Source organism: Burkholderia sp. 28_3, from assembly GCF_003253915.1.
Taxonomy (GTDB): Bacteria; Pseudomonadota; Gammaproteobacteria; order Burkholderiales; family Burkholderiaceae; genus Burkholderia; species Burkholderia cenocepacia.
In genome coordinates this window covers 57,672-101,442 of sequence record NZ_QKZF01000024.1, presented here as the reverse complement: position 1 = coordinate 101,442, position 43,771 = coordinate 57,672, and the positions used below count along the sequence as shown (strand labels likewise).

At 64.8% G+C, this 43,771-nt stretch carries 43 protein-coding genes (1 of these 43 running past the window's edge); 17 read left to right on the top strand and 26 right to left on the bottom strand.

Annotation, left to right across the window (positions count from 1 at the left end; translation table 11 throughout):
• The first annotated feature begins 396 nt into the window (after positions 1–396).
• Positions 397–1,188, top strand: a complete 792-nt coding sequence (locus DFS13_RS33385) for an HAD-IIB family hydrolase (RefSeq protein ID WP_111442680.1) — start codon at positions 397–399, stop codon at positions 1,186–1,188.
• 118 nt (positions 1,189–1,306) lie between these two features.
• A complete protein-coding gene (locus tag DFS13_RS33380) occupies positions 1,307–2,407 on the top strand; it encodes an AraC family transcriptional regulator (protein ID WP_111442679.1) in 1,101 nt (366 codons plus the stop codon).
• A 16-nt stretch (positions 2,408–2,423) separates the two neighbouring features.
• Here DFS13_RS33380 and DFS13_RS33375 read toward each other — a convergent pair whose 3' ends face one another.
• The 5 genes from DFS13_RS33375 to DFS13_RS33355 all read right to left on the bottom strand — a co-directional run bounded on the left by DFS13_RS33375 (position 2,424) and on the right by DFS13_RS33355 (position 6,724).
• Positions 2,424–3,935 (bottom strand): HAMP domain-containing sensor histidine kinase, encoded by a 1,512-nt coding sequence (locus DFS13_RS33375; protein WP_034203740.1) that lies wholly within the window; start codon positions 3,933–3,935, stop codon positions 2,424–2,426.
• Positions 3,935–4,654, bottom strand: a complete 720-nt coding sequence (locus DFS13_RS33370; RefSeq protein WP_006484292.1) for a response regulator transcription factor — start codon at positions 4,652–4,654, stop codon at positions 3,935–3,937. Before DFS13_RS33370 ends, DFS13_RS33375 begins: the two co-directional genes overlap by 1 nt.
• A gap of 288 nt (positions 4,655–4,942) precedes the next feature.
• The gene (locus DFS13_RS33365) at positions 4,943–5,593 is read right to left on the bottom strand and encodes a hypothetical protein (protein ID WP_111442678.1); all 651 of its coding nucleotides are present in this window, start codon (positions 5,591–5,593) and stop codon (positions 4,943–4,945) included.
• Positions 5,590–5,919 carry a hypothetical protein gene (locus tag DFS13_RS33360; RefSeq protein WP_111442677.1) on the bottom strand — a complete coding sequence of 110 codons (330 nt, stop codon included), beginning with the start codon at positions 5,917–5,919 and terminating at the stop codon, positions 5,590–5,592. The genes DFS13_RS33365 and DFS13_RS33360 overlap by 4 nt, the downstream gene beginning before the upstream one ends.
• 52 nt (positions 5,920–5,971) lie before the next feature.
• On the bottom strand, positions 5,972–6,724 hold the full coding sequence (locus DFS13_RS33355) for a hypothetical protein (protein ID WP_134163187.1): 753 nt from the start codon (positions 6,722–6,724) through the stop codon (positions 5,972–5,974).
• Positions 6,725–6,911: 187 nt separating this feature from the next.
• Here DFS13_RS33355 and DFS13_RS33350 point away from each other — a divergent pair, with 187 nt between their 5' ends.
• Complete coding sequence (locus DFS13_RS33350; protein ID WP_111442675.1) at positions 6,912–7,868, top strand: DUF4189 domain-containing protein; 957 nt, start codon at positions 6,912–6,914, stop codon at positions 7,866–7,868.
• Between the two features lie 267 nt (positions 7,869–8,135).
• Here DFS13_RS33350 and DFS13_RS33345 read toward each other — a convergent pair whose 3' ends face one another.
• Positions 8,136–9,023 (bottom strand): LysR family transcriptional regulator, encoded by an 888-nt coding sequence (locus DFS13_RS33345; protein ID WP_060213430.1) that lies wholly within the window; start codon positions 9,021–9,023, stop codon positions 8,136–8,138.
• Between the two features lie 113 nt (positions 9,024–9,136).
• Between DFS13_RS33345 and DFS13_RS33340 the strand changes: the two genes are divergently transcribed.
• The gene (locus tag DFS13_RS33340) at positions 9,137–9,907 is read left to right on the top strand and encodes an NAD(P)H-dependent oxidoreductase (RefSeq protein WP_048987802.1); all 771 of its coding nucleotides are present in this window, start codon (positions 9,137–9,139) and stop codon (positions 9,905–9,907) included.
• A gap of 271 nt (positions 9,908–10,178) precedes the next feature.
• Here DFS13_RS33340 and DFS13_RS33335 read toward each other — a convergent pair whose 3' ends face one another.
• The 4 genes from DFS13_RS33335 to DFS13_RS33320 form a co-directional block, all read right to left on the bottom strand.
• Positions 10,179–10,538, bottom strand: a complete 360-nt coding sequence (locus DFS13_RS33335; protein WP_058903747.1) for an avidin/streptavidin family protein — start codon at positions 10,536–10,538, stop codon at positions 10,179–10,181.
• 628 nt (positions 10,539–11,166) lie between these two features.
• Positions 11,167–11,970: a hypothetical protein gene (locus DFS13_RS33330; RefSeq protein ID WP_060213441.1), complete on the bottom strand. Its 804-nt coding sequence runs from the start codon at positions 11,968–11,970 to the stop codon at positions 11,167–11,169.
• Between the two features lie 131 nt (positions 11,971–12,101).
• Positions 12,102–12,929, bottom strand: a complete 828-nt coding sequence (locus DFS13_RS33325; RefSeq protein WP_012493791.1) for a hypothetical protein — start codon at positions 12,927–12,929, stop codon at positions 12,102–12,104.
• 122 nt (positions 12,930–13,051) lie between these two features.
• Complete coding sequence (locus DFS13_RS33320; protein ID WP_006498539.1) at positions 13,052–13,639, bottom strand: tetratricopeptide repeat protein; 588 nt, start codon at positions 13,637–13,639, stop codon at positions 13,052–13,054.
• A 418-nt stretch (positions 13,640–14,057) separates the two neighbouring features.
• Here DFS13_RS33320 and DFS13_RS33315 point away from each other — a divergent pair, with 418 nt between their 5' ends.
• The 3 genes from DFS13_RS33315 (at position 14,058) to DFS13_RS33305 (ending at position 16,614) form a co-directional block, all read left to right on the top strand.
• Complete coding sequence (locus DFS13_RS33315) at positions 14,058–14,660, top strand: TetR/AcrR family transcriptional regulator (protein ID WP_006485824.1); 603 nt, start codon at positions 14,058–14,060, stop codon at positions 14,658–14,660.
• A gap of 63 nt (positions 14,661–14,723) precedes the next feature.
• Positions 14,724–15,239: a hypothetical protein gene (locus DFS13_RS33310; protein WP_111442674.1), complete on the top strand. Its 516-nt coding sequence runs from the start codon at positions 14,724–14,726 to the stop codon at positions 15,237–15,239.
• 82 nt (positions 15,240–15,321) lie between these two features.
• The gene (locus tag DFS13_RS33305) at positions 15,322–16,614 is read left to right on the top strand and encodes an Nramp family divalent metal transporter (protein ID WP_069353631.1); all 1,293 of its coding nucleotides are present in this window, start codon (positions 15,322–15,324) and stop codon (positions 16,612–16,614) included.
• Between the two features lie 30 nt (positions 16,615–16,644).
• Here the strand turns inward: DFS13_RS33305 and DFS13_RS33300 are convergent, their stop codons facing one another.
• Complete coding sequence (locus DFS13_RS33300) at positions 16,645–17,649, bottom strand: chemotaxis protein CheB (RefSeq protein WP_043205961.1); 1,005 nt, start codon at positions 17,647–17,649, stop codon at positions 16,645–16,647.
• Between the two features lie 181 nt (positions 17,650–17,830).
• Positions 17,831–21,973 (bottom strand): CheR family methyltransferase, encoded by a 4,143-nt coding sequence (locus DFS13_RS33295; RefSeq protein WP_060263263.1) that lies wholly within the window; start codon positions 21,971–21,973, stop codon positions 17,831–17,833.
• A 629-nt stretch (positions 21,974–22,602) separates the two neighbouring features.
• Between DFS13_RS33295 and DFS13_RS33290 the strand changes: the two genes are divergently transcribed.
• Positions 22,603–22,884, top strand: a complete 282-nt coding sequence (locus DFS13_RS33290; RefSeq protein ID WP_006498545.1) for a hypothetical protein — start codon at positions 22,603–22,605, stop codon at positions 22,882–22,884.
• A gap of 87 nt (positions 22,885–22,971) precedes the next feature.
• Here the strand turns inward: DFS13_RS33290 and DFS13_RS33285 are convergent, their stop codons facing one another.
• The gene (locus DFS13_RS33285) at positions 22,972–24,279 is read right to left on the bottom strand and encodes an Nramp family divalent metal transporter (protein ID WP_048987791.1); all 1,308 of its coding nucleotides are present in this window, start codon (positions 24,277–24,279) and stop codon (positions 22,972–22,974) included.
• Between the two features lie 486 nt (positions 24,280–24,765).
• Between DFS13_RS33285 and DFS13_RS33280 the strand changes: the two genes are divergently transcribed.
• Complete coding sequence (locus DFS13_RS33280) at positions 24,766–25,671, top strand: manganese catalase family protein (RefSeq protein WP_006491398.1); 906 nt, start codon at positions 24,766–24,768, stop codon at positions 25,669–25,671.
• 94 nt (positions 25,672–25,765) lie between these two features.
• Here DFS13_RS33280 and DFS13_RS33275 read toward each other — a convergent pair whose 3' ends face one another.
• The 3 genes from DFS13_RS33275 to groES all read right to left on the bottom strand — a co-directional run bounded on the left by DFS13_RS33275 (position 25,766) and on the right by groES (position 28,192).
• Complete coding sequence (locus DFS13_RS33275) at positions 25,766–26,053, bottom strand: hypothetical protein (RefSeq protein WP_043205962.1); 288 nt, start codon at positions 26,051–26,053, stop codon at positions 25,766–25,768.
• Positions 26,054–26,171: 118 nt separating this feature from the next.
• Positions 26,172–27,794 carry a chaperonin GroEL gene (groL, locus tag DFS13_RS33270; protein ID WP_006482400.1) on the bottom strand — a complete coding sequence of 541 codons (1,623 nt, stop codon included), beginning with the start codon at positions 27,792–27,794 and terminating at the stop codon, positions 26,172–26,174.
• 80 nt (positions 27,795–27,874) lie between these two features.
• Complete coding sequence (groES, locus tag DFS13_RS33265; RefSeq protein ID WP_006482399.1) at positions 27,875–28,192, bottom strand: co-chaperone GroES; 318 nt, start codon at positions 28,190–28,192, stop codon at positions 27,875–27,877.
• A gap of 279 nt (positions 28,193–28,471) precedes the next feature.
• On the opposite strand from groES, the gene DFS13_RS33260 reads away from it, so the two are divergent.
• Both DFS13_RS33260 and DFS13_RS33255 read left to right on the top strand, forming a co-directional pair.
• Positions 28,472–28,960 carry a hypothetical protein gene (locus tag DFS13_RS33260; protein WP_153260088.1) on the top strand — a complete coding sequence of 163 codons (489 nt, stop codon included), beginning with the start codon at positions 28,472–28,474 and terminating at the stop codon, positions 28,958–28,960.
• A complete protein-coding gene (locus DFS13_RS33255) occupies positions 28,954–29,235 on the top strand; it encodes a hypothetical protein (protein WP_006482396.1) in 282 nt (93 codons plus the stop codon). Before DFS13_RS33260 ends, DFS13_RS33255 begins: the two co-directional genes overlap by 7 nt.
• 228 nt (positions 29,236–29,463) lie before the next feature.
• Here DFS13_RS33255 and DFS13_RS33250 read toward each other — a convergent pair whose 3' ends face one another.
• On the bottom strand, positions 29,464–31,431 hold the full coding sequence (locus tag DFS13_RS33250) for a phosphatase PAP2 family protein (protein WP_059720907.1): 1,968 nt from the start codon (positions 31,429–31,431) through the stop codon (positions 29,464–29,466).
• 358 nt (positions 31,432–31,789) lie between these two features.
• On the opposite strand from DFS13_RS33250, the gene DFS13_RS40985 reads away from it, so the two are divergent.
• Positions 31,790–32,008, top strand: a complete 219-nt coding sequence (locus tag DFS13_RS40985; RefSeq protein WP_373863207.1) for a 3-hydroxybutyrate oligomer hydrolase family protein — start codon at positions 31,790–31,792, stop codon at positions 32,006–32,008.
• Between the two features lie 797 nt (positions 32,009–32,805).
• On the opposite strand, the gene DFS13_RS41260 is transcribed toward DFS13_RS40985, so the two are convergent.
• A complete protein-coding gene (locus DFS13_RS41260) occupies positions 32,806–33,207 on the bottom strand; it encodes a DUF6283 family protein (protein ID WP_124455045.1) in 402 nt (133 codons plus the stop codon).
• Positions 33,208–33,549: 342 nt separating this feature from the next.
• On the opposite strand from DFS13_RS41260, the gene DFS13_RS40455 reads away from it, so the two are divergent.
• Positions 33,550–33,705: a hypothetical protein gene (locus DFS13_RS40455; RefSeq protein WP_166677950.1), complete on the top strand. Its 156-nt coding sequence runs from the start codon at positions 33,550–33,552 to the stop codon at positions 33,703–33,705.
• An 82-nt stretch (positions 33,706–33,787) separates the two neighbouring features.
• On the opposite strand, the gene DFS13_RS33230 is transcribed toward DFS13_RS40455, so the two are convergent.
• From DFS13_RS33230 to virB11, 8 genes are all read right to left on the bottom strand, one after another.
• A complete protein-coding gene (locus DFS13_RS33230; RefSeq protein ID WP_111442670.1) occupies positions 33,788–33,967 on the bottom strand; it encodes a hypothetical protein in 180 nt (59 codons plus the stop codon).
• A 37-nt stretch (positions 33,968–34,004) separates the two neighbouring features.
• On the bottom strand, positions 34,005–34,400 hold the full coding sequence (locus tag DFS13_RS33225) for a PIN domain-containing protein (RefSeq protein WP_111442669.1): 396 nt from the start codon (positions 34,398–34,400) through the stop codon (positions 34,005–34,007).
• Positions 34,397–34,642, bottom strand: a complete 246-nt coding sequence (locus tag DFS13_RS33220; protein WP_111442668.1) for an AbrB/MazE/SpoVT family DNA-binding domain-containing protein — start codon at positions 34,640–34,642, stop codon at positions 34,397–34,399. Before DFS13_RS33220 ends, DFS13_RS33225 begins: the two co-directional genes overlap by 4 nt.
• A gap of 737 nt (positions 34,643–35,379) precedes the next feature.
• Positions 35,380–36,138, bottom strand: coding sequence for a hypothetical protein (locus DFS13_RS33210; RefSeq protein WP_134163186.1), 759 nt, complete (start codon positions 36,136–36,138; stop codon positions 35,380–35,382).
• A 121-nt stretch (positions 36,139–36,259) separates the two neighbouring features.
• Positions 36,260–36,742 (bottom strand): Mov34/MPN/PAD-1 family protein, encoded by a 483-nt coding sequence (locus tag DFS13_RS33205; RefSeq protein ID WP_111442665.1) that lies wholly within the window; start codon positions 36,740–36,742, stop codon positions 36,260–36,262.
• The gene (locus DFS13_RS33200) at positions 36,739–38,478 is read right to left on the bottom strand and encodes a ThiF family adenylyltransferase (protein ID WP_111442664.1); all 1,740 of its coding nucleotides are present in this window, start codon (positions 38,476–38,478) and stop codon (positions 36,739–36,741) included. Before DFS13_RS33200 ends, DFS13_RS33205 begins: the two co-directional genes overlap by 4 nt.
• Complete coding sequence (locus DFS13_RS33195) at positions 38,475–38,849, bottom strand: hypothetical protein (RefSeq protein WP_111442663.1); 375 nt, start codon at positions 38,847–38,849, stop codon at positions 38,475–38,477. The genes DFS13_RS33200 and DFS13_RS33195 overlap by 4 nt, the downstream gene beginning before the upstream one ends.
• 9 nt (positions 38,850–38,858) lie before the next feature.
• A complete protein-coding gene (gene virB11 / locus DFS13_RS33190) occupies positions 38,859–39,977 on the bottom strand; it encodes a P-type DNA transfer ATPase VirB11 (RefSeq protein WP_111442662.1) in 1,119 nt (372 codons plus the stop codon).
• Between the two features lie 63 nt (positions 39,978–40,040).
• On the opposite strand from virB11, the gene DFS13_RS41255 reads away from it, so the two are divergent.
• The 4 genes in view from DFS13_RS41255 to DFS13_RS33170 are tightly spaced (at most 50 nt apart) and all read left to right on the top strand, a layout consistent with a single transcriptional unit that may run on beyond the window.
• Complete coding sequence (locus tag DFS13_RS41255; RefSeq protein WP_166677949.1) at positions 40,041–40,439, top strand: 3-oxoacyl-[acyl-carrier-protein] synthase III C-terminal domain-containing protein; 399 nt, start codon at positions 40,041–40,043, stop codon at positions 40,437–40,439.
• Positions 40,436–41,383: a 3-oxoacyl-[acyl-carrier-protein] synthase III C-terminal domain-containing protein gene (locus DFS13_RS33180; protein ID WP_111442660.1), complete on the top strand. Its 948-nt coding sequence runs from the start codon at positions 40,436–40,438 to the stop codon at positions 41,381–41,383. The genes DFS13_RS41255 and DFS13_RS33180 overlap by 4 nt, the downstream gene beginning before the upstream one ends.
• Positions 41,384–41,433: 50 nt before the next feature.
• The gene (locus tag DFS13_RS33175) at positions 41,434–43,053 is read left to right on the top strand and encodes an acyl-CoA ligase (AMP-forming), exosortase A system-associated (protein ID WP_111442659.1); all 1,620 of its coding nucleotides are present in this window, start codon (positions 41,434–41,436) and stop codon (positions 43,051–43,053) included.
• Positions 43,050–43,771, top strand: partial view of a pyridoxal-dependent decarboxylase, exosortase A system-associated gene (locus DFS13_RS33170; RefSeq protein ID WP_111442658.1) — the 5' portion only. The gene runs 487 nt beyond the window's last position; 722 of the gene's 1,209 nt are visible here — the first part of the coding sequence; its start codon is at positions 43,050–43,052; its stop codon lies beyond the right edge, outside the window. Before DFS13_RS33175 ends, DFS13_RS33170 begins: the two co-directional genes overlap by 4 nt.

Sequence of the window (43,771 nt, the reverse complement as noted above, 5' to 3'; positions counted from 1 at the left end):
GCGAAGGTCGACCCGCGATCACTTCGTCGAGGCGCCCTGAAGCCCTATCATCGACTTGCCCCTCGGCGTCAACCCCGCACTGCTATAGATACCTGTCTCTTCGTCATGTCTCACTCCTCTTTGGACGGCACGCCAGCATGCGTACCGTTCGCACGGGGCCTGCACGCCGGAGGGACGCGGGCCGCCGCCTGACCGGCGACTATCGCCCGCGCGACGCGCTTTGCAAATGATCCGGGCGGCCGAAAACATGATCGAAACGGACATGCGTGCTCGCTCCCTGTCCAGGCAACTCGGCCGCGCGCATATTCCCCGGCGCGAATTGCAAAGCAGCAAGCGGCATGGCGCGGCGTGTCGCCGTTCTTCATAATCGACGACCGTCCCTCATCCGCCGAGACCATGCAGCCGCTCGCCCTGGCCCCCGCCGACACCTTCTCGTCCGTTCGCTTCCTGCTGACCGACATGGACGAGACCCTCACGCATCGCGGCCGCCTCGCCGCGCAGACCTATGCGGCGCTCGAGCGGCTGCAAGCGCGCGGCATCCGCGTGATCCCGGTCACCGCCGCGCCGGCCGGCTGGTGTGACCAGATGGCGCGGATGTGGCCGGTCGACGGCGTGATCGCGGAGAACGGCGGACTCTTCATCCGGCGCAGCCCGGACGGGCACGGCGCCGAACGCCGCTATTGGCATGCGGACGATGCGCTCGACGGCGCACGCGACGCGCTCCGGCGCATCGCGCAGCATGTCGCGACGGCCGTCCCGGCCGCCCGCCGCCCGGACGACCAGGACTTCCGGCTGACGTCGCTCGCGTACGCACGCACCGGCGGCGACCAGGACGACCGGATACTCGACGCGCTGATCGAGGCCGGTGCCGACGCAACCATCAACAATCTGTGGGTGATCGGCTGGGTCGGCGGGTACGACAAGCTGTCGATGTCGCTGCGCGTGCTGGCGGATACGTTCGGCGTCGATGCCGGCGCCGCGCCCGGGTGCGTCGCCTATTCGGGCGATTCCACGAACGACGCGCCGATGTTCGGCTATTTCACGCATACGGCCGGCATGAGCACCGTTATCGAGTATCTGCCGCAGTTGTCCGCGCTGCCGCGATGGATCATGCAAGGCCCGGGCGGCCTCGGCTTCGTCGAGTTCGTCGACGCGATCCTGCGCGCGCAGCCCGGCGATCGGAGCTGACTACCCGCGCGGCGGGGTGGCGCCGGCGTATATCAGGGTGAACCCGGTGGCGGATGGGATCGTTCCCGCGCAGAATTGCGTGCCGTCAACGATATCGATTCGGACGCAGGATCCCGTCATGCCGCGCAGTGCGCTCTTGAAACCGACCGACGCCCGTCCCGCCCGGCTGCCGGACGCCGCTTCCGCGCACGCGTTGCGCGAGCAGCGCTTCACGCCGGCCAAGCTGGCCGTGCTGGTCGACGTGGCCGCGCAAGCCGGCCTCGATCCGGCCGCCGTGCTCGTCGGCACCGGCCTCGCGCCGGCCGACGTCGCGGACCCGTTCACGCTCACGTCGCCGCTGCAGTTCCTGACGGCCGCGCGCAACGCGGTCGCCCGCTACGACGGCCCCGACCTCGGCGTGCGCGTCGGCCGCCGGCTGCGCGCGTCGAGCTACGGGATGTACGGCTACGCAATGCTGTGCTCGGAATCGCTCGCGCACGCGTTCGATTCCGCCGTCAAATATCACCGGCTCGCGAACGGCATGCTGCCGATCCGCTGGGTCGAACAAGGCGATACCGCGTCGTGGCTGTTTCCGGACCGCCACGAAGTCGCGCTGCCCGATCTCGACGAGCCGCTGTACCGTTTCCTGATCGACATGCAGTTCGCGCTGCACGTGACGATCATCAAGGACGTGATGGGCGGATGGTGCGTGCCGGCGCGCGCGCAGTTCGCGCAGCCGCAGCCGCCGCACTGTGCGCTGCTGGCCGACGCGCTCGAATGCCCGATCGCGTTCGACCAGCCGCACCACGTGCTCAGCTATCCGGCGGCCTGGCTCACGCGCGCGCCGCAGCTCGCGAATCCGATCACCGCCGCGCAGGTGTCGTCGCACTGCGCGAGCCTGCTCGACGAAATGCGCAGCCAGGCCGGCGTCACGCGGCGCGTATACCAGGAACTCACGCGCACGCCCGGGCAGTTTCCGGACATCGACGCGATCGCCGAGATCCTGTGCATGACCTCGCGCACGCTGCGCCGCAAGCTCGAAGCCGAAGGCACGTCGTACAGCGAACTGCTGACGAGCGTGCGCAAGGCGCTCGCGATCGACTACCTCAGCACAACCACGCTCAGCACCGAGGACATCGCGCTGACGCTCGGCTTCAGCGACGCGGTGGGATTTCGCCACGCGTTCAAGCGCTGGACCGGCACGACGCCGAGCGACGTGCGACGCAAGCGCGGCGGCTGACGCCGCCGATCGAAGCTCAGCGTGCGTCGCCCGCCGCCGGCGACGCGACCGCCAGCGCAAACTCGAACACCGCGCCGCGCCCGGCCCGGTCGACGAGCCGGATGTCGCTGCCGTTGAGCGCCAGCATCCGGTGCACGATCAACAGGCCGAGCCCGCCGCTCGTCGCGGTGCCGCCGCTCATCGGCCGCTGCGGCCGCTGGAACAGCCCTTCGCGCCGCGCCGCCGGAATCCCTGCCCCGGTATCCGACACGGTCACGACCACGCGGTCGCCGTGCGGCGCCAACGCGATCTCGACCTCGCCGTGCGCGGGCGTGTGCCGCAGCGCGTTGTCGAGCAGGTTGGTCAGCACGCGCTCGATCATCCCGAGATCGGCCGACACGACCGGCACGCGCGGCGGAATCCGCGCATGCAGCGCGACGCCGCGCGATTGCGCGCTCAGTTCGAACTTCTGGAATACGTCCTGCACGAGATCGACCAGCGAGAACGGCTCGCGCTCGGCCTGCACGCCGCCCGATTCGAGCCGCGCGAGCTCGAACAGCGCCTGCGCGAGCCGCCCGACCTTCGCGCTCTGCGCGAGCGCGATCGACAGGTAGCGCCGCCGTTCGGGCTCGGCCAGCGTGTCGGCCTTCAGCGACAGCGTCTCCAGATAGCCGTGCAGCGACGTGAGCGGCGTGCGCAGGTCGTGCGAGATGTTCGTGATCAGTTCGCGCCGCTGCTGGTCCTGGCGCGTCAATGCGCGCCACTGGTCGCCGATCCGGTCGGCCATCTGCGCGAACGCGGATTCGAGCACCGCGATGTCGTCGCCACGACGGCCCGGCGGCAAACGCAGCACCGGCGGCTGCACATCAGCCGCGCCCGGCGCGCCGGGCGCACCGTTCGCGTCGAAGTCGCGCATCGCGGCCGTCAGCCGGCGCAGCGGGCGCGTGATGAAGCTGAATGCGGTAAGGCCCGCGAGCAGACCGAGCAGCGCGACGATCGCCATCGACCACAGCGTCGTGCGCAGCACGTTGCCGGCGTCGACGCGCGCGGCAAGCCGGTCGTGCGCCTCGCCGAGCAGCACCACGTAGATGTAGCCCGACGGCGGCTGCCCTGGCCGCTGCAGCGGCGCGGCGCTGAACACCTTGCGCGCGTCCGGGCTGCGCGGATCGTCGCCGAGGATCGGCAGCGGCTGGCCCGCGATGAAGCGCTGCACCGGCGCGAGATCGACGCGGTCGCGCTTCACGTGGCCGGGCGGCGCATCGTCGCCCTTGATGCGCCCCGCGTTGTCGAGCAGGTACACCTCGACGCTCGGGTTCACGCCCATCAACTGGCCGAACAACGTGCGCACGGCGTCGGGGCGCAACCCGTTCGCGTCCATCAGCGGCGCACTGCCGGCGATGTTGGTGGCCAGGTCGCGCGACAGCGCCTGCACGACTTCCTTCTCGCGCATGTCGTTCGCGCGGATCTGCAGCCACGCCGACGCACCCGAGCACGCGAGCAGCAGGATCGAGAACACGAGCGACAGCCGCCGGGTGAGCGTGAGCTTCATCATGCGTCCCGCTGACCCGGCGCGGCGAGCTTGTAGCCGCGCCCCCACACGGTGAGGATTCGCACGGGCTCGGCCGGATCGGCCTCGATCTTCGCGCGCAGCCGGTTGATGTGGGTGTTGACCGTATGTTCGTAGCCTTCGTGCTGATAGCCCCACACCGCATTGAGCAGGTCCATCCGCGAGAACACCTTGCCCGGATGCCGCGCGAAGAAATACAGCAGATCGAATTCGCGCGGCGTGAGGTCGATGCGTGCGCCGTCGACGCTCGCTTCGCGCGCGATCGGGTCGATCGCCAGCCCGGCGACGTCGAGCGTGCCCGCGTCGAGCCGCGAATCGCGCGCGAGCGCATCGACGCGCCGCAGCAGCGCCTTCACGCGCGCGACGAGTTCGAGCACCGAGAACGGCTTCGCGAGGTAGTCGTCGGCGCCGAGTTCGAGGCCGAGGATCCGGTGCACCTCGCTCGATCGCGCGCTCGTGATGATGATCGGCGTGTAGCGCGTCATCGCGCGCGCCCGCCGGCAGATCTCGAGGCCGTCGACGCCCGGCAGCATCAGGTCCAGGATCAGCGCGTCCCAGCCGCCCTGTTCGAGCAGGCGCAGCCCTTCGGCGCCGTCCGCGCTGTGCACGACTTCGTAGCGCTCGTCGCGCAGGTGCAGGCTCAGCACGTCGGCAATGTCGGCATCGTCCTCGACGATCAGGATACGTTTCGGTTGGTCCATGGCGGTGGGCGGCGGCACGTCGGAGCGGGGCTCGGTCACGGTTGTCGGGCGGCGATCGGAGCCGACGCGAAGCACGGCGGAAGGCGGCACTGCCGTCATTGTGCAAAATTTTGCGGCGGCAAGGGATCACATTTCGTTTATGTTTGCGCCGCGCGTGCGCCGTCAGCCCACGCCGTCAAGGGCGGGCGCGGCAATCTGGCCCCTGAAACGCGATGTCGGACACGCCGGGCGGCACGCTCGATCGACAGCGAAAGGTTCGCCAGCCGACGGATCGGCGTCGCTCGTCCCTCAACCTCTCGATTGCCGCGGCACGATCCGGGCATGGGCCGCCCGCGACGCGCCTCTGCGTTCCGCGTCGCGCATGAGCTTCGTGAGTTCGCGCAATCGCTCGGCAGAAATTTCGTCGCGTTCCAACCCTTCGCGGCCGTCCACCCCGGCGCGACTCCCGAACGTCGAGCGACGCGGTCCGGTCGACGCAATGTCGGACGCCATCCCATCCACGATCGACTTCAAATTCGATGTCGAAGGAGAAGCGTTGTCGATGCCGTCCGTTTGCATCCGTGCGATCCACTCGATCGTCATCGCATCGTCTTCGCTCACGCCTTCCATGCGAAAAATGCCGGGCGCACTTGGCGAGCGATCGGCTCGGCGCAGCACCGTACGCAGGAATCCCTTCGCGAATCCTATGCGGCTGAATTGCCAGTCGGCATCATGCTCGACAAGGTCATCGTTGACGGTCTGCTGCATCGAGACGTGGTCGGTGTATCCCGCATAGCCTTTCGGCTCGCCGGGAAAGTACTGAAAAACCAGCGATGGCGATGCGTCCGACCGCGGTACGCGTGGTGCCGCCTGCTTTTGCCTGCTGTTGTTCACTGCCGCCACGAACGCCAGCAGACCGGCGCACGCGCCGACCAGGATGGCAAGGACAGTGTGTTTCATCGTTCGCTCTCGACGCGCGCCGCACCCGGATCGCCTTCCTTTTTGAGGGAGCGTGCGTAGGTGTCGTCTGCCCCGACGTTCAGCGCCATGGCTGCATCGAAAAGCGCCGTGACGGCGGCTTCATCGTCGCCCGACGCACAAATTTTCTCGGCTTTCGCGATGTACCGCTGCTGGCCGTCATAGACGGGCTGATCGATGGTTTCTTCTGCAAGCGCGGTGTCTACCTGCGTCTTGTACAGCGTGAGACTCTTCGTACATTTCGATCCGGCCGTCGGCTTGCAGGCAAACGTGAACAGACACAGCAGAAGCGCGCAGTAAAGCTTCATCGATCGATGACCTCGCCCATTACTGCAAGAACGTCCACCGCCGCGCGAACGGCTACAACGATTGATCATCGATGGCCACGAGTTGCCAGCACGATCCCGACCGCTGGAAGAGATAGCGAACCTTCTGGCCGTTGTCCGATCCGGCATATTCGACATGACCAGTCGTCTTGCCGTCCTGAGTAATGCGAACGACCTTTCCTTCCCGCCTGGCACGTTCGACATCCATCATCAGCGGGTAGGACACCTTTTGCTCGGTGACTTGCTTGGTCACCGGTTTGGGTTCCGGCCGGGCGGCGGCATCGATATGGGTGACGGCGAGGGGCCAGCGGGTAAACCGCGCCTGAATCGAAATCCTGCCCGAAAACGCCTTGACGAACGCGCCGAGCTCGCTGGCGGGACAGGCCGATGGGTCGAGCAACGGCGCCTTGTCCGAGGCGACTCGGGCCGGTTCATGGTCGACCGGTCCGCCGAGCCGCGTGACCGCCAGGACCTTTTCGACAATGCGGTTGCTTCCCTTCATGTAGGTCGTCGCCGCGATGTCACACACCGCGTTCTGTCCGCATTCCTTTTGCGCCCTGGACTCGGCTGCGGAATCCGCTTCAAAGAAACACGTCGGCTTGCCGTCCTTCTCCGTCGAAGAACCGGCTATGCCGGAGCCGGAACTGAACGTACCGCTGCAAACGAAGAACGTCGGTGGAGAGGGAGCCGTCGCAGAACGGGCCGATGACTGGTCGGCCGCCGCCTCGCCCACTCCCGCGACGAGCGTCACGGCCAACCAGCCCATTGACAGTTGAATGCGAGACATCAGCGGCCGCCTCATTTTGAAATTTCATTGACCAGGAAGGTGCGGTCAATCCTATCGTGAATGCATCATCGTCGATTGTTAAGAACGGCAAAATCAACGGAAAATTTTCCACAATAAACTTCGATGCACCGAAGTGATATAACGCAACGGACATCTTCACAAACCTTGCGTAGAGGAAGCATCGTTCATGAAAACGAATGGACTCCTTTCTATGATGGTGATTGCGCTCGCCGGGTTCTCGCTGCCGACGCAGGCGTCCGCTCAGGCCTATCCGTGCGAAGGGCCCGGGCCCGGCGAGCGGGTCGTGGGCATGACGCAGGGTGGTCTCGGCGTCGCGCCGAGTCCACTATGCGCGCCGGATGACAGCGAATCGGGGCCCTCCCGTGCTTCCGGCAGAAAGGCGGCCGAACACGGTGACGGGTGGCTTCGCTATGAAGCCGAAACGCCATCGAACACGCGATATACCGCCGTTGCCTGGCATCAGGATGCCGCTGATGTGTGGGTCGTCGGCAATCTCGCCGATCGCAACGACGCCGCGCTCGCGGCAGTGGCCGCCTGCAATGCCGTGATGGGCAAGGGCTGCGAACTCGCCGGTACGTGGTGGAACGCCTCGGTCACGATCGTCCGTGACCGGTATGGTTCGTTTGCCATGGGCTGGGACGGCAACGGCGGTGCGCAAAGCAGACAGACGCTGGCCGACTGCTCGGCACACCAGCTCGTGCCATGCGAGGTCTTTGCGACGATTCCGTTGGGCAGCCGGCGTTCGCCCGATGTTTCGGTCCGCAAACGCTATGCGGCCTCCGCCTGGGCTACCGATGCGGCAGGAGATGACGGAAAGCTGTATGTCGCGAGCGGGTATCGCAAACTCGACGATGCGACGACCGCTGCCGTCAAGGCCTGCAGCGACGCCACCCAAACCGCGTGCAAGAGCAATGCGCTCACCGGCAACGGCGTCATTGTCGCCTACCGGCTCAATGGCGGAGATAGCAGCGCGACCTCCGAAACCTCGGCGGCGCGCGCCCGCGCTGCCGCGCAGGCGGCCTGCAACAAGCAGGCGAACAAAAGCTGCGAGATTCAGGCCGTGTTCGACAGCCGCCGGCCGGGCCTCTTCGTCCACGACTTCAAGACCGGTCAGACGCGCTAGCGGCAGGTGTCGTTGCCGGGCGTTTCCGGGGCCGCGATCAGGCGCGGGTCCAGTTCGGTCAAACCGTCTTCGAGTCATGTCCGTGCCCGCCGTCGAAGGACGCTGCCAACGTCAGCGGTCGGCGCGACACAGGCGCTGCCGTCGCGGAAGGTGCATGCGTGCGTCGATGCGAGGAGCGCGAGGCTCGGGGAAATGCGGCCGGCCGCACCGCCAAGGACGACGCGGCCGTAACGCTTCGCATGCCGAATCATCCGGCCCGCGGGTCCGTCAGCGATGCGCGTCACCTGCGAGCCGCGCGTGCAAGGCCTCGATCGACGTTGCGACGAACGACGAGAACGCGCGAATCCGCGCGGTGTCGCGCAGGTCCGGATGAGTCAGCAGCCACAGGTCGGTCGCCAGTTCGTCGATCCGGCCGCCCAGCCGCACCAGATCGCGCTCGTCGTCGGCCAGGTAGCACGGCAACACGGCTGCACCGATGCCGGCGCGTGCCGCGGCGAACAGGCCGAGCAGCGTATCCACCCGATACCCGCAACGCGCATCGGCGCCGTGGGCATGCATCCATCGCTCGAGCGGCCGGTAACCCATCCGCCGGTCCGGCCCGACCCACGCGAGATCGTCGGCGCGCTCGCGCCACCCGGGTGCCGCATAGACGGCCTGTGCGATCGTACCGACCCGGCGGCCGATCAGCACCTCAGGCGGCGACGACGACGGGCGGATCGCGACATCGGCCTCGCGCTTCGACAGATCGAAGACCGCGTTCGATACGGACACTTCCAGCGTGATCTCCGGGCAGGCATGCCGGAACGCGGCGAACACCGGCGACAGCAAGCCCGACAGCAGCGTATCGGTGGTCGTCACGCGCACGGTGCCCGATGGCCGCACGTCGCGACCGGCCACGCGCCGCTCGACGCCATGCACCTCGTCCTGGATCCGTTCGGCGGCAGCGGCGGCGTCCTCGCCGGCCGGCGTCGGCGCATAACCGGCGCGGGTCCGCTCGAACAACTTGACGCCCAGTTCGGCCTCGATTGCCGCGAGGCGGCGAAACACCGTCGCGTGGCTGATGCCGAGCCGCCGCGCCGCGCCCGCGAGCGAACCGGCCTGCGCCACCGCCAGCACGAGCCGCAGGTCGTCCCATGACAGCCGCTGTTCATTCATGCAAACCTCGTTTGCGAAACTGGCCAATTCCCGTTCATTCTCGCAACGCGTACCGTATCAGGCAAATCCCGGCGCAAGCCGCCTTCACCGGCACACCATGAGGAACGCCGCCCATGCACACGCTGATCGTTCATTGCCATCCCGAACCCCGCTCGTTCAACGCCGCGCTACGCGACACCGCCGCGCGGACGATGCGCGCGCTCGGCCATGACGTCGAGGTGTCGGATCTCTACGCGGACGGGTTCGATCCGGTCGAGGCGCCGCGCCACTACCCGTGTCGCGCGAACGCCGACGTGTTCTCGGCGCTGGTCGAACAGCGCCACGCGAGCACGCATGCCACGCTGCCCGCCGACGTGCGCCGGGAGATCGCCCGGCTCGAGCAGGCCGACCTCGTGGTGTTCCAGTTTCCGGTCTGGTGGCATGCGGCGCCCGCGATGCTGAAGGGCTGGTTCGATCGCGTGTTCGTGAACGGCGGCCTGTACACGGGCAGCCGCCGCTACGATCGCGGCCACTTCCGCGGCCGGCGGGCGATCTGCTCGGTCACGACCGGTGCGCCGGCCGCGACGTTCGGCCCGGGCGGGCGCAGCGGCGACATCGGCCTGCTGCTGTGGCCGATTCATTACTCGCTGCATTACATGGGGTACGACGTGCTGTCGCCGGTGCTCGCGCATGGCGTGCAGGACGCGCACGGCGGTTACGCGTATCAGGACGATGCGGCGCTGGCGGCCGAACTGGCCGCGCATCGCGACACGCTCGCGCGCCGGCTCGCGAACTGGCAGACGGACCGGCCGCTGCGATTTCCGGGTTGGGATGACTGGGACGAGCACGGGACGCTCAAACCGGGAGTCGTCGGGTACGACCGGTACGTGCGCGGGTGTGCGTGAGCCCCTCACGGGAAATTCCGTGACGCTGCGTCGAATTGACTTGCGCCCGGACGGGAGGAAAGGCTGCTGGTGACGCTAGCCCAACCTGTTCGACGCGGAGCGCGTTCGGGGCACTGCACGGCAGCTCGCCGACGCGCGAGACCGCCCAGTCGCGACCGGCCCGGTGACGACGTTCGGCACGAACCTGCATGCCGCCCGCCTGCCACGCCGTTCAGGTCAGCAACGGGCATCGCACCTTGCAATCGCTCCGGACCACGAGTTTGCAGATACGTTACCCCGCGACTCTCTCGAACGTATCCGCATTGGTCTGGACGGCATGTGCCCATCCAGACTCCGATGATCGTGAGCCTTGCCGAGGCGCCTGGCTGGTAACGACATGCCATACCGTCTGCAGCGTGCCGTCACGCAGCATGCCCGTGAAAGAACAGATCACGGTAACCCGGTCATTCGATATGCCGAAAGCGAAGTTGATGCAATCGCCAAACCAGACGCCCGAGACAGGCAGATCGTGACCGAAGAAGGCGCTGTCCTGCAACGCGGTGCTGAATACGCCACGAATGGCGCCCTCCTTGTCGTCGGTGATGGAAAGTGTGGAGCCGTATTGATTACGCCACGTACCGATCCAGTTCATAACGCACCTCCGGAGCACGCGATCACGCGCCAATGGGCCGAGCGTTCCAGGCGCCGGCGCCTTCTCGCGGCAATCGGGCTCGCAAAGCCGGCGCCGCGCATGGGCGAGCACCGTCGTGACAGAAAATCCTGGCGCGAATCCAGCAATAGTGATGCATCACCAGCGCCCACGGCGCCGGCATGACGATCAAAAAGTATAGACGCTCGTCGGATGATATGAGGCGGTGCATGTGGCGATCCGGCCAGTGCGGACGCTTGTGTTCCCCCACTTTGTTGACCACACGATGCCGTCCGGCACGAAGGCTCGCCTGCGTCGACATGAGCCGATCAAGGGGCCCGCACGTTTTCCCATTGCTGCTGCGGTCGCCACGACGGCGTCGGGAAGATGTCGAGCAACTTTCTCGCCTGAACCGCTTGGGGTTTCTGGATGAAATTCACGCGGCTCGCTCTGTCAACGCCCCGTCGTTGCAACGGTTATCTCGACGGCGGACAACAGAGCGCGCCGTCACGTTCCTGCCAGTCGGAAAATCGGGCCGGCGCCCGCGTGACGACGTGACCTGCTGCATGCCGCCACGCAGCATCGTCAACCACGGGCGCGCAACCAATCCCCGCCCGCCGTCCATGCATACTCAGTATGACTTGCCGCCCACCGTCGCCGATTCCAGTTCGCGCGTGATGATCTGCGTGCCGCCCACATCGGCGATCGACTTGACCATGCCGACACCCGGCGCGAGCCAGTCGTCCGCGATTGTCTTGCTGGTCAACGCCGGGTTGGTGAAGGTCTCCGTCGTGTGATAGTGGCATGCGTTCGCGAAGACCTTGCCGTTCCGGAGGCTGACCGTTTCGCGCGCGACGTAGGTCCGCTGGATCGAGACGGACGTTTGCGCGCCGCCGGACGGAAAGACGGGCGTATCGACATAATTCACCGTCTCGCTTCCCGTGAGCCCGATCGTCTCGACATAGGGCGGCGAGTTCACATCGCGCAACGCGAGCGTGCTGCCGCTGTAGACCTCGCCGCCGTAGTTCGTGCGCACGCCGTTGCCGACAAGATAGTAGTGGTTGGTCTGAATCGGCGAGCCGGTCGTGGTTTCGGCCTGCTGCGTGAGCGCCACGCCCTCGAACGTCGCCGGCGCGAAGGTCCGCGTGTACACGCCGTTGTCAACCGCCGGGCTCTGCGCCGTCGCTTGCGTGTACATGTGCAGTTGCACGGTATCGCCTTGCTGGTAGACCGGATCGCACTCGACGTTCGAGGCGGTCGGCGAACCCGAATTGCCGTCGGATGTGCCCGTCGTTGGCGTGCCGCCCGTCCCGCCGCTGCCGCCGTTGTTGGTCGTGCCCGATCCGCCGGACGCGGCGGGCGAGGAATTGTCGTCGCCACCGCCGCAAGCGGTCAGCGCCAGGCAGGTCAATGCAATCAGTGCAACGGCTTTCATCGGGATCACCTTCGGAACGAACAGGACGAACGCAGCCGGTGCGCGCGCATCGTGCCGCACGCACCGACCCTCACGAATCGGACATCAGGAATCAAGGCAATCGGCCGGCGGCCCTCGCCGGCCCGGCGACGTCAGTTGACCTGCAGCTGGCCACCGCGGCCCAGCCCGCCCTTGACGTCCTGCGCCTTGTAGCTGCGCAGCGCGACGACCATCTTGTTGTACGCATCGATGAACGCGACGACCGTCGCCTTGCCTTCCGGCGTCGCCGAGAAACCCGCCAGCGCACCCCCCACGCCGCCGCCGAACCCACCCAGCGCCGCGCCGTAGTTGGTCGCCGTCGAGCTGCCTTCCGACGCCGCGATCTGCACCGCCGAGCGCACGTCGAACAGCGTCAGCGTCACGACCGACGCCTTCGTCTGCAGGTGGCCCGCCACCGCCGCCACCGCGCTGTTGCCGATCAGCCCGCCGATCATGCTGCCGATCCCGCCGATCGGCGAATCGTTGATCACGATCTGCGGTTCCATGTAATAGTCGGCCGCGACACGCTGGCCCTTCTGCTGCTTCGAGCCCGCGCGGTATTCGCCCGAGTTGCGCTGCAGCTGCGTGATGCGCGACAGGCGCGCGTCGCTCTTCTGGTTGCCGATCGACGTGATCACGAAGCAGTTCGACTGCTGCACCGCCAGGCGCAGCAGCGGGTCGATCGTCGTCATCTTGGTCGCGCTGCCGAACGGGCCCCACCAGTCGGCATTGCGGCCGTCGTCGACCGCGATCGTGCCGAGCGGCGACGTGCAGCGCTGCAGTTGCGAATCGGCGCCGGCGCTCGCGCCGCCAGCCGCGGCGCCCGTCACGCCGGCGTTCTGCCCGCCGGGCGTCACCACGCCGCCGCAACCCGCGACGGACGCGCCAAGCGCTGCAACCAGCGCACCTTGAGTGAGACGTTGGAGAAGGTTGGTCTTCATTGTCGTTGTCGATCGATTAGAGTCGTTGTTCGGCTTATGCGTCCGTGCGAACTTCGATAAGCCCCCCGGCGTGGCGCGCGATGGTGGTCTCCCCGCGGCTGCCCCCGTTGCTCGATGCCCGGTCAGTAGTACCAGTACGTCTGCTGCCAGACGCCGTAGTACGGATAGCCCGAGTACCAGTAGCCGTAATAGACGTCACGCCATTGCGTGCGCCATTTCCAGTCTTCCTCGTCTTCCTTCTTGGCCTTGCGCGCGAGATCGAGCAGCTTTTTCGATTCCTTGTCGCCGCGGCCGGCCGCGATCGACAGCCACTTCTCCGCTTCGCGCGCATCCGAGCCCATTTCCTCGAGGCCGAACAGGTAGAAACTGCCGAGCGCCTTCTGCGCGTTCAGGTCGCCGCGTTCGGCGGCCTCGCGCATCCACTTGAGCGCCTGGTAGCTGTCCTGGCGCACGCCGTCGCCGCGGAAATAGCGCAGGCCGAGGTCGTAGGCGGCCTTCGGCTGGGTCTTCGCGGTCTGCTTGAGCGCGGCGATGCGCGGCTCTTCGCGGTCTTCCGCCTCGTCCCTTTTTTGATAGGAGACCTGATCTTTAGGGCGATCGGAACAACCTGTGTCGTCGCAGATCCGTACCGTGCCGGCAGTCACCGACGGATCCTGCGCGCACGCGGCCAACAGCAACAGCAGCCCCGGTGCGAGTAAACGGCGATACATGGGTATTTTCCTCACGTTTCATTGGCGCCGTATTGCTTCGCGCGCTCGCCCGCGAGCATGCCCCCGGCCGGTGCGGGGCGCGACGAACATCGTCCGCGGGCCCGCGTGCCAAGGCTCTCTCAGGTTCTCTTTTCGGCTTGAAACATCGTTGCAGCGTCTGACACGGCAGAAAACGGCACGCGGTAAACCCGCTCTTGTTCTGTCTCTTTAATCCACGCAATATCGATCGCTGCTTACTGGCTTCAAATGATACATATCGGTCTATCTAATAGTCAAGATGACTTGATAACCGGCTCGACAAGCGAAGATTGTCGGGGCGGAACGGCCATCAGACAGCGCCAGGAGGCCGATTTCATCGACCCGCATGATGCTAGAATAATCGGTCTATGCTGTTGAAATATCGAGGAGGAAGCCGTTCGTGCGAGCCAACAAACGCCAGCTGGTGGTAGACAAAGCGACCGAACTGTTCTCCAGGCATGGATTTCACCCGGTGGGCGTCGACTGGATCATCGACGATTCCGGTGTCGCGCGAATGACGCTGTACCGGCATTTTGCGAGCAAGGACGAGCTCATCCGCGAAGTGCTGGTCCAGCGCTACGACCTGATCGTCGGCAGCATCGACGCGCAGTTGCAGCACGTCGTCGATCCGGTCGAGCGCGTCAAGACCGTCTTCGACTGGTATGAAGCGTGGTTCCGCACACCCGAATTTGCCGGCTGCCTGTTCGAGCGTGCGCTGGCCGAATTCGGCACCGCTTATGCGCCGATCTCGGATGTCGCGATCCGCTATCGCCGCAAGATGGTCGAATGGATGGCCGAACTGATCGAAGCCGTCGTGCCGGCCGAAACCGCCAACCGGCTGGCGACCGTCTTCATGATGCTGCTGGACGGCGCCACGGTCGAAGCGCGGGCGTTCAACGATTCCGCGGCGGCCCAGCGCGCATGGCAAGCCGCGCATGCGCTGCTCGAACAGGCGATGCACGCGCCGGTCTCGCCTGCCGAAGGTGCCGGTCGCCCGACGTAACGCAACGTCGCGCGCCGTCGTATTGCAAGCAAACCGAGGTCGGAGGGTGCCGGGGAGGACGACATGCATGACCGGATGCGCTGGATCGGTTTCGCGATGGGTCTGGCGATCGCGTGTACCGGCTGCAAATCGGTGAATGTCAGCCGATATGAAATCCAGCACCGCGATCGAAACGGTCTCACGATCGTTGCGTTCACCACGGAAGACCTGGCATCGCTCGACCGAACGCTGTGGGCCGACCACGTCTACCTCCGCTACACCGTCACGCCGCTCACCATCCGCAAGCGATTCGATACGGGTGAACCCGCGCTCGACGACTATCCGTTTGCTGCGCGGCGGCTCGCCATCCGCGCCCCGTGTCCGGTCCCCACGTCGGACTTCTGTTCGTCCTGGTTCATTCCGTTCCACGATCGCGCGGGGCTGCACGGCCTGGACTATTTGTCGGGGCTCGATGCCAACGAACCCGCGCGCCTGACGTTGCGCATCGGCGGCGGGAGCATGGTCGGGGCCCGGCTGGTATCGAAGGAACACGCGATCGACGTCGACGTGGGCGACAGGGCGAAGCCGACCGGACCGTGAGGCCCGCCCCGGCTGCCGGCGCGGGAAACCGCCCGGGCGGGCACGGCCATTGCGCCTGCCGGACCCCGGGAGGCCCGCGATCATGAACGACAACGATTTGCTCCAGCCCGAGCCGACGGAACCGGACCCGAACGCGGTCACGTGGGTCCGGCGTCTCGGCCCCGGCCTGATCACCGGCGCCGCCGACGACGATCCTTCCGGCATCGGGACATACTCGCAGGCGGGGGCGCAATTCGGCTTCGAACTGCTGTGGTCGCTGCTGCTCACGTATCCGCTGATGACGGCGATCCAGCTGGTCAGCGCGCGAATCGGCCGCGTGACGGGCAAGGGCCTCGCGTCGAACATGCGCAAGCACTACCCGCCATGGCTGCTGTACGGAACGGTCGTACTGCTGATCACGGCCAACGTGATCAACATCGCGGCCGATCTGTCGGCCATGGGCGCGGCCGTCAATTTGCTGCTGCCCGGCCCACAACAGCTCTACATCGTGTGCCTCGGCGGCGTGTCGGTCGTACTGCAGGTTTTCGTCCCGTACGACCGCTATTCACGATTGCTGAAATGGACGGCGTTGACGCTGCTCGCCTATGTCGCGGTCGCCGTCATCGTGCCGGTCGACTGGGCCGACGTCGGTCGCGCGATCGTGCGGCCCCATGCGCAACTGAGCGCCGCCTACCTGACCACGGTCGTCGCCGTGCTCGGCACGACCATCAGCCCGTATCTGTTTTTCTGGCAGGCGTCCCAGGAAGTCGAAGAGTTGCGCTCCGTGCCGAACCAGCGGCCGCTGCAGCGCGTACCGCATCAGGCACCCGCCCAGTTGCGCCGGATCAGCTTCGACACGTGGTTCGGCATGGGCGTGTCGAACGTGATCGCCTTCTTCATCGTGCTGACGGCGGCGGCCACGCTCAACGCGCATCACATCGACGTCAAGACGTCGGCCGATGCCGCGCGGGCGCTCGAGCCGCTTGCCGGTCACTTCGCATACGTGCTGTTCGCGCTCGGCATCGTCGGCACCGGCCTGCTGGCGCTGCCGGTGCTCGCGGGATCGGCCGCCTATGCGGCCGCGGGCACGTTCCGCTGGCGCAACAGCCTCGCGCTGCAGTTGGGCGTCGCGCCCGAGTTCTATGCGGTGATCGTCTTGGCGATCGTCGGCGGGATCGCGTTTACGTTCATGCATTTCGACCCGATCCGCGCGCTTTACTGGAGCGCCGTCATCAACGGCGTGAGCGCCGTTCCGATCATGGTCGTGATGATGCTGATGGCGAGAAGCAAACGGGTCATGGGCGAGTTTGCCGTCAGAGGCGCGCTTGCATGGGGCGGATGGATCGCGACGCTCGCGATGGCGATCGCGGCGATGGGCGTGTTCGTGCCGGGATGAAACCGGCAGCGCGAATGCCGCGGCTCGCGCTCACTCCAGTTCGCCCGTACTCAGTGCGGCGCCGACCGCACGGCGCAGCACGTCCGCGAGCCGCTGGTTTTCGTCGATGCGGGCCTGTTCGATCGCGACGTCCTCGGCGTTGCCCGTGCGGCGCGCCCATTCCTGACGCTCACGCGCAAAAATCATGCGCTCGTGAACCGCGCGGATCGCCCCCCATATCGCATCCTCCGCTTTCTGGGCTTCCGCGTCGTCGAGGGAAAGCGCGGAGAACGCATGCCCGGTATGGCAACGGTATCGCAACGGACGATCGTCGCGCATGCGCCAGAGCACGCCGTTGCAACTGGGGCACGTGAGGGCGGAACGCGTGCCGATTTCGTCAAGCAGTCCCGGATCGACGAGGCCGCCCTCGGCAATCCGGCTCTCATGGTCGAGGTCGCGCAAATCTGCCATTTTTCGCTGCTCCTTCGCACGTGCGCCGTAGACCGCTGCATGAAGGGTCCGCGGCAGTTCTTCCGCCGTCGCGACCGCATCGGCTCCCGCCGCGGCCAGTGCGCTGCGCGGCATCGACGGCGCTTCGCATTCATCGGGGTCCTGAACGATGCCGTAGCCGCCCCGTGCGCGAATCGCCGCCAGGCCGGCCGCGCCGTCATCGAGGTCGCCGCTGAGCACCACGCCGATCGCACCGGCGCCATATTCGCGTGCGGCGGAGCGAAACAGCGGGTCGGCGGCCGGGCGGGCGAAGTTCTCGGCGGCCGTATCGAGCAGCCACAGGTCGCCGCCGCGCACGATCATGTGCCGGTCGGGCGGCGCCACGTAAATTCTGCCCGCCTCCGGCGATTCCCCGTGTAGCGCCTCGCTTGCATCGAGCCTGCCCCATCGCGACAACAACTCGGGCAGGATCGTCCGATGTCGACCAATGTGCTGCACGATGCAAATCGGCACCGGAAAATCCGCGGCAATGCCGGCTACCAACGTCCGGAGGACCGGGAGACCGCCTCGGGACGACGCAATTACCACGATATCTCGACGATCCATAGCGCCCCCTTTGCGGATAGCGCCGCAAATCGGGTTCCTGAGCCGAAATTCCGTCACGGGCGGTAGCAGACGAGGCAATGCGGGTCGGATGGCGGTTGATGCAACCCGCCGACGGGAACGCGCGGCGCGAACCGCGGCGCGAGCGACCCGCGACGCACGCGCGGGTCGTCACCGGGCGGGCTTAGTGCGTGTCGCCGAGCGCGGCAAGCAACATCCCGAAATCCAGCGGTTTGGACAGGTGAGTGTCGAAGCCGGCCTCCGCCGCGGCCCGGACATCGTCCTGGCGATTACGGCCCGTCAGCGCAACGGTCCGGAGCGTGGCCCAGCGGGGATCGGCCTTGATGTGGCGAATCAACTCATAGCCGTCCATGTCGGGCAGCCCGATGTCGGACACGATGGCGTCGACAGGCGTCTCCGGCAACCTCTCCAGTGCCTCGGCCCCGCTTTTCGCGGCCGTGACCGTTGCCCCCGCGAGTTCCAGCAGCGCCGTGAGCGACAGCGCCGTCTCCTGATCGTCCTCGACCAGCAGCACGCGAAGGCCGGCGATACTCCCCTCCGCCGCGCCGTTGCCGGAAGACACGACGCGCTCGTCGGATGCGGCCGGCAGCCATACCGTCATCGTGGTCCCCCTTCCCTGGCCGTCGGATGCCGCGGCGATCCGGCCGCCGTGCATTTCCACGAGTTGCCGAACGAGCGCCAGCCCGATTCCGAGCCCGCCGCGGGTCCGGTCGCGCGGCGCCTGCCGGAACATGTCGAACACATGCGGCAGCGTATCGCCGTCGATCCCCTGCCCGTCGTCGATCACGTCGACACGCAGCATCCGCCCTTCATGCGCGAGACGCACGACGATCTCGCCATGCGATTGCGTGAACTTGAGCGCGTTGGACATCAGGTTCCAGAAGATCTGCTCGCAACGCACCGGATCGGCGAGCGCGATGGCCGGCTCCGTCGGCAATTCCGTTTTCAGGACCAGGCCGCGCGCGTGCACGTCGCGCTCGCAGGTATCGGCGATACCGCGCAACATCGCCGTCAGGTCGACGCGGCCCAGCTCGAGCGCGAGCTTGCCGGTCTGGATGCGCGACAGATCGAGCAGGTCGTCGATGATCTGCGCCTGGGCGCGCACGGCCTGCCGAATCGAATCCGCGGCTTCGCGCACGGCGGGAATGTCGCGCGTCTCCGGCAGGCGCGGCAGCATTTCCGACTTGACGCCGATCAGGTTGAGCGGATGCCGCAGCTCGTGCGACAGCACGGCGATGAACTCGTCCTTTAGCTGATTCGAACTGAGCGCCTGCTCGCGGGCCGCCTGCTCCCGCGCGAGCGCTTCGCGGTTCGCGTCGTCGCTCTGCTTGCGCAGCGTCATGTCGCGCACGATCTTCGCGAATCCGTTGAACGACGTATCGGAAATCGGCGTAACGACGCCGCTGCAGAAAATCCGGCGCCCGTCCTTGGTCCGGTGCCAGCGCTCGTCGTCCGCGCGGCCTTCCCGGGTCGCAACTTCGCGCTCGCGCATCGGCACGAGCGCCTGTCGATCGTTGGGTTCGTAGATCAACTCCACGTCCTGGCCGATCATCTCTTCTTCCGTATAGCCGAAGATGCGTTCCGCCCCGGCGTTCCAGCTCACGATCGCGCCGTTGCCGTCCTGGATGATGATCGCGTAGTCCTTGGTCGACTGCGCGACCAGGCGCAGGCGCTGCTCGCCCGCGCGAGCCGCCTCTTCCGCATGATGCCGGTCGGTGATGTCGATCAGCGTGATCACCGCGCCGTCGATGTGGTCGTCCGCCGTGCGGTAGGGCAGCAACCGCATCAGATACCACCGGCCGGCCTCGCTCTCGATCTCGCGCTCGATCAACCGCAGCGACTGAAACGACTGCCGGACATCGTCGGCCAGCGTCGGATACCGCAACGCGTGGGTAATGTGGAACAGCGACCGGCCCAGGTCCGTATCGATCAGATTGAAAATGGCCGTCGCGTTCGGCGTAAACCGCTTGACGCGGATTTCCTTGTCAACGAACACGGTCGCGATCTCGCTCGACGCGATGATGTTGTGGAGGTCGTCGTTCGCCTTCGCGGTGTCTTCGATCCTTGCCTGCATTTCGGCGTTGGCCGTGGTCAACTCCTCGTTGACCGATTGCAGTTCCTCCTTGCTGCTTTCGAGCTCCTCGCTCGTGGAGCGCAATTCTTCGTTGATCGCCTGCAGCTCCTCGTTCGACGCCTTCAGTTCCTCGACCGACGTTTCGTACTGCTCGATGATCGTCGCCAGTTGCTCGCGGCTGTGCTGCAGCTCCTGTTCGAGCTGAGCCAGCACCGGATCCTGCCCGCTCGTCTCGGCCTGATCCTCCTCGGTCATGCGGCCGGCCACCTCGTCGAACACGACGAGGAGGAATTCCGCATTCGCGACCTTGTCGTGGAACGGCCGAACCGTCATGTTGATCCACGATACGCGCGTGTCGTGCGCCCACTTGACCCGGCGCGCTTCCACGCTCGTACCCGTTTGTAGCGCGCGGAAAATCGCGGTGCGCAAATCGAGCCGCAGATCCGGCAGCACCAGCGTCATGATGTTGCTGGACAGCTCGCCGCCGACATGCCTGAGGAAACGGCCGGCGTTATCCGACAGATGAACGACGTTCGATTCCTTGTCGATGATGACGCTCGGCGGCGAATACGTTTCGAGCGCGCGCTGGTGCAGTTCCGCATAGGAGAAATTGCGCTGTGCCGGGCTGGTCGGCACCCGCAGCGGGGGCTGCGGCGCGGCCCGCTCGTCGGATGCACCCGACTCGACCTGGAACAGCGGCGGAAAGCCCGTGACCGGCTTCGCGCGATGCGTGACGACGCGGGCGCGGTAAATCCGGCGCTTCTTGTCCACGACGGCAAACAGATCGTCCGCCGCGTCGGCCGATTCCGCGGTGCCGAGGAACAGGTAGCCGTTCGGACGCAGCGCGAAATGAAACAGCTCGAGGATTTGCCGCTGCACCGCCCGCTCCAGATAGATCAGCACGTTGCGGCACGAGATCAGGTCGAGATGCGAGAACGGCGGATCGCGCAGCAGGCTGTGCGCGGCGAACAGAATGCGCTCGCGCACCGCCTTGGCGATCACGTAATGTGCGCCGTCCCGCGTGAAATACCGCTGCAGCAGCGCGGCGGGCACGTCGCTCGCGATCGAAAGCGGGTAGGAGCCGGTGCGCGCGCGGACGATCGCCGCCTCATCGATATCGGTCGCGAATACCTGGATGGCCTGGCTCGACATCGCGGCCTCGCGCGCCCGCGCCAGCAACAGCGAGATCGAGTACGCCTCTTCCCCGGTCGCGCATCCGGCTACCCACACGCGCACCTGCTCCTCGCCGGATTCCGACGCGAACAACGAGCCGATCACTTCCTGTTCGAGGAAATCGAACGCTTCGCGATCGCGGAAGAACTGGGTCACGCCGATCAGCATGTCCGCCAGCAGCGCGTTTGCTTCCTCCGGCGCGGCACGCAGGAAATCCCGGTACGCGAGGAGATCGCGCTGGCCGTTGACCTGCATGCGCCGTTCGATACGCCGCAGCACGGTCGCCCGCTTGTACAGCCGGAAATCGTGGCCGGTGCGTACCCGCAGGTGCATCAGAATGTCGGAAAGCGCCCGCTCCGGATCGTTGACCGTCGGCCGATCGACGTGGTGCAGCGATTGCGCGAATTCGACGCTTTGCTGCTCGATGCGGCGCGCATTCGACCAGAGTTCGAGCAACCGTTGCGGCATGTCGGCCACCGGCAGCACGATATCGACGCGCGCCATGGCAATCGCGTGCTGCGGCATCTCCGCATACTCGGCGTCATCCGGTGTCTGCGCAAGCGTGATGCCGCCCGCCTCCTTGATGCGGCTCAAGCCCGCCGCGCCGTCGGAGCCGGTGCCCGACATCACGATGCCGATCGCGCGCCAGTCGTGCGCGTCCGCCAGCGTCCGAAAGAAGTGGTCGATCGTGAATGGGGCATCATCGGACTGGCCCCGGCTATGACAGCGAAGGCAGCCGTCCGACATCTCGAGTTGCATGCCCGGCGCGATCACGTAGATGTGGTTCTTTTCGATCGGCACCGTGGACGTCACCTGATGCACCGGCATGCCCGTCGTGCGCTGCAGGACGCTGTCCATGTGGCTGACCTGTTCCGGCGCGAGATGGACGACGACGACGAACGCCATGTCCATGCCCGTCGGCGCGCTCTCGAAAAAGGTCTGCAAGGCCGTCGTACCGCCTGCCGATGCGCCGATGCCCACGACCGGAAACGACAGATCGCTCTTCAACGTGGCGGGCGATGAAAGCCGCTCCTTGCGCGCAGGCGCTTGCCGTGCCATTGAATTCTCCTGATGGTGTTGTGGGGCATCGTGTGCCGACCGCCGATCGATACCGGGTCGCATCGCCCTCGTCCGGGTCGGGGCGTCCCACGCTCCTCCGTGATGCTTCCCCTGCGCCTCCGTGCGCATTGTACGGCACCGGCAAGCGCCGGACCGCCGCTGACCAAGGGCTTGCGATCCCCCATGCGGCGGATCACCGACGGCGTGTGCGCGCGGGACAGCGGGAACCGGAACGATGAAACGGCTGCACCTGCTCGGCTCCGTCCCGCAACGATGCCTCGCCCGCTTTCATCTCGCCTGCGATGTCGCCTACACCGCCGTCAGGATGCCGTGCAGGACCGCCGCGCCTGCGCGCAGGCGTGTCACCGGAACGTCATTCGTGCCGACATACCATCCCCATCGGTCCGCAAGACGCGATGCCGCTCCACGACCGCGAGCGGGAACGAATCGTGCTCATCCGTCGACGGCGCGGACCTAATTTATTTTCTTTGACGAATTCCGTATTACCAGCGAATATTCGCGTCGATCAAGCGGTTAGTACCGCTCACAACACAACGACACGATGCTCGCTCATGCAGTCGGGGACATTACGCTGCTTCGCCAACAGATACTGGATCGAAGGGGAAGAAATGACGCCGTTTTCGCAGGATGTGAGCATCAAGCAAACTGCCGCCGTAGCCAGGGCAGCCACTCCATCGCCCGTTTTCTGGAAGGCGGGGCCGCTCGTCGAAGCCGTTCCGCCCGAGCCGAAATCGACGACCCCGGACCTGCGCGATTTCTTTGCCGCCGCCGCGCTGCAGGGCTTGCTGTCGCGCGACGCCGGGCGCAACGTGTCGTCGATCGCCGACTACGAATCGAAGCGCGCGGTCAGCGCCTACCGGCTCGCCGACGAAATGCTGAAAGCGCGCTGAACCCGCACGCCGGCCGTCATCCGGCTCGCGCGGCGTCGCGGGCAACCTGGGCCGCCACGTTCGCCCGGGCGCTAACGCACCGGCCGTTCAGTTGCCGCCCAACCGTGCAACGATTGCGCCGACCGGCCGCGCCAGCAGAACGACATTCAGCACGACGACGACCGCAGTCGCGCCGCGTGCTGCGCAGCGCGCGATGCGCCCGCTCGTGAACGCGCCCATGACGTCACGTCGGCCGCAGAAGTACACCAGCGCCAGCATCGGTACCGGCAATACGACGGACAGCACGACCTGGCTGATCACGAGCGCCTGCATCGAATCCACGCCCATCCCGACGACGACGAACGCGGGCGCCATCGTGACGAGCCGGCGCAGCCAGACCGGAATCCGGAACCCCACGAAGCCCTGCATGATCATCTGTCCGGCCATCGTGCCGACCACGGAACTCGAGATGCCGGCGCTCATCAGCGACACGAGGAAACAGGTCGCGGCGGCCGGGCCGAGCAACGGCGTCAGCATCCGGTACGCGGTTTCGATCTCCGCGACATCGCGATGGCCGGCATGAAACGCCGCGCTCGCCATCACGATCATCGCCATGTTGATCGCGCCGGCGACGGACAGCGCGACGACCACCTCGCGATCCGAGAACCGCACCATCATCCGGCGCCGCGCGCGATCGAGCCCCGACGCGCGTCGCTGCGTGAGCCCGGAGTGCAGAAACAGCGCATGCGGCATGATCGTCGCGCCGACGATGCCGACCGACACCGTCAACGCGTCGCCGCGCGGCCATTCCGGCACGACGGCATGCCAGCCGACTTCGGCCCACGCGACCGGCGCAATGAACATCTCGGCGAGATAGCAGAGACCGGTCACGCCGACGAACACGCCCACGGCGATTTCCATCGGCCGGAACCCGTTCCGGTCGGCCAGCAGGATGGCGTAGGTCGCGAGCGCCATCACGAACATTCCGGCGAAGGTCGGCAGGTCGAACAGCAGCGACAGCGCGATCGCGCCGCCGAGAAATTCGGCCAGCTCGGTCGCCATCGCGGCCAGCTCGCTCGCGACCCACATGCCGACGACCACCGGCCGCGGGAAATGCAGGCGGCAGAGCTCCGCGAGATTGCGACCGGTGACGATGCCGAGCCTCGCGGACAGCGACTGGAACAACATCGCGATGCCGTTCGCCATCAGCACGACCCAGAGCAGCGTGTAACCGAACTGCGCGCCGGCCCGGATGTTCGTCGCGAAATTGCCGGGGTCCATATACGCGACCGACGCGACGACCGCCGGCCCCGCGAACGACAGCGCCGCCAGCGGCCCGCGCCGCCGGCCGGCCAACCCCTCGCGCATGTCCGTCGCGGTGCGCTCCGTCGCCGCGTTCCTGTCGAGCGTCGCCATCCGTACTCCTTCACGAAAGCGGCATCGTGCGCCCCCCGCGCGATCCATCCCGCGTACCGCCGACACACCGTGCCGCACCGCCTCCGTGCCGGCGCGACACGGGCCATGCAGCCGAAATGACAACCGCTTGAAAATCCGGCGACGAGGGGGGCGGGCTACGCGACGCGTGCTCGCGCTGCCGCCGTCTCGGCCCTTGTCGCATGCCGCGCCGTTGCGTCGGCGGCCGGCCGCCGCGCCCGCGGAAAGCAGCCCCGCCGCGAGCCGATCGCGGTTCCGTCGCGCCGCGCCGGCCGATGCCGGACAGACCGATGCCCGTTGCCCGACGCACGCGTGTCGTGCAGCGAACGATGCCGTCACCCGCGGCATGCCGCTCGCGCACAGCCCGCACCGGACAGCATCGCGCATGCCCGGGATCGTCGGCCGTGGGATCGAATCGTGCTGATTCGAGCCGGCGAATGTCGCGCAACCCTTTTCCACGGAGATGCCATGTTCATCCACAACACACGGCTTCAGTACACGGTGCGCGTGGGCGCGCCGAATCCCGGGCTCGCCAACCTGCTGCTCGAGCAGTTCGGCGGCCCGCAGGGCGAACTTGCCGCCGCGATGCGCTATTTCACGCAGGCGATCACCGAGGAAGATCCGGGCCGCAAGGACATGCTCCTCGACATCGCCACCGAGGAGCTGAGCCATCTCGAAGTGATCGGCTCGATGGCCGCGATGCTGAACCGCGGCGCCAAGGGCGAACTGGCCGAAGCGGTCGACGAACAGGCGGAGCTGTACCGCAAGCTGCACGGCGCCGGCAACGACAGCCACGTGACGCAGGTGCTGTACGGCGCGGGCGCGCCATTGACCAATTCGGGCGGCGTGCCGTGGTCGGCCGCGTACATCGACACGATCGGCGAGCCGACCGCCGACCTGCGCTCGAACATCGCGGCCGAAGCACGCGCGAAGATCATCTATGAACGGCTGATCAACGTCACCGACGATCCGGACATTCGCGACGCGCTCGGCTTCCTGATGACGCGCGAGGTGTCGCACCAGATGTCGTTCGAGAAGGCGCTGTATGCGATCACCGCGAATTTCCCGCCGGGCAAGCTGCCGCCCAAGACGCCGTATGACCACGTGTACTTCCGGATGCAGCCGGACGCGGCGCCGCTGGTCGGACCGTGGAACCACGGCGGCGAACTCGAGATCCGGCCCGGCGAGCCGGCGGTCGATGGCGGCAGCGGTATTCCGGAAGGCATGCTCGACGCGCAGCAGGCGGACGCCATCGAAGCCATGGCGCAGCGACTCGCCTCCGATCCGAACAGCGACCCGGTGACGGGCGCCGAACTCGGCGCGGGGCCGCCGGCGCCTCAGGGCCGCAAGCCGGGCAAGCCGGACGGCGCGTGAGCAGGGGCGCGCTGGCGCGCGATCGTGATTCCGGCGCGCCGGCGAAGCGACATGACGCGCGCGCCGGATGCATCGCCGCACGTGCGGCCGCGCGTCAGGCGCCGGCTTCGTCGGGCTCGGTCTGGTCGCTCTGGTCGGCCATCAGGTACTGGATGACCAGCGTCGGATCGGCAATGTCGAGGATCAGGCGGCGCATCACGCGCTTGCGCATATGGTCGTCATCCAGCGTCCACGGCCCGGCCGCGTCGCCGAGGTAGCGGCCGATCGCGCCGCGATTGTCGCCGTCGAGCGGCAGGCCGAGCCGCGCGGCGAGCAGGCCGGCGATGACGTCGTCGAGTTCGACGTGCAGCGGCCTGGAATCGATCGAAAGTTCGAGTTTCATGGTCGGTCTCGCAAACACGAAAAAAGCGGCGCGACGCGCCCCCCGCTGTCGCGCGCGCCGGGCAAAGCCGCTCCGGCCAGCGGCTGTTCGACGATCGCAGGCGAGCCCGCGACGCAGGTCAGTAGCCGAGGTCGGGCGCGGCGGCCGGCTCGGCGCCGTCCTCTTTCGGCGCTTGCGCGACGGTCGCATCGGTCGTCAGCACCAGGCTCGCGATCGATGCCGCGTTCTGCAGCGCGGTCCGCGTGACCTTGGTCGGATCGACCACGCCCGCATCGACCAGATCGCCGTACTCGCCGGTCGCCGCGTTGTAGCCGAAGTTCCCTTTGCCTTCGAGCACCTTCGAGATCACGACCGACGGTTCGTCGCCCGCGTTGGCCGCGATGACGCGCAGCGGCGCTTCCAGCGCACGCAGCACGATCCGGATGCCGGCATCCTGGTCCGCGTTCGCGCCCCGGATGTCGGACAGCGCCGCGCGCGCACGCAGCAGCGCGACGCCACCGCCCGGCACGATGCCCTCCTCGACCGCGGCACGCGTCGCATGCAGCGCATCGTCGACGCGGTCCTTCTTCTCCTTCATTTCCACTTCGGTGACAGCGCCGACCTTGATCACCGCCACGCCGCCCGCGAGCTTCGCGACACGCTCCTGCAGCTTCTCGCGATCGTAGTCGCTCGTCGCTTCGTCGATCTGCGCGCGAATCGCCTTCACGCGCGCGTCGATGCGCGCCGCATCGCCCGCGCCGTCGATGATGATCGTATCGTCCTTGCGCACCTCGACGCGCTTCGCACTGCCAAGATCCTCCAGCGTGGCCTTGTCGAGCTGCTTGCCGGTTTCCTCCGAGATGACCGTCGCGCCGGTCAGGATCGCGAGATCTTCCAGCATCGCCTTGCGCCGGTCGCCGAAGCCCGGCGCCTTGACGGCGGCGACCTTCAGGATGCCGCGCATCGAATTCACGACGAGTGTCGCGAGCGCTTCGGCCTCGACGTCCTCGGCGACGATCAGCAGCGGCTTGCCGGCCTTGGACGCCGCTTCGAGGATCGGCAGCAGATCGCGGACGCTGGAAATCTTCTTGTCGTGCAGCAGAATCAGCGCATCGTCGAGATAGGCCGCCTGCTTGGCGGGATCGTTGATGAAATACGGGCTCACGTAACCGCGATCGAACTGCATGCCCTCGACCACGTCGAGTTCGTTCTCCATCGACTTGCCGTCCTCGACGGTGATCACGCCGTCCTTGCCGACCTTCTCCATCGCATCGGCGATGATCTTGCCGATCGCGTCGTCCGAGTTCGCGGAAATCGCGCCGACCTGCGCGATTTCCTTGTGGGTCGAAATCGGTCGGGACAGCTTGCGCAACTCGTCGAGTACCGCGCCGACGGCCTTGTCGATGCCGCGCTTCAGATCCATCGGGTTCATGCCGGCCGCGACGTGCTTCATGCCTTCCTGCACGATCGCCTGCGCGAGCACGGTGGCGGTCGTGGTGCCGTCGCCGGCCACGTCGGCCGTCTTCGACGCGACCTGCTTGACGATCTGCGCGCCCATGTTCTCGAAGCGGTCCTTCAGCTCGATTTCCTTCGCGACCGACACGCCGTCCTTCGTGATCACGGGCGCGCCGAAGCCGCGCTCGATCACGACGTTGCGGCCCTTCGGACCGAGCGTCACCTTCACCGCATCGGCCAGCACGTTCACGCCCTTGACGATCTGCTGGCGCGCGCCATCGCGGAATTTCACGTCTTTTGCAGTCATTTTCTTGCTCCGGATACAGTCGTTGAACGGGATGCCGCGCGCACCGGGTACACACCCGTGCGACGCGGTCGAATCGGCATTCAGGCCGCTTTCCTGGCGGCCGGTGATTCGGGTTCGAGTACGCCCATGACGTCCTCTTCGCGCATCACGAGCAGTTCCTCGCCGTTCACCTTCACGGTCTGGCCTGCATATTTGCCGAAGAGAACCTGGTCGCCGACCTGGAGCTGCAGCGGGCGCTGCGAGCCGTCCTGCAGCAGCCGGCCGCTGCCGACTGCAATCACTTCACCCTGCTCGGGCCGTTCGGCGGCCGAATCGGGAATCACGATGCCGGAGGCCGTCGTCCGCTGCTGTTCGATTCGCTTGACGATAACCCGGTCGTAGAGGGGACGAATCTGCATTTTCATCTCCTGAGCGATGAGATCACCTGGAAAAGGGAATCCGCTGGCGCCTGCACGCGCAAAGACCGCGATGCGCCGGCGTGCCATCGATTGGCGAAAAGCGAAATAGTGGCGTGGGCAGCGCGCTTCAAGAGGGTGACGCGCGCCCGATATGTAACAAAATGTTTCATCGCGAAACCGGCGCGCGCACGACCGGCGGCTGTCTCCCGACGCTCCGTCGCGAGCGGCAACACGACCTCGACGACCGCCGCTCCGGGCCGCGCGAATCGTCGTGCAACGATGCTTGAAATCCGCGCGTCCCATCCTATTTTGGTATCGCTCAAGCAGCCGCGGCTTACGCGCTGCGTGTTTCGATTTGTTTGTCAGCGAGATCTTTCGCGGATCGACGAACTGGAGCGCGTGGTCCGGTTCGTCCTCCGTGCGAGGTCCAACCGGGAGCGAATCATGAACGATCCTTTCTTCATCTTCGATCGGCTGCCGGAGGTCGGCCGCCGACCACGACGCGTCGCCCGCGTCGTCAAGGGTTTGCCGACCGGCCTGCGGATAGCGCGCAACGGCACGGGTCGCTTCGCGTCGATCGGCGCGTGGGTACGCGGCGCGCGCAAGCCATTCGCGTTGCGTCGCGCGGCCCAACCCGCCGCGATCGGCCGACCGAAGCCGCCGCGCCGCCGCGTCGCCACGCCAGGACGGGTGCTGCACCACATTTCATTTTTCGGCGTTGCGCCCGCGCGTGGCGGTTTCGTACGCGACGGGAGGCGGCCATGCTGAGCCCGCATGAATTCGCGACGCTGATGCTGGTGTGCCAGGCACCAGATCAACTCGACATGAACCGCGCCGAACTCGATGCGTTGCTCGAACGACAACTCGTCATGCTCGAACATGGCGCACCCGGCCGCCGGCGCGCGTACCTGACGAAGAAGGGCCGATCGATTCTCCACGCGCTCGGGGCCGACATCGCTTCCCGCGGGCGTCGTCACGAGGCCGCGGCAGCGCGCGACCATCCATACGACGCGCCCGTCGCGCTGTCGGACGACGCCGGGTGACCCGGCGTTCGAATCAGCGGCGCGGCTACCGACGTGCGTGCGCGATCATGCTCGATGCACGCGGTATCCGCGCAAGCGCGCCGCCAATACTGAAGCTCGCGTTTCGTCGACGACCCTGGCGGCGGTCGTCGAACCCGCAGCCGACAGCCGCGGCCAACGACGAAGGCGCGATGCATGCTCCGGCGGGCAACCGCCGTCCGGATCACTGCATCGATGCGCCGCCCGCCCCTACTTGTCGATACGAACCGATATGCCCGATGCGCTGTAAAGCGCGGTGGCGTTGTACCCGTCCACGACCACCGAATCGAAGCGCCCCTGAAGTTGGCTGCTGTCGACGAGCGAAACGACGTCACCGACCTGCGGCGCGAGACCCGCGGCGAACCGGACGTGCAGCGTGCCGCCGGCAAGCGTCGTCATCCCTGCCACCGCGAGTCGTCCGGCGTCGCCGGCGCCACGGTCGAGTTCCAGCGTACCGCCCTTCAACTGCGTGTAGCGGCCGTTGATGTTCGCGCGCGCCGCGGCCTTGATCGCCACCGTGCCGCCGCCGACATAGACGTCGCCGGCACCGAACGCCTGCGGCGATCCCGCCGCGAGCGTTCCGCCCCGCACTTCCGTGCCGCCGCGATAGGTGTTCGCGCCGGCAAGCGTCAGCGCGCCCGTGCCGGCGAACGTCAGCTTGCCGTCGCCGCCGATATCGTTGCGCCAGGTATCGGCTGCATTGAATCCGCCGAGCGAAGCATCCATCGTCACACTGACGTTGCCGGCAAAATTCGCGTACCCGTCCGCGGCGGCGAACAGGTTGAGCCGGCCCCATCCCTCGGCGTCGTCGAGCAGCGGATAACCGGACGCCAGCGCCGTCGTCTTCAGCACGACGCGTCGCTGGTCGGCGCTCAGATACGGCAGACGCGTCTCGAGCAGCACTTCGGCCCCCTTCGGCACGACTGCGCCGTTGGTGGTGGTGCCGATCGGCGCGAAGCCGAACGTGAGTCGGCGCGCGTAATTGGCCCGATTGGCGGCCGGGTCGGCAAAGCGGTCGCTCGACGCCGTACCGGCATGCGCGGCGGCCAGGAACGTGGCCGGCGTGGTGCGGGTCAGCGAATACAGCGTTGCATGCGCCTGCTGGAAGGCCGTCTGCTTGAGCGTCGCGTTGGCCGGATCGACGAGGTTCGCCGCCACCACCGCCTGGGCAAGTATCCGGCCGCCGATCACGTCGAGCGGCGAATGCATGCCGGCGAGGATGCGGTTCTCGCCGAGTTCGAGCCCGCGGCTGATCATTTCCTGGAAACGTTCGGGAATCACGTACGCCATCGCGAGCGCGTCACGCATGCCTTCCGCGGAATGCCCGCTCGGAAAACCGCCGTCCGTGGCCGGCGTGGTGCTTTCTGCCGGTACGAGCGTCGGCGCGACGACGACGCTCGTGCTCCACCGATACGGACGCGCATATTTGTAGAAGCGTTTCGCCGGCTCCGTCGAGCCGTTGTTTCCCATCGTATTGATGAAATCGACGACGGAACCGAACCCGGCATTCGCGCTGCCGCCGACGCCGGTGTTGTTGCCCGTATCGTTGTAGAGCTTCGTCGTCGCGTCGGCCGGCACCGACGTGATGCTCGTCGTCTGCTGCGCCGCGCCGCGCCACGCGTCGGTGAGCGGCCCCATGCCGTCCGACACGCTATAGCCCTTGCCGCGGCGGTCGTCGTAGTACGCGGCCTCGGCCTGCGCGGCGGTACGCTGCGACGTCGCGTCGACCACATACTGGACATTCGCGTTCAGCACGGCCGGGTTCAGCGCTGTCCCGCCCGGCGTACCGTCGTTCGGAAGACCGGTCCACAGCGACGGCGCCACCGCCGGAAAACCGCCGGCCGCAGGTGCGCTCGTCCCGGCATCGACGAGGTCGGTCAGCGGCTGCCACAGCGCACGGAAGCCGTTCAAGACGCGCACGCCGGCGTTCGTGCTCATCGTGGCGTAACGCGCATCGCCGCGCTGGTTGGTCGCCGCGTTGTCGACGAACGCCGGCACCGATGCCGGAACCGGGGCGCTGTCCACGAAACCGGGGTCCGCGGGTGCTGCCGGCAGTTGCGCGACAACCGACGGCGGCTGGTTGCTGTCGACGTCGTCTCCGCCGCAAGCCGCGACAACGAAGGCTGCCGAAACGGCGATAGCGAAGGTGTGCAAGGCAATCCGGCGATGCGCTGACATGACTGGGCGGTTCCCGTGGAGTGTCGAGAAAGCGCGTACGATATAGTTAGTTTGTGAAAGATATGAGAAAGAGCCGAGAAAGTTCGGGGGAAGGCGATGTCGCGACACCGTCCCGCTCGTCGAGACGCGATGCGGTCCTGTCCTGCATCGGCGCTTCACACGACGCCGACGCATTCGTCGGCACGGAAAACCTGCCTGCCCGTCCCGCATCACGGACAGTTGTCGATCACGTAATACCGGGCCGACGTCCGCGCCAGCGTGTTCGAATAAAAGACGTTATCCACTCCTATGCTCTGGTTCGCTCCGTTCGCGTGCCTACCTCGCGCAGAACAGCCTCGCCGACCGCGCACGCAGCCAGTTGTCGTTCTACGAAATCACGAATGGTCAGCACTTCGATGCATTCCTGTCCGTGGCCGGTTTCGATACACGCTTCATCCCGGCTCACTACTCCTATCTCCAGGCGCCCGACCTGATGTGGGATCACCTGACGCGCGGGACGCCGTTGCCGCCGATCGCGAGCGCGCCCGCCACGAATGCGATCCAGGTCGCGAACGGCGTCGTCGATATCCCGCGCTGACGGGGCAACGCTGCGGCCGGCCGCCTGTCGCGCATCCATCGGGATGCGGCGCACGGGCGGCCGGTACGGGTTCGGTCCAGCATCCCCGCCGGCGCAGGTCTCGGCAGAGCCGATAGACGCGCGACACGGTTCCGCGAAATAGCGTGTCGCACTCGCTCGGGCGCGCGCGATGGCGTCGAGCCGGTCCGCGCGCAGCATGCGCTTCGCGCCCGGTACGGCCAGCGCGCGGTTGCGGTTGATGCATGCCGCGCCATGCGGAGGCGATGACGCACGACCGCAGTCAAACAACGCCCGTGTCCCTGTCCGATTCGACCGGCAAGCCAAAGTCTGTATTCATCGCGCCGCTCGACGACAGTAAAAAGACCATAGAAATCGCGCCACGGAACAAGTGCTCGACAACATCGGCGGCTCACCCACGCGCAGGCCCTTGCCAGTTGGAGCCTGGACGAATGCCATCGCCGCCCGACGCCCCCAACCTTCACAATTCATTTAACTTTGAATCGTGGCTGTGTCCCGGGGCAATACCAGCAAGGCTTTGCGCTCGATCCCCTAAAACCAAACTTCCCTTACCCCAGTCCGAACACTAAAAAAACACTAAAAAGCGGACGCGACGAAACCTCATATCCGGCGAGCGTTGGAAGTCGGCAGCATCCGAACTACTCGTCTCTTCGATGCCATCAGTTGCCGCAACGCGTGCCCACCCGACTATCCGAGAACGGCACGCCGAACACTGGCAGTCTGGCGAACAGTGATGCAATCCCGCGAGGTGGCATCGGTGAACAATGGCTGACGTTGTATCAGCCGATTTTGACAACCCGCTCGTCTCCGGTGACCCCGCCCTCGGAATTCGAAGTTTCACGCAACTTGTCCAGCACTTCCTGATAACTCTCATGCAGTGCCGGCCAGTCCACGCCAGGCTCAAGTGCCGCTGGATCAAGCCGACCAGAAGTCACAGCAAGGCGCACTGCCGGATGGCAGTGTCCGACTTTGGCCAACCAGCCAGCACATGCGAATTCCTCCCCTTGCCGTGATTGATGACACGCAAACATACTAGCGCCAAAATCCGGTCCCATGCCCCGGTGATCAGGGCACGTATCAGCCAGCTTTTCGGCTAGGTCGAGATCGAAGTTTGGAATATCTGCCGCGCCCGCGGCACGACGCCAGGGGCACGATGCACATGGTTTGCCAGGTGTTTTCATAATCCGGCGGCTTCGTCATAAACGACCGCTACATCGATGGCATACGCCGACACCACGCGTGGGCACTTCACCAGAGCCAATTCCTGAGCCTTTGCTTCTTGCTCGCGCCTCGGTCGGCTACAGTCGTTCCACATGTCTTGCCCTAGTTTTGCACTCGCGGAAATCATCGCTCGCCCTCCTATCGCACTGTGCCGTTCTGGCAGTGCCCACACCACATGCCTTTGCTCGCATTGCACAATGCTGGGCGGCCACAATACTGGCAACGGATCGAGATTGCTCCGAGATACATAGATAGCATTTCCTCGCTCAAAACCGGATCGTGTCAACCGGTACGTCAATCCCATGATGCATCAGGACTGCTTCACGGAAGGCACGCCATTCCTCAGTACCAGCCGCCTCGTGCGTGCAATGCAGGCACTGGTCCGCGCCGGCCAACTGCTCGGTTACGGTCCGATGTACGTCTACGCCAAAACGCTTGCTGAATCGCCCGACACATGACCCATCATGACCTGTCACCCATACGGTGTCGCCAGCCGTCGAGACGTCAATGGTGTAAATCTGTTCCATCAGTTCCGCTTCCTTAAGCGAGTTCGTACTTATCGAGCAGTTCGAGTTTTCGCATCTCTTTGCGACGTCGCTCTTGCCGCGACTCCTCGGTCGGAATGATGTCGCGCTTGGCAGCCAGCGTCGCGTCGTAGCGTTCGATTTCCGCCACGAGAGTTACGAGTTCCCTAAGTTCCGCTCGAGCTCTGGTGAACATATCATTTCCTTTCTCAGTGTATTGGCCGTCGGCACGATTATTTGATCAACTGCATCCCCGCGACCTTCGAGGCCGACACGTCGAAAGTAGCCGTGTACTCGCACTCGGCTACATGCCCCGAACGCTCGATCAAGCAGTCCGCGAAATCCGCCTTTGAAGATGCTAAAACTCGAAGTGCCTTACGTACCGTGTCAGCACTTTCGACGACCAGTTCTCTGGTCCCGATCATTGATTCGACGATGTCCTTCATCTGCTCTCGTTCGACACCGTAGCAGCGCCCAAGTACCCAGACGACCTCGATTAATGCGACTTGCGAAACATATCCCGGCCGCTCGGGCGACAGGGACTCCATCAGTGCCGTCGCCTTCTTCGACTGAATCTCGTCGTCTTGCGCGAAGTAGCGGACTAGCACGTTTGTATCCAGTCCGATCATCGCGCTGATGCCCCCTGCTCGGCGATGGCCTGATTCATGTCGTCAATCGACACCGGTTTCGCGGGCTTCTTCACAATGCCCTTAAGGGCCTCGAGCGAGCGCGTGGCCGGATAGATCTCGTACCGGCCTGTCGCCTCGTTGAAGCTGAATTCGATCCGGTCGCCGGCCTCCAAACCAAGCTGATTGCGCACGGCCACTGGAATCGTGATCTGGCCCTTTGAAGTAATAGTTGCGGCTGTCATGGTGACACCTCCCCATTCCTTACTTTATGGTAAGGAAAAGCAAAAAGCAAGAGTAGCCTCCAGCCGCATCGCACCACCAATGTACCTCCCGCTGCTCGCCAAGCTCACAGCTTTGACTCCAGTGCTGCATTGGGGCCGTTGACAAAGGCGGCTTTCGGATTGCCGCCGTCTTGAGTCATTGTGCGGGCGAGGGTCGGCTACAACGAACCGGTTGGACGGTCTGACGTTCATCGTGGATAAGCGTCAGATTGTCAGTACGGTGTGACGGCGGCGTCCGACGCACCCGACCGCCTACCTCGCCGGATTCGGCGTGTCTCGTTCGAAGGTAATGATGGACCGCGTGGTGGCGGGCCAGTTCGGCATCTGCCGCCATGGAGTCAGCACCTCCAGACGGTCGCCGGAGACGCGGAGCTCCCGGCACCGCATCGTGCCGATCCATTTGGGATTCCAGGCGGCCTCGACCTTGGTACACCATTGGCTGCCTTCGATTCGCTCCATTCCCTTAAGAGTTGAAGTCTCCACAAAATCCGGGGCGGTTCAGGTCAGGGGTATTCAGGCTCATGATCGTGGCTATTGAGCCGCCCGGCGGGGCGGCGCCTTACTGGCGATCGAGCATCATCGCCCGATGGGCCCCGCTGGAGTTGGCGATTTAGTTACTTCGCCAACGGTACTGCACCCGGGCCGGCCAAAAATCCGAAATTCATCGTTCAATGGCAATGGCCGGATACGCTGTTTGACTACCCCTTTAAAGCAGCAGCCGTGATACCCCCAACGGTAGATGACCACCAATCAAAGCCTTTACCTGAGAAAGCCAAGAACGAACCTCCAAGAAATACAGCAAAGACCACGACCATACGGGCCGGCCTGAAATTGAATGTGAGACCAACCAGCCTGACGGCCATCACGCTTCCAGTAATCCGAGCCATACTTTCCGCGCACTGGAAAACTGCCATCAACGCATTCGAAAGCAAGACACCCACAATCGCGGCCGTTCCAACGATGTTCTCGAACACTACGCGATGTCCGTATTCCGATAGGCCGTTCCAAAAGTCACGCGCCTGCATATGAGTTGCCATCTGAATAACGTGCCCGTCCAATCGCCCATAACCGAAGTTGAGCAAGCTCAAAACGATGATCGTAACAACAGGGTTGATAAACAATTTGACCATATCCCCCCATGTTCCCTCTTCAGTGCGAAGTCGCCAGAGAAATCCGATGACAAGAGGCAGGATGGGCAAACTCGACAGAAGCGCAGCCTTCGTAAGGACGTCATAGATTCCATCGATGTGTCGCACGTACAGCCAGCACATGATGACCGATACCACGGCTGCGAGGACGGCAATCTCTCCACCCGCGCCCCCGCCACCGCCACTACCACCCGATCCGCCAGACCCTCCATTATTGTTAATCCGCGTGTTATTAGTAACGCTGATAGTGCGGTTACCATTTCCGACAACATTCCCATTTCCCACGATGTCAACATTTACGTGTTTCATACGTTATCCTTATTAATATGTCGATTTAAGTTCACAAAATTCAGAGTGTCGTCTCGCCCACGGCCATGAGAAGCCTGCGTGCCGTTAAGGCATCGGCAGCCCGGCACCGAGCCGTACCGAATCAGGCCGCGTATGCCCGAATATCGAGCACGTCGTACCGAATGTCGAAACCGGCTATGCAATCGCTGACGTACCGATGCACTCGCCAATCCCAACCTTCGGGCCCGCCGCCGCCGATGAGCATCAATGGGCGTGCAAGCTCTGCCTCTCGATGTCGGGCGATGCCGCGTAGTGTTCGCCTGTCGAGCCAACTCATATGTGGCCTTCCATCAGGGTGCGTATGCCAGTCTCCCAGATAAACCGCGCGTCCCGATGATGCCTCGAAAATATCGTCGAGCCGATGGCACTGCCAGTCATGATCGGGGTGAAATCGCTGGCGCTTGTGCCGGGCGGCCGGTCCTGGTCCGATAATGTGCTGAACAACCGGCTCATTGTTACTGGCGACATATCCAACTAGGATGCCCCCCGTTTCGAGCGGATACGCGCGGCGAGCCTCATCAAGCATCTCGTCGAGCGCGGGCGCGTCAATCCAAAGCTGGCTCATACCCGCGAGCTGCAGACCAGACAGTCCTGTCTCGCAGCCAAAACATAAGTCGTCCAATCAGGCGCAATTGACATCCCTTCTCTCTGGATATCGGCAACCGCGACGTCCCACGAAAAGTCTGGATATCCGTCATGCGCTCCCGAACATAGAGTCGCGACCGCCAAACGGCTGGCGAGGTTGGCGATCGCATCACTATCGATCCCTGCACCAATGAACGTGGGTTGGGAGCACCCGCCGGGCTGGATTTCATCTGTACCGGCATCTGCCGGCAGTCGGATCGTCTTATCCTCGAGACCGCGAAGAAAACAATGCCAACAGCCGTTCGAACTGCCCGCCCTGATTCGACCGACGATGCCGCCTGCAGCGCCGTGCGTCGTCGTCAGCCAAACATACGGCTTCCCGAGCTCACGAGCGAGATCTGCCAGGAAGTGACTTACCCGGTGATTCGCGGCTGCGTCAATGACGATATCTGCCTCGGTCGCCAGCTGCCGGAGGATCGCATATTCAGAAACGCGATTGTCTCCGGAGGGCACTCCGATGCGAAGATTACAGCCACGCACGGTCGTGTATGGATACTCATTGCCGATGTGCAACGCCAGAGCGGTCGTCTTCTGGAGCCCTGCGTACTGCCATCCCAACGCCCACCGCACCGTATTTCCGACCTGCAAGTTATCGCAATCGACGAGTTCAAGCCGGCCGATTCCTGCCCTTGCCAGTTGGAGACAGACGGGCGATCCCAAGCTGCCTAGCCCAACAATCAACGCGGCCTTGTCGCGCATCGGTGTCAAAAATGGCGCGCGCCGCAGCCAAGCTTGCTGGCCTCCCCAATCCGCTCGCACAAAGTCCACGCGAAAGACAGCCGGACGCGATCGCTTTGCTTCTCGCGTCACACGTACGGACAAGAATATCCAGTCATCCGCGGAGTGCCGCCAGGACACTTCGTCGGGATAAACCACACCGACTACGATGACGTCGCCCCGCTTCGCAGACGAAAGCATTTTCCCCAGTTCAGGAAGCTTAGCTTCTATCTGGCGGAATACATCTTGCGCGGCGGTCTCGAAGGAACTGACCTCCGGCCTTTTCTCCAGCCTCAGCCAAAAACCGTTCGAACGGACTGCGAAGGCCGGTATCTTCGCCGCGAAAGTCACGAGTGGCTTGTTGTGCATGTCGCTTATCGACGCAACGACGCCATTGACGAAACACCGATCTGACCATCCGGGCGGCGCAGCACGAAGCAGTAGGTTAAGCCGCCCTGCTGACACCTCCGCCGGCGGGGTTTCGTCCGGAACGACGACCGCACATTCCACCGCATACGGCAAGAACGACGACAAAGGCTCGCCAACATGATCCTCTGCTTTCGCGATGGCCTCAGCAGCTGCGCTACTGTTGTTAACTTCCAAAATCGCTGGCAACTGCTCCTGAATCAGCGTCGCCAGCGAATCGTGCCCGGGACGCCACTCCTCTCCCTCTCGCGCCAAAAGGCAGAGATTTTGCCCAAGAGGGTGCTGGTGGCGCTGAAACTGACCGGGATCCGTCGTCACCGCTGGCACGAAGTATGGATACATATCCGGGTAACTGGCCGTGAGTGCCAGCACCCCATCTCCGTGCGGCACGTCAACATGTACCACCAGCTGCCCCGCCTCCATCGCAGCGGCGTCAATCGACCAACGATAGCGGCCGCGCCATACCCCCACGACAATCGCAGGGGACGGATTGAGGTGGGCGTGCGTCGTCATAGCAGCCCCGCCTGCCGGATTTCCGATTCATTCGCAAAGCGCGCACTGCCATACAAGCGGCGTCGACGCGAGCTCGCCCATAGCGCATGAACGCCTAATGCCGGACCACCCAAGGACCCGAGCACAGCAAACAGCGCCGATCCCACCAGCTTGCGCCCGACGTTCGGCATCATTCCGTCTCGCCACATCAGCACCGCATCGAGCCAACCCCACAGTCCCGCGTGCAGCGGATTAATGCGCAGGCTGGCATAGAAGAGGAATGACGCGAGCCAGAGCGACGCTGCCAGTCCAGCCACCAAGCAAGCTAGCGTGGCCAACGTCACTACAGCTATCCGAATATGCTGGCGCAAAGGAGAAGACGGATGATCCATGGCCGCCGCCTATACAAACGCGGTGCGTGCCTTACGCACCGGATCGAACCAGACTTCGGTTATGCCCCAGCGCCGCCCGGTCTGTTTACCCTCTACGTCGAACACCGGGCGTGATTCCATATGCGCGACGACATCGACTGTCAGGAACAGCAACCTCTTGAGTGCGGCATCGTCCCAGGCGACGGCCTCCGGATGTTCCTTTGCCATCAGCGCGAATCGCTCGATCGCGACGGTCACATTGGGCGCGTGATAGCTCGTGATCGACCCTGCATGTCCTGTCGTCAGAAGCTTCAGGAAGTCGTAAGCTTCAGCACCACGCAGTTCGGCCAACAGCACGCGATCCGGACGCATACGCATCGCGCTTGCAATCAGGTCCGCTGGTGTCACCTGCGCGTGACCATGCCCGCCCTTGCTGTATAGAAGATGCACGCAGTTCTCGATGTGCCGGATGAATAGCTCCCGGACGTCCTCGATCGTCACGATCCGCTCGGTCGCAGGAATCGAGCGGCACAGGGTCTTCATGAAGCTGGTCTTGCCTGACCCCGTATTGCCAACCACTGCGATGTTGAGCCTGCCCGTGACAGTGCGCTCGAAGAATGCGCCCCAATCATGCTCTTCCAGGCACTGGACGAGCTTCCGGTCTTCGGCGCGCAAGGACGGCAGCGCTGAATCGAGTCCGTCCGGCCTGCGCCATACCGTATCGTCGAACAATCCCTCGTCGCGACATGCGTCGAGCGTCTTTTCGTCTGGGGACGGACGGCGAATCGTGACCGACACCGTCCGCGCCGGCACGACCGGCGGAACCACGATCTGGATACGCGCGTCGTCCGGCAACAGCGCCGACAGAATCGGATACTGCGACGATACTTCCTGATTGGTCAGGGTGGCTACCGACACCGCGAATGACATCAGCCGGTCGAAATCGAGATCCGCGTAGTCGTGGCCGTGCCAACCGACCGAGTTCTCGGTCAAAACGCGCTGCGGCCGATTGATCACCAGTTCAGTCACGTCGGGATCGTCGAGCAGCGGCGCGAACGGTCGCATCAGTTCGCGCACGGATGCGTCGTCGGGTAACCGAGCGAGCACCGAGTCGCGCGACGCATCTAACTGGGGCGAGTGAATCATCATTGCGTGCCCTCCGGCTGCAGGACATACACCGACCCGAAGTCGAGATCGCGCGCAATCACGATCGTGAACTCCGCGCCCTGGTTCTGGGTGAGCGTCGGTGGGATCCCACCGCTCGCAAGTGAGCGCGAACCCGTCTACACATTGACGCTCACGGACGTCATTAGCGAGACTTGCTCAGGCGCGGATTTGCAACCTGCGAATGTCGACTGGGTCCTTCCAGCGCCAATCGACACTCGACTGGCTCGCGAAATCAATACGCGTTGCGGACTGCGGCCCGAACGGGTCTGCCACATACGTATGGACGCGCCTGGCCATTTCTGCGCCGCCGACACGCCTGCACGGCTCGACGCGCTGCTGCGGTCGATCAACCCTAGCAAGGGACAACATGCCCTCGTTTGGTCCGCCGGCTTCCAAGGACAGGCCGGTTGCGCTCTCCTTGAATATCGTGGAGGTGGATCATGATCGTGTCGCAACGGCCTAGCTCGCTTGCACTGGCTGGCATCGCATTCAGTCTGCCGGATCGAACTGTGGATGCACATCGCTGGGCGGAGCGATGTGGTCAGCCGTCGATTCGCGCGCGCGCACTGATCGAAAACGGCGTAACGCAGTTCCACGACGCGGCTGGCGAATCGCCCGTGACGCTCGCCGTTGACGCCATATCGTCCCTGCTACGCGACACCCGAATAGCGCATGAAACGATCGATGCGCTCGTGTACACACACACGATTCAGAGCAGCGTTATCGCACCGCCTGCCAGTACTACGCAACAGATCCAGTTCCAACTGAATCTGAACCGCGCGCTCGCATTTTCAGTCACGCAGCAGCACTGCGTCTCGCCAATGGCCGCGATCCGTGTGTTGCAGGCGCTCGCCATGCGACGGCCCTCCATCCGGCGCGCAATTGTGGTCTGCGCCGATGTGATCGGATCCCACTGCGACCGACTGCGAGCAATTCGGGATCTTGCCCTCCATAGTGACGGTGCTTGTGCGCTATTGCTCGAACGAGACGGTCATCGAAACGCCATTGCGGGCCTGCACGTGTACGCAGACGGACGATCCTTCCGCGGCACCGACGAGGATCTGCAGCCGGTTCCCGACGACCGGTACTACTGGTCTGCATTCACGACCATGCGGGCCGCCATTCAACAAGCAGGCATCACGACACGCGAGATTACGCACGTACTGCCTCATCACGCCAATCTTCCGGGTTGGTTCAGGCTGATGACAATGCTTTCCATTCCTCGTGAGCGGCTCTTCACGGCGAACTTCGCGTCAATCGGTCACGTCTTTGGCGCGGACCCCTTCATTAACTTCCAGACATGTTCGAACCGGGAACCGGGCGGCTGGTCGCTGCTGTTCTCGTGTGGCCTCGCTGGCTGCTTCGGTGCCATGGTGGTCCGCCACTGATCACCTGAACGATTTCCTTTCAACGCTCGACATTCGATCCGGATACCATCATGAGAAACGTCCTCGACCTCGTGCAAGCCGCTGCAAACCGCAAACCTGACGCGGAAGCTCTCGTCTGCGGTTCCGCCCGAGTAACCTATCAGGACCTGACTCACCGCTCGCGAAGCATGGGCAATGCGCTCTCCGCGCTTGGATTCACGGCCGGCGCGCGCATTGCGATCTATCTGGACAAACGTATCGAAACCGTCGTGTCGATGCTTGGTGCAGCTGCCGCGCAATGCGTGTTCGTTCCTATCAATCCGCTCCTCAAACCCCAGCAGGTTGCTCACATCCTGCTCGACTCCGGTGCCGATTGCCTGATTACCAGCGCGCTGCGCGCGCGGGTCCTTGACGAACATGGTCTTACCGGCGTTTCCAACACTATCATTGTGGACGATGCAGGCTCCGCAAGCCGACATCTCCGATCAACAACGCACGTTCAAAGCTGGCCCGAGTCCGCAAGCGGAAATCGCACGGAACGGGATAGTGAAAATCCACCACGATCACCAGCGCCAGCCAATGTCGACACGGATCTGGCCGCCATCCTGTACACCTCAGGCTCGACCGGACTGCCAAAAGGCGTCATGCTAAGCCACCGCAACCTGCTCGAGGGTGCCTGGAGCGTTGCCCATTATCTGAACCACGCCTCATCCGATCGAATCCTCGCGGCCCTGCCGCTCAGTTTCGATGCTGGCCTGAGCCAGCTCACATCCACATGGGCCGTGGGGGCCACGGCCGTGCTCATCAACTATCTTGCACCGCAAGACGTCATTGATGCGTGCGCGAGCGAACGTATTACAGCAATCACGGGTGTGCCGCCCTTATGGATGCAACTGGCCCGTGCGGCTTGGCCCGAAACGGCACGCCGAAAGCTGCGCTACTTTGCGAATACCGGCGGCAAGCTGCCGGCGCCCGTCTTGCAGCAACTCCGAGCATTGTTTCCACAGGCCAAACCCTATCTAATGTATGGCCTGACCGAGGCATTTCGCTCCACGTTTCTCGACCCCTCAGAGGTCGATCGTCGCCCCGACTCCATCGGGAAAGCCGTCCCTAACGCCCGAATTCTGGTCGTTCGCGATGATGGCTCGCCTTGTGGACCAGACGAAACCGGAGAACTCGTCCATGTTGGAGCCTGCGTCACGCTCGGTTATTGGAATGACGCGACGCGCACAGCCCAGCGCTATCGCCCTTCGCCCGAGCTGAAACCCGGTGGCGCGCCGCGAGATCGTGCTGTCTGGTCAGGTGATCTGGTACGGCGAGATGCAGAAGGATTCCTGTACTTCGTCGCGCGCAACGACGCCCAAATCAAGAGTTCTGGTTATCGCATCAGCCCGGAAGAGATCGAAGAAGTCGTTCACGACAGCGGTCTTGTCACGGAAGCGCTTGCCCTAGGCATCCCTGACGATGAACTTGGTGAAGCGATCGTCCTGTTGGTCGTGCCGGTCGCCAATGGCTTCGATGCTCAAGTGCTTCAGGCCTGGTGTGTGGAACATCTGCCGCGCTACATGGTGCCGCAGCGCATCGTGGTTCGCGACACAGTTTCGCGCAACCCCAACGGGAAATTCGATCGAGCCGCATTGCGCGCCGCCTTCTCCAATCCGGACGCCGCCGCCGAAGTGAGCCAATCATGAACGGACTGTTTGGCGAGCGCGATGGCATCCTCACCGTCGGCGGCGTTGAAATCAATCGCCTGGCCGATCGCGCAGGGCGCACACCGTTCTTCGCCTATGATCGCGCAATGCTCGACGCGCGTGTATGCACGCTGCGCGATACGCTGCCAGCCGGTATCGACCTCCATTACTCGATCAAGGCCAACCCAATGCCCGCGGTCGTCCATCACCTCGCGCCACAGATGGATGGGTTCGACGTGGCATCGGCCAACGAGATGGCACTTGCGCTGAATGCGGGCATGCCCGCAGAACTGATCGGCTTCGCAGGCCCAGGCAAGAGCCGCGACGACTTGCGTCGCGCCGTCGCGAGCGGTGTCAACATACACCTCGAATCGATCACCCAGTTGCACCTCGTGACAGCACTCGGCTGGGAGCTCGGCGTGCAGCCGAAGGTCGCCATTCGAGTCAACCCGGACTTTCACGTCAATCACAGCGGCATGCGCATGGGCGGCGGCGCCACCCCTTTTGGGCTCGACGCGGAGCGGGTACCCGCGTTATTGCGCGAGCTCGATGCGAGAGAAGTGAAGCTGGCCGGTTTTCATATTTTCTGGGGGTCCCAGTGCCTGCACGCCCCGACCGTCATCGAGGCTCAACGGAAAAGCGCGGATCTCGTCGTGAGATTGGCCGCGGGCCTGTCGCTCGCCCCGCAATACGTGAACTTCGGAGGCGGTTTCGGCAT

What these genes read in the sequence shown, in the direction of transcription:
- DFS13_RS33205 (WP_111442665.1), bottom strand. Translation starts at nt 36,742, where the DNA reads ATGAGCCAGCTTTGGATTGACGCGCCCGCGCTCGACGAGATGCTTGAT.
- DFS13_RS33255 (WP_006482396.1), top strand. Translation starts at nt 28,954, where the DNA reads ATGCTGAGCCCGCATGAATTCGCGACGCTGATGCTGGTGTGCCAGGCA.
- DFS13_RS33280 (WP_006491398.1), top strand. Translation starts at nt 24,766, where the DNA reads ATGTTCATCCACAACACACGGCTTCAGTACACGGTGCGCGTGGGCGCG.
- DFS13_RS33320 (WP_006498539.1), bottom strand. Translation starts at nt 13,639, where the DNA reads ATGTATCGCCGTTTACTCGCACCGGGGCTGCTGTTGCTGTTGGCCGCG.
- DFS13_RS33360 (WP_111442677.1), bottom strand. Translation starts at nt 5,919, where the DNA reads ATGAAGCTTTACTGCGCGCTTCTGCTGTGTCTGTTCACGTTTGCCTGC.
- DFS13_RS33385 (WP_111442680.1), top strand. Translation starts at nt 397, where the DNA reads ATGCAGCCGCTCGCCCTGGCCCCCGCCGACACCTTCTCGTCCGTTCGC.
- DFS13_RS33355 (WP_134163187.1), bottom strand. Translation starts at nt 6,724, where the DNA reads ATGTCTCGCATTCAACTGTCAATGGGCTGGTTGGCCGTGACGCTCGTC.
- DFS13_RS33335 (WP_058903747.1), bottom strand. Translation starts at nt 10,538, where the DNA reads ATGAACTGGATCGGTACGTGGCGTAATCAATACGGCTCCACACTTTCC.
- DFS13_RS33230 (WP_111442670.1), bottom strand. Translation starts at nt 33,967, where the DNA reads ATGTTCACCAGAGCTCGAGCGGAACTTAGGGAACTCGTAACTCTCGTG.
- virB11 (WP_111442662.1), bottom strand. Translation starts at nt 39,977, where the DNA reads ATGATGATTCACTCGCCCCAGTTAGATGCGTCGCGCGACTCGGTGCTC.
- DFS13_RS33365 (WP_111442678.1), bottom strand. Translation starts at nt 5,593, where the DNA reads ATGAAACACACTGTCCTTGCCATCCTGGTCGGCGCGTGCGCCGGTCTG.
- DFS13_RS33375 (WP_034203740.1), bottom strand. Translation starts at nt 3,935, where the DNA reads ATGAAGCTCACGCTCACCCGGCGGCTGTCGCTCGTGTTCTCGATCCTG.
- DFS13_RS33225 (WP_111442669.1), bottom strand. Translation starts at nt 34,400, where the DNA reads ATGATCGGACTGGATACAAACGTGCTAGTCCGCTACTTCGCGCAAGAC.
- DFS13_RS33380 (WP_111442679.1), top strand. Translation starts at nt 1,307, where the DNA reads ATGCCGCGCAGTGCGCTCTTGAAACCGACCGACGCCCGTCCCGCCCGG.
- DFS13_RS33300 (WP_043205961.1), bottom strand. Translation starts at nt 17,649, where the DNA reads ATGGATCGTCGAGATATCGTGGTAATTGCGTCGTCCCGAGGCGGTCTC.
- groL (WP_006482400.1), bottom strand. Translation starts at nt 27,794, where the DNA reads ATGACTGCAAAAGACGTGAAATTCCGCGATGGCGCGCGCCAGCAGATC.
- DFS13_RS33260 (WP_153260088.1), top strand. Translation starts at nt 28,472, where the DNA reads ATGCTTGAAATCCGCGCGTCCCATCCTATTTTGGTATCGCTCAAGCAG.
- groES (WP_006482399.1), bottom strand. Translation starts at nt 28,192, where the DNA reads ATGCAGATTCGTCCCCTCTACGACCGGGTTATCGTCAAGCGAATCGAA.
- DFS13_RS33340 (WP_048987802.1), top strand. Translation starts at nt 9,137, where the DNA reads ATGCACACGCTGATCGTTCATTGCCATCCCGAACCCCGCTCGTTCAAC.
- DFS13_RS33175 (WP_111442659.1), top strand. Translation starts at nt 41,434, where the DNA reads ATGAGAAACGTCCTCGACCTCGTGCAAGCCGCTGCAAACCGCAAACCT.
- DFS13_RS33275 (WP_043205962.1), bottom strand. Translation starts at nt 26,053, where the DNA reads ATGAAACTCGAACTTTCGATCGATTCCAGGCCGCTGCACGTCGAACTC.
- DFS13_RS33305 (WP_069353631.1), top strand. Translation starts at nt 15,322, where the DNA reads ATGAACGACAACGATTTGCTCCAGCCCGAGCCGACGGAACCGGACCCG.
- DFS13_RS40455 (WP_166677950.1), top strand. Translation starts at nt 33,550, where the DNA reads ATGATGCATCAGGACTGCTTCACGGAAGGCACGCCATTCCTCAGTACC.
- DFS13_RS33310 (WP_111442674.1), top strand. Translation starts at nt 14,724, where the DNA reads ATGCATGACCGGATGCGCTGGATCGGTTTCGCGATGGGTCTGGCGATC.
- DFS13_RS33210 (WP_134163186.1), bottom strand. Translation starts at nt 36,138, where the DNA reads ATGAAACACGTAAATGTTGACATCGTGGGAAATGGGAATGTTGTCGGA.
- DFS13_RS33290 (WP_006498545.1), top strand. Translation starts at nt 22,603, where the DNA reads ATGACGCCGTTTTCGCAGGATGTGAGCATCAAGCAAACTGCCGCCGTA.
- DFS13_RS33200 (WP_111442664.1), bottom strand. Translation starts at nt 38,478, where the DNA reads ATGACGACGCACGCCCACCTCAATCCGTCCCCTGCGATTGTCGTGGGG.
- DFS13_RS33350 (WP_111442675.1), top strand. Translation starts at nt 6,912, where the DNA reads ATGAAAACGAATGGACTCCTTTCTATGATGGTGATTGCGCTCGCCGGG.
- DFS13_RS33295 (WP_060263263.1), bottom strand. Translation starts at nt 21,973, where the DNA reads ATGGCACGGCAAGCGCCTGCGCGCAAGGAGCGGCTTTCATCGCCCGCC.
- DFS13_RS41260 (WP_124455045.1), bottom strand. Translation starts at nt 33,207, where the DNA reads ATGAAAACACCTGGCAAACCATGTGCATCGTGCCCCTGGCGTCGTGCC.
- DFS13_RS33285 (WP_048987791.1), bottom strand. Translation starts at nt 24,279, where the DNA reads ATGGCGACGCTCGACAGGAACGCGGCGACGGAGCGCACCGCGACGGAC.
- DFS13_RS33330 (WP_060213441.1), bottom strand. Translation starts at nt 11,970, where the DNA reads ATGAAAGCCGTTGCACTGATTGCATTGACCTGCCTGGCGCTGACCGCT.
- DFS13_RS33180 (WP_111442660.1), top strand. Translation starts at nt 40,436, where the DNA reads ATGATCGTGTCGCAACGGCCTAGCTCGCTTGCACTGGCTGGCATCGCA.
- DFS13_RS33250 (WP_059720907.1), bottom strand. Translation starts at nt 31,431, where the DNA reads ATGTCAGCGCATCGCCGGATTGCCTTGCACACCTTCGCTATCGCCGTT.
- DFS13_RS33325 (WP_012493791.1), bottom strand. Translation starts at nt 12,929, where the DNA reads ATGAAGACCAACCTTCTCCAACGTCTCACTCAAGGTGCGCTGGTTGCA.
- DFS13_RS33345 (WP_060213430.1), bottom strand. Translation starts at nt 9,023, where the DNA reads ATGAATGAACAGCGGCTGTCATGGGACGACCTGCGGCTCGTGCTGGCG.
- DFS13_RS33370 (WP_006484292.1), bottom strand. Translation starts at nt 4,654, where the DNA reads ATGGACCAACCGAAACGTATCCTGATCGTCGAGGACGATGCCGACATT.
- DFS13_RS33220 (WP_111442668.1), bottom strand. Translation starts at nt 34,642, where the DNA reads ATGACAGCCGCAACTATTACTTCAAAGGGCCAGATCACGATTCCAGTG.
- DFS13_RS33195 (WP_111442663.1), bottom strand. Translation starts at nt 38,849, where the DNA reads ATGGATCATCCGTCTTCTCCTTTGCGCCAGCATATTCGGATAGCTGTA.